General features: G+C 69.0%; 53 protein-coding genes (1 of these 53 running past the window's edge). 26 read left to right on the top strand and 27 right to left on the bottom strand.

The features are described from left to right. Positions 1-147 precede the first annotated feature (147 nt). A complete protein-coding gene (locus DW306_RS07675) occupies positions 148-432 on the top strand; it encodes a helix-turn-helix transcriptional regulator (RefSeq protein WP_240747110.1) in 285 nt (94 codons plus the stop codon). A gap of 2534 nt (positions 433-2966) precedes the next feature. Here DW306_RS07675 and DW306_RS07685 read toward each other — a convergent pair. The 4 genes from DW306_RS07685 to DW306_RS07700 all read right to left on the bottom strand — a co-directional run bounded on the left by DW306_RS07685 (position 2967) and on the right by DW306_RS07700 (position 6875). Then, a complete protein-coding gene (locus DW306_RS07685; protein ID WP_136055026.1) occupies positions 2967-4016 on the bottom strand; it encodes a TniB family NTP-binding protein in 1050 nt (349 codons plus the stop codon). Further along, a complete protein-coding gene (locus DW306_RS07690; RefSeq protein WP_136055027.1) occupies positions 4013-4696 on the bottom strand; it encodes a Mu transposase C-terminal domain-containing protein in 684 nt (227 codons plus the stop codon). Before DW306_RS07690 ends, DW306_RS07685 begins: the two co-directional genes overlap by 4 nt. A gap of 74 nt (positions 4697-4770) precedes the next feature. Further along, positions 4771-6048, bottom strand: a complete 1278-nt coding sequence (locus tag DW306_RS07695; protein WP_136055028.1) for a hypothetical protein — start codon at positions 6046-6048, stop codon at positions 4771-4773. Further along, complete coding sequence (locus tag DW306_RS07700; RefSeq protein ID WP_136055029.1) at positions 6045-6875, bottom strand: TnsA-like heteromeric transposase endonuclease subunit; 831 nt, start codon at positions 6873-6875, stop codon at positions 6045-6047. The genes DW306_RS07695 and DW306_RS07700 overlap by 4 nt, the downstream gene beginning before the upstream one ends. 239 nt (positions 6876-7114) lie before the next feature. Between DW306_RS07700 and DW306_RS07705 the strand changes: the two genes are divergently transcribed. The 3 genes from DW306_RS07705 to DW306_RS07715 all read left to right on the top strand — a co-directional run bounded on the left by DW306_RS07705 (position 7115) and on the right by DW306_RS07715 (position 10006). Continuing rightward, positions 7115-7483 (top strand): helix-turn-helix domain-containing protein, encoded by a 369-nt coding sequence (locus DW306_RS07705; protein ID WP_136055030.1) that lies wholly within the window; start codon positions 7115-7117, stop codon positions 7481-7483. Position 7484: 1 nt separating this feature from the next. Beyond that, positions 7485-8462, top strand: a complete 978-nt coding sequence (locus DW306_RS07710; protein WP_136055031.1) for an SRPBCC family protein — start codon at positions 7485-7487, stop codon at positions 8460-8462. A gap of 137 nt (positions 8463-8599) precedes the next feature. After that, positions 8600-10006, top strand: coding sequence for an FAD-dependent oxidoreductase (locus DW306_RS07715; protein ID WP_136055032.1), 1407 nt, complete (start codon positions 8600-8602; stop codon positions 10004-10006). Here DW306_RS07715 and DW306_RS07720 read toward each other — a convergent pair. The 7 genes from DW306_RS07720 to DW306_RS07750 all read right to left on the bottom strand — a co-directional run bounded on the left by DW306_RS07720 (position 9994) and on the right by DW306_RS07750 (position 14283). Continuing rightward, positions 9994-10710 (bottom strand): Pr6Pr family membrane protein, encoded by a 717-nt coding sequence (locus tag DW306_RS07720; RefSeq protein WP_168429259.1) that lies wholly within the window; start codon positions 10708-10710, stop codon positions 9994-9996. The genes DW306_RS07715 and DW306_RS07720 overlap by 13 nt on opposite strands. A gap of 54 nt (positions 10711-10764) precedes the next feature. Next, positions 10765-11154: a DoxX family membrane protein gene (locus tag DW306_RS07725; protein WP_136055033.1), complete on the bottom strand. Its 390-nt coding sequence runs from the start codon at positions 11152-11154 to the stop codon at positions 10765-10767. Positions 11155-11184: 30 nt separating this feature from the next. Next, positions 11185-11904, bottom strand: coding sequence for a ribonuclease H (locus DW306_RS07730; protein WP_136055034.1), 720 nt, complete (start codon positions 11902-11904; stop codon positions 11185-11187). Positions 11905-11953: 49 nt separating this feature from the next. Continuing rightward, positions 11954-12181 carry a hypothetical protein gene (locus DW306_RS07735; RefSeq protein ID WP_136055035.1) on the bottom strand — a complete coding sequence of 76 codons (228 nt, stop codon included), beginning with the start codon at positions 12179-12181 and terminating at the stop codon, positions 11954-11956. Between the two features lie 67 nt (positions 12182-12248). Then, positions 12249-12563: a protealysin inhibitor emfourin gene (locus DW306_RS07740; protein WP_136055036.1), complete on the bottom strand. Its 315-nt coding sequence runs from the start codon at positions 12561-12563 to the stop codon at positions 12249-12251. Further along, positions 12538-13608, bottom strand: coding sequence for a M4 family metallopeptidase (locus DW306_RS07745; RefSeq protein ID WP_136055037.1), 1071 nt, complete (start codon positions 13606-13608; stop codon positions 12538-12540). Before DW306_RS07745 ends, DW306_RS07740 begins: the two co-directional genes overlap by 26 nt. A 231-nt stretch (positions 13609-13839) precedes the next feature. Beyond that, entirely contained in the window at positions 13840-14283 is a 444-nt protein-coding gene (locus DW306_RS07750) for a hypothetical protein (protein WP_136055038.1), read from the bottom strand. Positions 14284-14410: 127 nt separating this feature from the next. Between DW306_RS07750 and DW306_RS07755 the strand changes: the two genes are divergently transcribed. The 4 genes from DW306_RS07755 to DW306_RS07770 are packed head-to-tail and all read left to right on the top strand — an operon-like array spanning position 14411 to position 19276. Then, entirely contained in the window at positions 14411-15721 is a 1311-nt protein-coding gene (locus DW306_RS07755; protein WP_136055039.1) for a sugar ABC transporter substrate-binding protein, read from the top strand. Positions 15722-15723: 2 nt separating this feature from the next. Then, positions 15724-16686, top strand: coding sequence for a sugar ABC transporter permease (locus tag DW306_RS07760; protein ID WP_136055040.1), 963 nt, complete (start codon positions 15724-15726; stop codon positions 16684-16686). Beyond that, positions 16683-17627, top strand: a complete 945-nt coding sequence (locus tag DW306_RS07765; protein WP_136055041.1) for a carbohydrate ABC transporter permease — start codon at positions 16683-16685, stop codon at positions 17625-17627. The genes DW306_RS07760 and DW306_RS07765 overlap by 4 nt, the downstream gene beginning before the upstream one ends. Beyond that, entirely contained in the window at positions 17627-19276 is a 1650-nt protein-coding gene (locus DW306_RS07770) for a glycogen debranching protein (RefSeq protein ID WP_136055042.1), read from the top strand. Before DW306_RS07765 ends, DW306_RS07770 begins: the two co-directional genes overlap by 1 nt. Before the next feature lie 22 nt (positions 19277-19298). Here DW306_RS07770 and DW306_RS07775 read toward each other — a convergent pair whose 3' ends face one another. The 3 genes from DW306_RS07775 to DW306_RS07785 all read right to left on the bottom strand — a co-directional run bounded on the left by DW306_RS07775 (position 19299) and on the right by DW306_RS07785 (position 22056). Next, positions 19299-19643, bottom strand: a complete 345-nt coding sequence (locus DW306_RS07775; RefSeq protein ID WP_136055043.1) for a UBP-type zinc finger domain-containing protein — start codon at positions 19641-19643, stop codon at positions 19299-19301. A gap of 11 nt (positions 19644-19654) precedes the next feature. Continuing rightward, on the bottom strand, positions 19655-21301 hold the full coding sequence (locus DW306_RS07780) for a cyclic nucleotide-binding domain-containing thioredoxin-disulfide reductase (RefSeq protein WP_136055044.1): 1647 nt from the start codon (positions 21299-21301) through the stop codon (positions 19655-19657). A gap of 98 nt (positions 21302-21399) precedes the next feature. After that, positions 21400-22056, bottom strand: a complete 657-nt coding sequence (locus tag DW306_RS07785) for a GntR family transcriptional regulator (protein ID WP_136055045.1) — start codon at positions 22054-22056, stop codon at positions 21400-21402. A 146-nt stretch (positions 22057-22202) separates the two neighbouring features. Here DW306_RS07785 and DW306_RS07790 point away from each other — a divergent pair, with 146 nt between their 5' ends. Genes DW306_RS07790 through DW306_RS07810 form a run of 5 tightly spaced genes read left to right on the top strand, consistent with a single transcriptional unit; the run spans position 22203 to position 29242 of the window. Then, positions 22203-24302, top strand: coding sequence for a beta-galactosidase (locus DW306_RS07790; RefSeq protein WP_136055046.1), 2100 nt, complete (start codon positions 22203-22205; stop codon positions 24300-24302). Beyond that, complete coding sequence (gene gcvPA / locus DW306_RS07795) at positions 24299-25693, top strand: aminomethyl-transferring glycine dehydrogenase subunit GcvPA (RefSeq protein WP_136055047.1); 1395 nt, start codon at positions 24299-24301, stop codon at positions 25691-25693. Before DW306_RS07790 ends, gcvPA begins: the two co-directional genes overlap by 4 nt. After that, a complete protein-coding gene (gene gcvPB / locus DW306_RS07800; protein ID WP_136055048.1) occupies positions 25690-27324 on the top strand; it encodes an aminomethyl-transferring glycine dehydrogenase subunit GcvPB in 1635 nt (544 codons plus the stop codon). The genes gcvPA and gcvPB overlap by 4 nt, the downstream gene beginning before the upstream one ends. Beyond that, positions 27321-28463, top strand: a complete 1143-nt coding sequence (locus tag DW306_RS07805) for an NAD(+)/NADH kinase (RefSeq protein ID WP_136055049.1) — start codon at positions 27321-27323, stop codon at positions 28461-28463. The genes gcvPB and DW306_RS07805 overlap by 4 nt, the downstream gene beginning before the upstream one ends. Positions 28464-28483: 20 nt before the next feature. After that, positions 28484-29242 (top strand): SDR family oxidoreductase, encoded by a 759-nt coding sequence (locus DW306_RS07810; protein ID WP_136055050.1) that lies wholly within the window; start codon positions 28484-28486, stop codon positions 29240-29242. Positions 29243-29246: 4 nt separating this feature from the next. On the opposite strand, the gene DW306_RS07815 is transcribed toward DW306_RS07810, so the two are convergent. Both DW306_RS07815 and DW306_RS07820 read right to left on the bottom strand, forming a co-directional pair. Continuing rightward, entirely contained in the window at positions 29247-29639 is a 393-nt protein-coding gene (locus DW306_RS07815; protein WP_136055051.1) for a VOC family protein, read from the bottom strand. Further along, positions 29636-29917 (bottom strand): metalloregulator ArsR/SmtB family transcription factor, encoded by a 282-nt coding sequence (locus DW306_RS07820; RefSeq protein WP_205814118.1) that lies wholly within the window; start codon positions 29915-29917, stop codon positions 29636-29638. The genes DW306_RS07815 and DW306_RS07820 overlap by 4 nt, the downstream gene beginning before the upstream one ends. Before the next feature lie 102 nt (positions 29918-30019). Here DW306_RS07820 and DW306_RS07825 point away from each other — a divergent pair, with 102 nt between their 5' ends. Then, positions 30020-31537, top strand: coding sequence for an SDR family NAD(P)-dependent oxidoreductase (locus DW306_RS07825; protein ID WP_136055052.1), 1518 nt, complete (start codon positions 30020-30022; stop codon positions 31535-31537). Positions 31538-31711: 174 nt separating this feature from the next. Here the strand turns inward: DW306_RS07825 and DW306_RS07830 are convergent, their stop codons facing one another. Then, positions 31712-32050, bottom strand: a complete 339-nt coding sequence (locus DW306_RS07830) for a helix-turn-helix domain-containing protein (protein WP_136055053.1) — start codon at positions 32048-32050, stop codon at positions 31712-31714. 76 nt (positions 32051-32126) lie between these two features. On the opposite strand from DW306_RS07830, the gene DW306_RS07835 reads away from it, so the two are divergent. Beyond that, complete coding sequence (locus DW306_RS07835; protein ID WP_136055054.1) at positions 32127-32783, top strand: NAD(P)H-dependent oxidoreductase; 657 nt, start codon at positions 32127-32129, stop codon at positions 32781-32783. A 449-nt stretch (positions 32784-33232) separates the two neighbouring features. On the opposite strand, the gene DW306_RS07840 is transcribed toward DW306_RS07835, so the two are convergent. Together DW306_RS07840 and DW306_RS07845 are read right to left on the bottom strand one after the other, a co-directional pair. Continuing rightward, on the bottom strand, positions 33233-34540 hold the full coding sequence (locus DW306_RS07840) for an Nramp family divalent metal transporter (RefSeq protein WP_205814119.1): 1308 nt from the start codon (positions 34538-34540) through the stop codon (positions 33233-33235). Positions 34541-34619: 79 nt separating this feature from the next. After that, a complete protein-coding gene (locus tag DW306_RS07845; protein WP_205814120.1) occupies positions 34620-35555 on the bottom strand; it encodes a dihydrodipicolinate synthase family protein in 936 nt (311 codons plus the stop codon). A gap of 152 nt (positions 35556-35707) precedes the next feature. Between DW306_RS07845 and DW306_RS07850 the strand changes: the two genes are divergently transcribed. Continuing rightward, positions 35708-36718, top strand: a complete 1011-nt coding sequence (locus tag DW306_RS07850) for a LacI family DNA-binding transcriptional regulator (RefSeq protein WP_136055056.1) — start codon at positions 35708-35710, stop codon at positions 36716-36718. A gap of 132 nt (positions 36719-36850) precedes the next feature. Here the strand turns inward: DW306_RS07850 and DW306_RS07855 are convergent, their stop codons facing one another. Continuing rightward, positions 36851-38017, bottom strand: a complete 1167-nt coding sequence (locus DW306_RS07855) for an epoxide hydrolase (RefSeq protein ID WP_136055057.1) — start codon at positions 38015-38017, stop codon at positions 36851-36853. Positions 38018-38079: 62 nt separating this feature from the next. Between DW306_RS07855 and DW306_RS07860 the strand changes: the two genes are divergently transcribed. Then, positions 38080-39039, top strand: a complete 960-nt coding sequence (locus tag DW306_RS07860) for a YafY family protein (protein WP_205814121.1) — start codon at positions 38080-38082, stop codon at positions 39037-39039. Between the two features lie 77 nt (positions 39040-39116). On the opposite strand, the gene DW306_RS07865 is transcribed toward DW306_RS07860, so the two are convergent. Beyond that, on the bottom strand, positions 39117-40193 hold the full coding sequence (locus DW306_RS07865) for a HAMP domain-containing sensor histidine kinase (protein WP_136055059.1): 1077 nt from the start codon (positions 40191-40193) through the stop codon (positions 39117-39119). A gap of 10 nt (positions 40194-40203) precedes the next feature. Continuing rightward, positions 40204-40875: a response regulator transcription factor gene (locus DW306_RS07870; protein ID WP_136055060.1), complete on the bottom strand. Its 672-nt coding sequence runs from the start codon at positions 40873-40875 to the stop codon at positions 40204-40206. Positions 40876-40962: 87 nt separating this feature from the next. Between DW306_RS07870 and DW306_RS07875 the strand changes: the two genes are divergently transcribed. Genes DW306_RS07875 through DW306_RS07890 form a run of 4 tightly spaced genes read left to right on the top strand, consistent with a single transcriptional unit; the run spans position 40963 to position 44266 of the window. After that, on the top strand, positions 40963-41628 hold the full coding sequence (locus tag DW306_RS07875) for a M15 family metallopeptidase (protein WP_136055061.1): 666 nt from the start codon (positions 40963-40965) through the stop codon (positions 41626-41628). Continuing rightward, a complete protein-coding gene (gene alr, locus DW306_RS07880; protein ID WP_136055062.1) occupies positions 41625-42749 on the top strand; it encodes an alanine racemase in 1125 nt (374 codons plus the stop codon). Before DW306_RS07875 ends, alr begins: the two co-directional genes overlap by 4 nt. Further along, positions 42749-43702 carry a D-alanine--D-alanine ligase gene (locus DW306_RS07885; protein ID WP_240747111.1) on the top strand — a complete coding sequence of 318 codons (954 nt, stop codon included), beginning with the start codon at positions 42749-42751 and terminating at the stop codon, positions 43700-43702. Before alr ends, DW306_RS07885 begins: the two co-directional genes overlap by 1 nt. A 12-nt stretch (positions 43703-43714) precedes the next feature. After that, a complete protein-coding gene (locus DW306_RS07890; RefSeq protein ID WP_205814122.1) occupies positions 43715-44266 on the top strand; it encodes a GNAT family N-acetyltransferase in 552 nt (183 codons plus the stop codon). Here DW306_RS07890 and DW306_RS07895 read toward each other — a convergent pair. Both DW306_RS07895 and DW306_RS07900 read right to left on the bottom strand, forming a co-directional pair. Then, positions 44263-46800 (bottom strand): DEAD/DEAH box helicase, encoded by a 2538-nt coding sequence (locus DW306_RS07895; RefSeq protein WP_136055064.1) that lies wholly within the window; start codon positions 46798-46800, stop codon positions 44263-44265. The two genes, DW306_RS07890 and DW306_RS07895, sit on opposite strands and share 4 nt — an antisense overlap. A 41-nt stretch (positions 46801-46841) precedes the next feature. Beyond that, complete coding sequence (locus DW306_RS07900) at positions 46842-47699, bottom strand: sigma-70 family RNA polymerase sigma factor (RefSeq protein WP_136055065.1); 858 nt, start codon at positions 47697-47699, stop codon at positions 46842-46844. Between the two features lie 92 nt (positions 47700-47791). Here DW306_RS07900 and DW306_RS07905 point away from each other — a divergent pair, with 92 nt between their 5' ends. Continuing rightward, on the top strand, positions 47792-48556 hold the full coding sequence (locus DW306_RS07905; RefSeq protein WP_136055066.1) for an NAD(P)H-binding protein: 765 nt from the start codon (positions 47792-47794) through the stop codon (positions 48554-48556). A 27-nt stretch (positions 48557-48583) separates the two neighbouring features. Here DW306_RS07905 and deoD read toward each other — a convergent pair whose 3' ends face one another. From deoD to DW306_RS07920, 3 genes are all read right to left on the bottom strand, one after another. Beyond that, positions 48584-49297, bottom strand: coding sequence for a purine-nucleoside phosphorylase (gene deoD, locus DW306_RS07910; RefSeq protein WP_136055067.1), 714 nt, complete (start codon positions 49295-49297; stop codon positions 48584-48586). Between the two features lie 111 nt (positions 49298-49408). After that, on the bottom strand, positions 49409-50077 hold the full coding sequence (locus DW306_RS07915) for a DNA alkylation repair protein (RefSeq protein WP_136055068.1): 669 nt from the start codon (positions 50075-50077) through the stop codon (positions 49409-49411). A gap of 124 nt (positions 50078-50201) precedes the next feature. Further along, positions 50202-51239, bottom strand: a complete 1038-nt coding sequence (locus tag DW306_RS07920; RefSeq protein ID WP_136055069.1) for an FUSC family protein — start codon at positions 51237-51239, stop codon at positions 50202-50204. A gap of 97 nt (positions 51240-51336) precedes the next feature. Here DW306_RS07920 and DW306_RS07925 point away from each other — a divergent pair, with 97 nt between their 5' ends. The 4 genes from DW306_RS07925 to DW306_RS07940 all read left to right on the top strand — a co-directional run. Then, positions 51337-51915 (top strand): TetR/AcrR family transcriptional regulator, encoded by a 579-nt coding sequence (locus DW306_RS07925; protein ID WP_136055070.1) that lies wholly within the window; start codon positions 51337-51339, stop codon positions 51913-51915. 86 nt (positions 51916-52001) lie between these two features. Continuing rightward, a complete protein-coding gene (locus tag DW306_RS07930; protein WP_240747112.1) occupies positions 52002-53351 on the top strand; it encodes a cytosine permease in 1350 nt (449 codons plus the stop codon). After that, positions 53348-54484 carry a DUF917 domain-containing protein gene (locus DW306_RS07935; RefSeq protein ID WP_136055072.1) on the top strand — a complete coding sequence of 379 codons (1137 nt, stop codon included), beginning with the start codon at positions 53348-53350 and terminating at the stop codon, positions 54482-54484. Before DW306_RS07930 ends, DW306_RS07935 begins: the two co-directional genes overlap by 4 nt. Beyond that, positions 54484-55883: the 5' portion of a hydantoinase/oxoprolinase family protein gene (locus DW306_RS07940; RefSeq protein WP_136055073.1), read on the top strand. 148 nt of this gene lie beyond the right edge of the window; only the first 1400 of its 1548 coding nucleotides appear in the window; it begins with the start codon at positions 54484-54486; the stop codon falls past the right edge of the window. The genes DW306_RS07935 and DW306_RS07940 overlap by 1 nt, the downstream gene beginning before the upstream one ends.

Consider the following 55883-nt stretch of genomic DNA (forward strand, 5'->3'; position numbering starts at 1 on the left):
GACGCGACCGCCTGTCATCGGGATGGGCAGCACACGTGCAGAGGGAGCGGAGCGATCCGACGAGGACGAGATTGTTTCGTATGGCCTTCCGAATTATGCCATACCGATTAGGCCATACGTAGAAGCGCTGGTCGGGACGCTTGGTAGGTGCCACGCCGGAACGAAGAGATTGAGGCAGAGTGGAGCGCGTACTCCCAGCGCTTCGCGACCTCGCTCCGTTCTGCGCGCGAGCGCGCTGGGCTAAGCCAGGAAGACGTCGCGTATCGGTCCGGCCTCACGCGCTACACCTATCAGAAGTACGAAAAGGGTGAGTCGCGCCCGGGGCGTCCGGCCAATCCCACGTTGAGGACGGTGCTCGCACTCTCTCAAGTGCTCGAGATATCACTGGCTGATCTGGTCCCCGGGGACGCCCCTGATTTTCGAAGCCGTTAGGCCTACGTCAGTCTGGTCGCGGGCCGGAGCTCATGAGAGTGGCCTCCCGCGGAGGGGCATCTGCGGTGACGCTACCCGGTTACGAGTAGAGAGACGGATCAGCGAAGAATCGTGAGGGCCCGGGGGATGTGGGCTCGTGAGTTGCTGTGACGTTGGTGGTTCTTGTGCGGAGTGTCAGCTTCGGGCGATCACGGCGTCTCGTCGCCCCTGTCTGTAGCAGACGGGGCATCCGGTGCCCAAGCTCCGCTGAGCGATTATCGCTCGCCAGGTGTGGCCGTTGCTGCATTGCCAGGCGACGATGCGATTTGAGAAGCGTGTGACCTGCTGCGGGGTGAGGGGGTTGTTCGCGCCCCACTCGGCAGCGAGGTCTGGGCGGAGAGTGGCGAGATCGGTCTCCCCCCGGATAGCTCGCTGACCAGCGCAGCAGGGACAGCCGCTGCCTTTCGAGCGATTGCTGATCGTGGCCCGCCATTTGTGGCCCGTGCTGCACACCCAGGCCACCTTTCGATTTGACGATACGGTGACCTGCGCTGGGGTGAGCTCGTTGCTCGTATCCCACTCCTCCGCAAGGTCCGGTCGAAGCGTGTTCAGGTCCGTCTGTCCTGGGATCGCCCGCCGTCCACTGCAATAGGGGCAGCTATGCTGGCCACCGCTGCGTGAGGCGACTGTTGCTCGCCACGCGTGACCCTTGTCGCATACCCAACTCGCTCGAAACTCCGATCCGCTGGTGACCTCGGTTGGCTTCCGGCCATTGACGCCGTGTGTTCTGTCCCACTGATCTGCAAGTTCGGGATGGACACTGGCGAGGTCGTTGAATCCGGCCAGGACAGATCTGTTGGCGCAGAACGGGCATCCCGCATCACCGCCGATACGGCTTTGGATTCGGGCCTGCCAAACATGGCCGGAGTCGCACACCCAGGAGACGCGGTGAGCTGAGCCAGCCGTGACCTCTGTGGGTTTTCTGCTATTGCTGACGTCCCACTGGGCGAGCATGTGGGGGTGAGTCGTGGCGATGTCATTGAAGCCGACGAGAACGGATCGGTTCGAACAGTATGGGCAGCCCGTGCCTTCCGTGCGGGTTCGCTCATAGATGCCCGTTCGCCAGCTATGTCCGCAAGAACCTCTCCACCACGCCTTCTTACTTGACCCCGGGCTTACCGTCGAGGGTGTCACGCCGTTGTTTCTCACAGGATCCCAGTCTCGTGCGATGTCGGGTCGAACGGTAGCTAGGTCGGTTTCCCCGGGGATTGGACGCGTGCCGGCGCAGTATGGACAGTGGTGATGCAGCACTGTCCGGTTGCGGATAGTAGCTTTCCAACAATGTCCGCGGCGACACCGCCACCTGATGCAGCGGGTGGACCTTGGGCCGGTGTGATCTGGATCCCCCACGTTTCGTCCGGGGGCAGTGTCCCAGTCCGCGGCGATATCGGGTCGAGTAGTTCCCAGGTCGGTGTGTCCAGGCCATACCTTCTGGCCTGTGCAGAAGGGACATCGTGTGACGGCGTAGCCGCGTGTGAAAGGACTCGCTTCCCATGAGTGTCCTTGGTCACAGACCCACCACGCATTCTTCGTAACCCCGTCCGAGCCCCAAGGGTCGCGGGCAGAGCTGTTGCGGCTCCAGTCCCATTCGGTGATGGCCAGCGGGTTGCTTTGAACCCATTTGGGGTACGAGGCTGCGGCGTCGATGATTGCGGCGGGGTCGACGAGGTCCAACGGCGGGCGTAGGGGGGCGAAACGCGTCTTGACGGTCATGCGACGCAACGGACGCAGCCAGAGCACGATGCGTTCGACGAGCACATCGGTCGCTCCGTATGCGGTCCCTATCGTCGCGCCAATGTCAGTACGGAGCAGGGCCGTTGACCGCAGCGTGCGCCATCGCTCCACGTTGTCGCAGTCGGACAGTGCCATGAGCACGGAGACGATTTCGGGGAAGAGCGAGGCGCGGGCAGAGGCTTCTTCGCTGTGCGAGGACTCGTTTGCGATCTGCTGCCAGCTGTCGCGTCGGGTGAGGCGAGCGTTGTCCCGTACCATCTCCCACACGCGGGTGTGGAGTCGAGCGTCGATGCGACCGGCGGCGACCATTCGTCGGAATCTGCGTTCTGCCTTCGCCTGAGCGCTACTGAACTCAACAATCGGCTGCGACTCTGGCGTCGTGCCGGGCCCCGCCCACACAAGCTGACCGGAGTGCCGAAGGCACCAGTTCTCGCGGTCGTGCGGGATCTGCTCGACGTGGTCACCGCCGGCGCAAAGCCGGCAAAGCCACCTCGCAGGGTAGTCCAGAGCCGGATCGGGCTGCGAAATCCGCTTCAGACGCAGGTAATGGCCCGCGGGGCGGCCAGCTGCAGCCTCGATCGTGACCGCAGCGGCGACCTCGTCGGCCCACACCCGCTTAGTGTAGGGCTGGGCGGGGGAGGTGAGCCCTCGCTCGACGAAGTCGAATGGAACCCCTGCGGCCTGACATTGACGGCGGGCATAGGAACGTGGCGTTTCGAATCGGTGCCATTTTGGCCGGATGGGCCACGCCCGGGTGTCTGTCACGCTGCCTCGACCAGGTCATCGAGTTTGATGCGATGCCGGACCGGCGTGGTGTGTCGGAGCCCGTCGACGACCTTGAACAGCCGCTCTCGGGTTATCAGTTCGTCACTTCGGGTGGGGTCGTCGAGAATGGAGGCGACCACGCGCTCGACGATCAACGCGAGAACGGCGAGGCGCCCGTCCGCGGCGGCGTGGAGAGCGCGCGCGTTGCTGGTGAGCGTGCCGCGGACATGGTCGCACAGTGGAAGGTTGCGGTCGAAGGTCGCGACCCAAAGCGTCCACAGTGCGAGCCCGTTGTCGGACTTCAGATCGACTCTGCGGAGCTCGACCATGTCACATCTCATCGTGACCTGCAGGCCTTCACCCTTCCCAAACGCCGAGCCGCTGGCCAGGTTTATGCCGACCAGCGCGACCGTGGCCGACGACTCGTTCTGCAGTGCTTTGATGACGCTCGAGGGCTCGCTTCCACCGAGGTTGTGGGCTTCGTCGATCACGAGCAACTTCGTGCGGTGAAGATGTAGCAACTCGACCGCCCGCCGCCGAAGGTCATCCGTGGTGATACGCGTCGGCAGGGCGGCGGTCGGGGCGAGGAACCGGACGATCTGAGCGAGCAGTGCCTTGCCCGTTGCGTGGTCTGTCACCTCTACCCATACGACCGGAACTTCACCCTTGTTGGCGTAGTCCGGATATCGTTTGGCGTGCTCGTACTCAACCGAGCGAGCAAGAAGCAGCGCGAGTTCTGTCTTGCCGTAAAACATCGGTGCCGAGATCATGAGGCCTCTGCGAGAGTTCTTGCGGCGCGGGTTCGAAGCAATGAGCTTGGAGAGGATACGGGCGCTGAGATCTTGCTCAGGAGTCGGCACACGCAATGTCAGGCGCACGAAGTCGTCGCGGGCCAGGTCGTACAGGTCCCGCTGGCCTGCCGGTAGTGCGGCGTAGTCCGCGAAGGTCAGAGCGGGCGGCGAGAGTGGTAGCGCAGTGAGCGCCTCGCGAAGGCCAGTCAGCGTGGTCTTTCTGTCGTGGTGCAGCGTGAGTGGCTCGATAATCATGAGCGGATCTCTTTCATCGTCACGATGTCGTATGTCGACGAACCCCAATCAATGCCTTCGACGTCAACCGGGTCGGCCCATTCGCGCAGTTGGATCGGGGCAGGTTCGGTTACTGGCGCGTCTGCATCTAGGCGGTTGGCGTGCGTATCGCGGACATGGCGCTTGCGTGCATGCTTATCGCTGCGCGCTCGTTGTTCGATCTCGTCGAGGAACTCTGCAGTCTTGGGGCTCTGATTAGGTTCGCCTGTTCCGAAGCGTTCGACCATTTTCATCTCGGTCTCTGCGGCCATCCACGCTCCTCGGTCATCGATCGCCTGGTCCCAGCACTCGATCCACTTCCCGGTCTCTGGATGTTGAACCCATACCGCATTGGTGTTGTACGGGTCGAAGTGGATGTCGAATTGCCGTGCCTGTAGTGACCCTGCCGCCGCGCCAGTGAGGGAGCGGTTGCGGAGGTCGGCCAGCAACGCCGAGTCGTACCGGCGGTTCTGAAACGCGATTCCTTCGTCGCTGATGATTCGCCGCGCGGTGGGCAGCAGCGCGAAGAAGTCCTCCGCACGGAATGGGAGCTGAACTCCCGGCCCGACGTCGAACAGTGCCGCGTACATCTGGTTCGGTGTCCATTTTCGGCCCGGGAAAAGCGGCGACCGCAGTCCGCTGTGCTGCTTGTTCAGGAACACGGTGGTGACCCATGCATCGAACGCGAGCCGTACAGAGTCAAGGGTGAGGGTGGGGATGTCTCCTCTGCCTCGGTTCACGGCCGAGTTTCCGGTTGATCCAGCCAGCCATGTCGCGAAACTCGTAGATGTGGTGCCGAAATTTCGCTCGACGTGTGGCTTGACCGTCGGAGTGTTCGGCGGAGCCAATACCAGCGAAATGCCAAAGGCGCGGCATGCGGCTTCGAAGGTGGCGGACCGAAAGTCGGCACCCCCATCGATGGTGATCGCATGGCGAAGATCCACGGGATCGCGAGCGAATCATCGTCGAGGTACGGGTTGATCTTCATCATGAGCCCTGCCGGCAGTGTCGCTGATCCCGACAGGGTCGCGGCGGCGGAGCCAGGAATCGCCTTGCGGCCGACGATCGCCCGGGCCAGTAAGAGTGCATGATCGAATCCATTCGGAGAGTCCGCGTGGATTGCCCAGGCCAGAGGAACTCGGCTGGCGACGCAGAAGAGCGCTGTTGCCGTAGGTCGGTAGGTGTTCCCCCTGTCATCCCACACCTGCACGTCGAGCAGAGTGGAGTCGATCTCGCAAACTGTACCGAGCCGATGGGCATTGCCTGAGAAGTACGCCCGGTCGGGGCTGTTGGAGGTGTTGCGGCGGGTCGTCGCCTTGGCGAAGCTATATCGACCAGCGTCGCGCTCGTTGATGTATCCCTGAAGAGTGGTGTCCTTGATCGCGCAAATCGGGTCACCGGGATACATGCGCTCCAACGTCCGCCGCACGAGGGCAGCGCAATGACGGCGGCTGCTCGTGGGCATGTTCACACGGCTGTCGAGCTCGCGGTCGATTACGGCAACCAAACGCGGGTCGGCCTTCGCGATCGCCAACCGCTTCTTGCCCTTCGGGTGCAATCGCGCGTCCACCCCGGCGGCCCCTTCGGATTGGTATGCCTTCCAGAAGTTGAACAACGCCTTCCGCGAGCGACCCAGAGCGGTGCCGGCCAGCTCTTCTACCTTTGACGCAATCCGCTGTTCTTGAGTGGTCTGGCTCGGGTTGTAGAGCGGCCGGGGCCGCGTCGCAGTCGGATCCATTGGAATGCCCCGGAAGACTTCGAGCAGGTGTCTCTCCATGTCGAGTACATCGGAGGGCCAGTCACCTGCCACTTTTCGAAGCGGCGCCTTGGAGTCGCGCCGGGCGGTGCCTGCGTGCGCGAGTAGTTCCGGCATCGACAGGCTGAGCCAATCGTCCGCAGTGCCGTCGAGTCGGAGCCTGGCTTCTTCGCCGCGGCGCACGCCTTCCCAGACCCAGGTTTCTCCCTCGATCTCGACGGTGTCACCGAGTCGAAGTTTGTACTCGTCCGGCATCATGCTGCCCTTCCCTCATGCGCTGACTCAGACGTTGTGTAGACGGTCTCGTTGCTGAAGACGGCGGAGAGATCCACGTGGAGTAGGCGGCGCCAGGCCATGTTGTCGACCCACGCGCAAGCCAGCGGCGGGCATTCTGGGGACACGATCTGGCACAGCTCTCCACGCGGTCGGCCACCGCACGCCATCTCCAATATCAGCGCCTCCATCTCGCGTGTTGGGAGGCAGCGGTCATGGCGCGACGCCGACAAGCAGTCGAGATTGGCTGTCGCCCTACGGTCGCGGCCGGTGAGCACTCGGTAGTGCCAGCCAAGCGTTTCGCACACGGCAGCGGTTTCCTCGAACTGAACACGGGCGGAATCGTCGATCAGATCGGCCGGGCGGACATCGAACAACCCGTAGCTGCCGTCGGTGAACTGCGCGAGGAAGTCGGGAACGTGCCAATGCTCGAACAATCGCGAACCACGTCCGAAAGCCACGGCGAGAGGCTGCGACCACAGGCGCTCCACCTGACCGCCGTAGTCCAGCCAGAGCAATTCCCAGCGTTCGCTCTGGGACTCACACCAGACATGGGAGCGGGTCCGCTTCCAGAAGTACATCGCCGGCGTGGACCGGTGGCGGACCCCCTTCGAAGAACGCACCATCATCGGGTCGATGCTGGCCCAATCGCGGTCGCCCAGATCCGGTTGAACGATCTCGTGCTCCTGGCGGAGCAGCGGTGAACGGTTGGTGTGTTCGTTGGCGTGTGGAACCCAGTGCAGCTCGGTGTGACCAGAGTAACGACGCCGGGTGATCTGCCTGGCGATTTCTACCGGCCGCACTATGTCCACCTTTCGAACGCGAATCACACGTCAGACGCCAGGTGGACCTGTCGGAACCGATCGCTCCTGCATCCACCACGATGATCTGACTGCGTCGGCTCTCCGGCGGGAGCTGCGACGGCTCCCCGTGACACACGGTGTCACGGGGAGCCGATCGTGTGTCATCTAAAGCCTGCTTGTGTCACCTCAACTTGGTTCCGACAATTCGCTCTTGACACGCCCCCCGCTTCGCCCTAACCTACAACCAAATGGTTGTACAAAGAGAACTCAGCGAAGCGGAGGTCGACCGTGTGTTCCACGCATTGGCGACGTCGACCCGGCGCGACATCCTGCGCCGGACGATCGAGCGGGAGCAGTCCGTCTCGACCCTCGCCTCCGAATACGAGATGTCGTTCGCCGCAGTGCAGAAGCACGTCGCCGTGCTCGAAGCCGCGAACCTCATCGTCAAGCGCGCCGAGGGACGCGAGCGGCTCGTCCGCGCGAACCCCGAGATGATCGCCCGCGCCAGGGCGCTCCTCGCCCGATACGAAGAGCTGTGGCGGTCGCGCATCGCCCGGCTCGACGACCTGCTGGCGGAGCCGGCATCCACGCAGAACGAATCCAAGGAAGAGGACTGACATGCCTGTCACCGACGTCATCACCGATACCGACAACCTGACCATGACGGTCATCGCCGACTTCGCGGCTCCCGTCGAGCGGGTCTGGAGTGCCTACAGCGACCCGCGTCAGCTCGAGCGCTTCTGGGGTCCTCCCGGATGGCCGGCCACGTTCAGCGAATGGGACCACACCGTGGGCGGTCACGCCGTCTACACGATGAACGGCCCGCGCGGAGAGCGGTCGTCCGGCTCGTGGGAGTTCCTCGCCATCGACGCTCCGCACCGGTTCGAGGTGCTCGACTCGTTCGTCGACGAAGACGGCAAGCCGCTCGAGGGCTTCCCCGCGCAGCGGATGTCGTTCGACTTCGAGTCCACCGCCGACGGCACCCGCATGGTCACGACGAGCCACTTCGCCTCGGTCGACGCGATCGAGCAGGTCGTCTCGATGGGTCAGGTCGAGGGCATCAAGCTCGCGATGAGCCAGCTTGACGCGGTGCTGCAGGACCTCCGCGACTACGCCCAGGGCAAGGGCACGAACGTCGAACTGCTCGACGACGTGCACGTGCGCATCACCCGCCTCGTCGAGGGGCCGCGCGAGCTGGTCTGGCGCGCTCACAACGAGCCGGAGCTCATGAAGCAGTGGCTGCTCGGGCCCGACGGCTGGGAGATGACGGAGTGCATCGTCGCCACCGAGGTCGGACAGACCTATCGCACCTCGTGGGCGCCGGTAGGTGACACCGAGGGCCAGCCGTTCGGCTTCGAGGGCGAGGCGCTGCTGATCGACGCCCCGCGCCGGTCCGTCAACACCGAGCGGATGATCGGGATGCCGGTCGAGACGCTCAACGACCTGAACCTCTACGAGGAGGACGGGGCGACGCTCATCACGCTCTACATCGAGTACCCCGACAAGGAGACGCGCGACATGATCCTCGCCACCGGCATGGCCGACGGCATGGAGGCCTCGTACGACCGCCTCGAGAAGGAGCTGCTCGCCGTCTGAGTGTGCACAACTCCGCAGAAACCGGCCGATCCCCTGCGAATCGGCCGGTTTCCGCCGTCTCGGGCGCGTTCTGGAGGAGTTGTGCACGGGCGGATGCTGTCGCTCACACCGGCGAGGCGGGATAAAGTGGCGACACGATGAGGATCACGCGCCGCACTCTGCTCATGGGCGCCGGAGCCGGCGCCGTCTCGGTGCTGCTGGCGTCGTGCACACCGGACCCGGAGCCCACTCCGACCCCCACGCCGACTCGCGACCCGCAGCCCCAGCCGGGTGTGCCGGAGCCGTCCGCCCGCCTCCGCAGTTCATGGACCACCGATCCGTTCTCCTACGGCGCCGTGAGCTTCACCCCCGTCGGTGTCCTCGCCGAGACCCGGTCGCTGCTCGCCCGACCGGTCGGCGATCGCGTGTTCTTCGCGGGCGAGGCGACGGATGCCGACGAGCCCGGCACGATGCGCGGCGCGATCCGGTCCGGCGCGCGCGCCGCGGATGAGGTCGAGGACGTCGCGGCATCCGGAGAACGTATCGCCGTCATCGGCGCGGGCCTGGCCGGTGCGACGGTCGCGGCGCGCCTCGTGGCAGCCGACATGCAGGTCACCGTGTTCGAAGCGCGCGATCGCATCGGCGGACGCATCCACTCGGTGACCGATGATGCGTGGCCGATGCCGGTGCAGCTCGGAGCCTGGCTCTTCAGCGCAGCCGACGACGACCTGCTCCGTCGCATGGAGTCGTGGGATATCGGTGTGATCGACCTCACCGGCACGCAGTGGCGCGGACCCGAGGGCGACGTCGAACCCGTCGATGCGCAGCCTCTGGAAGACGCGATCGCGGCCGCGCAGGCGGGTCCGGAGGACATCGCGGTGACCGAGGCGCTCACCTCGGCCGGCGGGGATCCCGATGATCCCTCGACGGCGGCGCTCCTCGCCTACCTGGCGACAGCGACGGGCGCCGACGCCACCGACCTCTCGAGCTGGTTCCCGCCCGCGCTGCCACCCGACCCGGTCGCCGGTGAAGCCGTCGACGAAACCGTGGACGCGGCGGATGACGATGCCCTGCAGGGCGCGCGCGACGACCTCACCCCACTCGTCGAGGATGCTCTCGACGGCGTCAAGGTCTCGCTGTCGTCGCCGATCAGCAGGCTCGCCTACGACGACACGGGTGTGAGCGTGCGGCTCGGCACAGGGGAGGCACTGTCGTTCGATCGCGTCATCGTGACCGTGCCGCTCGGGGTGCTGCAGGAACAGGACCTCGAGTTCGACCCGCCGCTGCCCTTCAGCAACCGCAACGCCATCGGCGCCCTCGGCATGGGCCGGATCGAGACGATCTGGCTGCAGTTCGACGAGGCGTTCTGGGATGCCGATGCGGCCATCTGGCACGCGGTGGGCGCCGATGTCGGCATCCGCACCTGGATCAACCTGCGGCCGGCGACGGGCGAGAACATCCTGGTGGGAATCGTCGGCGGCGCGGCCGCTGAGGAGTTCGCGGCGCTCGACGACACCGAGGCTCTCGAGTCTGCGATGGAGTCGCTCGCGATCTACGCGTCCTGACCCACGGACTCGAGGGGCCGCGTGGTCGCGACCCGATCCCCGTCTTCCGGGTCGCGCCACTTCTCGCGCGTCGGCATCCGGCTGATCAGGACGAGCATCGCGGCGACCGCGGCGAACACGGCGAGAGCCACGCCCGAGAAGATGACGAACTCCGCCGGCCCGCTCACCTGCCGGGGGTCGAGGAAGTAGTACGGATACCAGCCGATGAGCGGGCCGCGCCACAGCGTGAACACTCCCCAGACGAGGGGATACGCCAGGGTGATCGGAACGACCCGCCACGGCACGGAGCGGTGCCCCGGCGCCAGCACCCAGGCCGCGATCGTGCACGCGGGAAGCCAGAAGTGCAGCACCTGATCCGACCAGGGCACGTCGATGCGGATGCCGCGCTCGCCGCCCTGCCAGACCATCACGGCGAAGACGATGCCGGCCGTGATGGTCCACGACAGCACGAGAGCGAGGGCGATCGTCAACCAGCGCGGATCCTCGGCACGCCGCAGGGCGATGATCCCCGCGACGATCAGCAGCACCACGAACGCGATGTTGGACTGGTTCGTCAGGTACGCGAAGAAGTTCTGGCTCGCGATCGTGTTCGAGGCGAGACCCCACGCCAGCCGATGGATCAGCGAGACCAGGCAGATGGCGGCCGCGCCCAGACGGAGCACGCCGAAGACCGTGCGGGCCTTCACCGTCGCGTCACCGTCCATGCCATCAGCCGAGTCTACGGATCGGCGCCGGTGACCTCGCCGACCTCGCCGACGTCAGCGGCGCGGGGTGCGCGTCGACCAGAGAGCCAGCACCACGAGCACCGGCTGGAAGAACAGCCGCACGAAGCGCTTCATCTCGGTGTCGAGGCCGAACCCGTCGCGGTGATGCATCCACTGCGCGAGGTTGCCCGGGAACACGGCGACGAAGAACAGCGCGGCGATGACGCCGACCAGTCCGCGCCGTCGACGGGCGAGCAGCAGCGCGGAACCCAGCGCCACCTCGGCCACCCCCGAGGCGACCACGGTCACGTCAGGATCGAGCGGGAGTGATTCGGGCACCTGCGCCTGGAACTCCTCGCGCGCGAACGTGAGGTGCGAGACCCCGGCGAAGACGAGGGCTGAACCCAGGAAGAGGCGGCCGATGGTGCGGGCGGGAGTCGACATGGTGCGAGTGTACGCCGCGGCATCCGCTGTTCAGATGAGGCGGCGGAGCGCCTCTTCGAGCGTCACGCCCTGCGCCTCGGCGCGATCGCGCAGACGCGCATGCTCGTCGGCGGAGAGCGCGAGGCGCACCTCGATCGGGTCGTCGACGGGCGCGTCGAGACCGTCGAGCAGATCGGATGCCTCGGCCCAGAGCGTCTCGACCGGAGCGGCGGTGACCGGCGCCGGCGCCGTGCCGGCACGGGCCGCGATCGGAGCGGATGCCGCGACAGCGGCCCCGGCATCCACAGCCCTCGTGAAACCCGGTCCGCGGCGCGGCTCCAGCTTGTTCTTGTAGGCGGTGGCTGCGGCGTTCGCGCGCTCGTCGGCGGCTTCGTTCAGCTCGTCTCCCGCGTGCCCTTTCACCCAGGAGAACTGCACGTCGCGGCCGCGCAAGGCCTCGTCGATACCCTCGAGCAGGTCGCGGTTGAGCACGGGTCCGCCGTCGGACTTGCGCCATCCCTTGCGCTTCCAGCCCGGCATCCACTTGGTCACGGAATCGATCACGTAGCGGCTGTCGCACCAGATGTGCAGCTTCTCGTTGGTACCGGCCGTGGCCTTCAGCAGCTCGAGCACCGCCTGCAGCTCGCCCTGATTGTTCGTGCCGTGCGCGGATCCGCCCGCCGCCCAGTTGTCATCGTCGATGTACCAGGCCCACCCGTTGGGGCCGGGATTGCCCAGGGCGGAGCCGTCTGCGGCGGCGGTGATCGTCATCCCTCCACCGTAGCCGGGGGCGGCCCGGACGCCGGACCGGCACGGGACGTCAGTCGCCGGGTTCGTCCTCGGGCTCACGATCCTCGGCCGCGACGGCATCGGGCGCGGGTGCCGCGACCGGGAACACGATCGAGTTCACGTCGACGCCGAGCCCGAGCGCCAGCGGGTCGACCGGCGGCGCCTCCTCGAGGATGTCCGTGCGGTCACGATCGAGCGGCTCGGACGGAAGCGTCCACTGGTTCTCTTCTTCTTCTTTGCGCTGCTGGAAAAGTCCCATGCGTCCATTGTCTCCCCGTCGCCGGAGGGCCGCCGGGTTCGCATCGGATCGATCGGATGCCGAGTGCTCAACTCGTGCGCTTCGATGCCTGGCGCACGGCATCGACGAGCGCCCGCCAGGGGCCGTCGACCTCGGAGTCGCTCAGCTCGCGCTCGCGCCGCTCCGACGGGGTGCGGGCGCGGATGCTCCACACGAAGCGATCGGCTCCGGCCGTGGCAGCCGCTTCCTGATCCCAGGGGCAGCTGTCGATCAGCGTGATCCAGTCATCGGCGTCAGATTCTTCTGCCTCGACCCGCCATTGGCGACGGATGCCGGCGATGCCGCCTGTGCGCACCACCGCGATCACGACGCGGACGTCAGTCGGTGGAGGGGACTCGCTCATCCTCATAGACTCCCACGGTGGTCCACGCGCGTCGAGCGGCTGCGGCCGTCTCGTCGTCGATCTCGGCCGCCGCGGTCACCGTTGCGTCGGCGAACTCGGTGAAGGTCGCGGTGCTCGACAGGCCGCTGGTGAGGGCGCGGTACCAGGCGGTGCCGGCGCGCTCCCACGCCTTGCCGCCGAGGTCGATCGCGAACACGGCGAACGCGCGGTTGGGGATGCCGGAGTTGATGTGCACGCCGCCGTTGTCTTCGGTCGTGCGCACATAGTCGCTCATGTGGGCGGGCTGGGGGTCTTTGCCGAGCTCGTCGTCGTCGTAGGCCGTGCCCGGCTCGATCATGGAGCGCAGCGCCTTGCCCTCGACGGCGTCGGTGAAGATCTCGGCTCCGATGAGCCACGTCGCCTGGTCGGCGGTCTGCTCGAGAGAGTACTGCTCGGTCAGCGCGCCGAACACGTCGGCGATCGACTCGTTGAGCGCGCCCGGCTGCCCCTGGTACTCGAGGTTCGCGGTGTGCTGCACGACGCCATGCGCGAGCTCGTGTCCGATGACCGTGGTGGAGCCGGTGAAGTCCTGGAAGACCTCGCCGTCGCCGTCGCCGAACACCATGCGCTGCCCGTCCCAGAAGGCGTTGTCGTAGTCGACGCCGTAGTGCACGGTCGCATCGAGGGGCGCGCCGGCATCGTCGAGCGAGTTGCGGCCGAACGCCGAGAGCAGCATCTCGAACGTCGCGCCGAGACCGTCGAACGCCTCGTTCACCGCGGCGTCGTCGACCGGGGCGTCGTCTTCGGTGCGCACGACCGCACCGGGCAGCTCCTGCGTGTTGCCGGCGTCGCTGATCGTGCGGTTGGGCGCATCGGACAGTTGCGCCACGAGGTCGCCGTTCTCGTCGATCGACAGGTCGATGCGGGCGCGGAACGGTGGGCGGCCCACCGTCAGCGTCTTCCGAGCGGCGGCCGCGGCCTTCGGGAAACGGCCCGACTCGGCCAGACGCGCGAGGAGATAGGAGGGGACGACGCCGTGACGTTCGAAGGATGCTGTGCTGCTCATGGTGCGACCCTACGCCGGGGCGCCGACGTTCAGCATCGGACATTCGGCCACAGCCTGCATATCGATATCTCGCCGTGCGGTGCCGAAGGGATGCGCGCAACTCAGGGTGGTCGGCCGGCGTGCAGAACGGAGGGGATCTGCGCCTCGGAGGGTGATCCGGCCGGCATCCGTCCTCCCTGGCGCAGATCTCCTCCGCATCGCTCGCCTCTGCTCCCGCCCTTCGGCGTCTGCTCAGTCGAGGTCGATGCTCAGCACCGTGGTCCGCATGCCGTCGGACTCGTATTGCACCGGCATGCCGGGATGGTCGATCGAGAACCAGAAGACGCCGTCGTCGGTGTCGTACCTCCGGCAGGTCAGGTCGCCGAGCGGCGTGGTGAGCGAGACGGTCGACACGCTCGTCGTGCCGGCGTCGAAGGCGGCGTGACCCTGCAGCTCGGTCCACGTGACCCGGTTGGAGACGATCGCCTTCGGGTCGGCGACAGCCCAGCGGTCGAGGGTCGCGCCCTCGGCATCCGTCTCTCGGAAGCGGTTGACGTGCTCGCCGAGTGGGCCGTCCGGACCCTCCAGCAGCAGATGGATCACCTTGCCCGCCCCCGTCGCGTCGCGGATCTCGGCGGCGGTGAACGGCGTCGGAAGTAGTCCGGGGCCGAGAACGTGCGGGTCGGTGGCATCCATCCCGTCATTCTCCGCCACTCGCGACGGCGCACCCGCATCTTGACAGGATTGCGTTCTGTATACAGAATACTGGTGGGCCCGAGAGGCAGGCCCGACACGATCTTCCGACGATGAAAGAGGTAGCGAGATGGCACGTGCGAACGTGACGCGGTATCTGGCACTGGTTGCTGCCGGCGCTCTGGCACTGGGGCTCGCCGCGTGCAGCGGCGGCGGCGGAGGCGGCGGTGTGGACGCCGACGGCAAGGCCACCGTCGTCTGGTCGACCTGGGGCACCGCCGACGAGCTGACCCGCTACGAGGAGTTCAACAAGGACTTCATGGAGCGCCACCCCGACATCACCGTCAAGCTGCAGCCCGTCGCCGATTACGGCGACTACCACTCCAAGCTTCTCGCACAGCTCACCAGCAACACCGCCCCCGACGTGTTCTACGTCGGCGACGACAAGATCGGCCAGTTCGTCGACTCGAAGCGCCTGATGCCGCTGAACGAACTGATGGACTCGAAGGACAGCCAGACCAAGAAGGACGACTTCTTCCCGGGCCTCTTCGGCGCGGCGGAGAACGACGGCGAGGTCTACGCCGCCCCGAACGACTCGAACCCCGACGTCTTCTGGTACGACAAGCAGGCGCTCGCCGCCGCCGGCATCACCGAGGACCCCGCGACCCTGGCCGAGAACGGCGAGTGGACGACCGACAAGTTCCTCGAGATGAACGCGAAGCTGCACGACGCCGGCCTCACGGGCACGATGTACTGGAACTACTGGGCCACCCACTGGAGCTGGCTGTCGTCGCAGGGCCTCGACGCCCCGTACGACGACTCGGGCGCCTTCATCGCGAACAAGGATGCCGACACCGTCGACGCCGTGCAGCAGCTCGGCGACCTCTTCGAGGACGGCACCTTCGTCGTCGCCGACACCCTTCCCGACGGCGCCGGAGCCGACAGCGTGTTCGTCACCCACAAGGCCGGCTTCTTCGTGCAGGGCCGCTACACGATCGGCACGGTCGACGCGACGGGCGAGCAGGACAGCTACGACATCGTGCAGTGGCCGACCCCCGACGGCACGGCGGCGCCCACCGGCGTGGCGACCAGTTTCCTCGCGATCAACGCCAAGACGAAGGTGAAGGACGCGGCGTTCACGTTCTGGACCGAGTTCCTCTCGGCCGAGGGCCAGACGTTCCGCCTCCAGGGCGGCGGCAACGCGGTCCCGTCGATCAAGGGCGCCGATGACGTGGTGCTCGAGGGCGACTACCCCGCTCACGCGCAGACCTTCCTCGACATGCGTGACATCGGCTTCGAGGACTACCCCGCCGAGGCGATGGTCCCCGGCCTCCCGACGGCGATCGCCGATGAGTTCCTGAAGCTCTACGAGGGCAAGGCGGATGCCCAGGAGACGCTGGACACGATCGCCGACGTGGTCAAGGACCGGTCGGAGAAGTAGGGGTGACCACTCTCACCGAGAACGGGCGGATGCCGCAGGCAGCACCTGCGGCATCCGCCCCGCCGCTGCGCAAGGAGGCGCCCTGGCGGCGCCGCGACCGCCTCTGGGGGTACGTCTTCGTCGGCCCGCAGATGATCGGCATGGGCCTCTTCGTGGTGCTGCCCTTCGCCGCCAGCCTCGTGCTGGCGTTCGCGGACTGGGACGGCCTGACCGACCTCACCTGGGTCGGGTTCGCCAACTTCGCCGACCAGCTGCAGGATCCGCTGCTCGGCCGCGCCATCATCAACACGCTGATCATCGCCGTCGTGACGGTGCCGATCGGCCTCGGGCTCTCGGTGATCGTCGCCGTCGCCCTCGAGAAGCTGAAGACGCGCACGCTCTACCTGATCCTCTTCTTCGCCCCGGTCGTCACGTCGACGGTCGCGGTGGCGATGATCTGGCAGCAGATGTTCCGCTCCGACGGCCTGCTGTCGGTCACGATCTCGAAGATCTTCGGCATCACGCCGCCGGACTGGCTGCAGGACCCGAAGCTCGCCCTCCTCGCCGTCTGCATCGTCACGATCTGGTCGTCGATGGGCTTGAACGTCGTGATCTTCCTCGCCGGGCTGCAGAACATCTCGCCCTCGGTGATCGAGGCCGCGCGCATCGACGGCGCCGGTCCCTGGCGCCTGTTCACCAGCATCCGTCTGCCGCTGCTCTCACCCATCGTCTTCTTCTCGTCGGTCGTGGCCTTCATCTCGTCGCTGCAGACGTTCGACACCGTCTACGTGCTCGTGCAGAACGCCGGGCCCGACAACGCGACCCGCACGATCGTCTACCACATCTTCGATCTGGGCTTCGGGCGGTTCGAGTTCGGTCCGTCGAGCGCCGCGAGCATCATCCTGCTCGTGCTGACCCTCGTCATCACGCTGGTGCAGTTCGGCGCACAGAAGAAGTTCGTCCACTACGAGGATGACCCCGCATGAGCACCCAGACCCCGCCGCTGACCGGTCCTGCTCCGGCGACCGATTCGACGATCGCGCTCACCGCGCCCGGCTACCGGCGTCGCGGCCGGGGCGGACCCGGTGCCGATCGCACCCGCCGGCGCCTCGGATCCACCGCCCTGCACGTGGTGCTGATCGTCGCCGGCATCGCGATGGTGTTCCCGTTCGTGTGGATGCTGCTCACGTCGTTCAAGACGCTGCCGCAGCTGCTGAAGAACCCGCTCGAGTTCCTGCCGAACCCGTGGACCTTCGACAACTACGCCGAGGCCTGGAACGCCGTGCCGTTCGCGCAGGCCTACCTCAACAGCGGGTACATCGCGCTGCTCGTCGTCGTCGGCACGCTGATCACGGCATCGATGGCCGGGTACGCGTTCGCGCGCATCCGGTTCCGCGGCAGCCGCGTGCTGTTCATCGTGTTCCTCGCGACGCAGATGATCCCCAAGCAGGTCACGCTCATCCCGTTCTACCTGCTCATGTCGAACCTCGGCTGGGTCGACTCGCACCTCGCCCTGATCGTTCCCGGTGTCATCGCGAACCCGTTCGCCGTGTTCCTCATGCGGCAGTTCGTGCTGGCGCTCCCCCGCGAGCTCGAAGAGGCCGCGATCGTCGACGGCGCCGGCCGCTGGCGCATCTTCTGGAGCGTCGTGCTGCCGAACCTCAAGCCGGGACTGGCCGCGCTCAGCATCATCGTCGCGCTCGATGTGTGGAACGCGTTCCTCTTCCCCCTCGTGCTGCTGAACTCGCCCGACCTCTTCACCGTGCCGCTGCTGCTGAACGCCTTCGAGAGCCAGCAGGGCTCGGTCAACTACGGCCTCGTGATGGCGGCGTCCGCGATCGCCACCGTGCCGATGCTGATCGTGTTCGTGATCGGGCAGCGCAGGATCCTCAACAGCATGGCCGCTTCGGGCCTCGGAGGACGTTGATGACGGATGCCGCCGCTCTCGCCGGCCGTCATCTCGACCTGGTGTCGGCGCCGTTCACCCTCCCGCGGTCGCGCGTGCTCGTGTTCCGCGAGGGCGACGGCGTGCGCGTGCACACCTCGGAGTACGAGCGGCGGCTGTCGGAGTGCCGCGTGCTCGACCGCCTGACGGTGTCGGATGCCGCGGGGCGGGTGCTGCCCGTGACGGACGTGCTGCCGGGGAGGGTGACGTTCGGGATCGCTCAGGAAACGGATGTCGTCGAGGCCACGCTGACCTTCGCCGACCCGTCGACGCTGAGCCTCGGCGGGACCGCGGGGCTCACCGCACGGCTCGAACTCCCGGACGGCAGCGTGTGGCGGCATCCGCTCGGCGAGGGCATCCGGATCCGCATCGCGGCCGACCGCTCCGCGACGGTCGAACCCGGCGATCACGACGCGGCGCTCGCCGCGACGGACCGCATCTGGGCGGACTGGTTCGCGACCTGCCCGACGGTGCGGGATGACCTGCAGGAGATGACGGCGTTCTGCTGGTGGGTGCTCGGCGCGAACATCGTCGAGCTGCCGTCGCTGGGCGATGCGCGGGCGATCGTGCCGTCGAAGATCGGCTACGTCGGCCTCTGGCAGTGGGATGCGTACTTCATCGCGGTCGGCCTGCGTCACGGCGACCCCGAACTCGCCCGCGAGCAGCTCGAGATCGCCTTCCGGTTCCCGCAGCCCGACGGGCAGCTGCCCGACGTCGTGCACGAGGAGGGTGTGCTCGCCACGAGCGACGACCTTCCCGAGAGCGACCGCGCGAACCTGCGTCGCGCCGGCTCGCAGATCGCCGACCCGAGCGCTCCCGTGCCGTTGACCAAGCCGCCGCTCGCTGCCTGGGCGCTGAGCAAGGTGCTCGAGGCGGAGGACGCCCCCGACTGGGCGCGCGACCAGCTCGCCCGTGTCGTCCGCTCGCAGGACTGGTGGTTCGCCGGCAGCGACCTCGATCACGACGGGATGCCGGAGTACGGGCATCCGTACTCCTCCGGGCTCGACGACAGCCCGATCTTCGACGGCCCGCTGCCGACGGCCGCCCCCGACCTCGGGGCGTATCTCGTGCGGCAGGATCTCGAGATCGCCGGGCTGCTCGAGCGCTACGAGACGGATGCCGACCTGACGCGGTTCGCCGCGCGGGCGGCGGCCACGCAGGATCTGCTGCTGCAGATGTGGGATGCCGAGCGCGGCCGGTTCCTCGCCGAAGGCGGGGGAGAGGTGCAGCTCAGCGACACGATCGTCGGCCTCATGCCGCTGCTCACCGGAACACTGCCGGCCGGGATCGCGGATGCGCTCGTCGCGGCGATCGACGACCCCGCGCGGTTCGCTCTGGAATGGGGACTGCCGACGGTGGCGGCATCCGATCCCGACTTCTCGGCCGAGCGGATGTGGCGGGGTCCTGTGTGGGTGAACACCAACGCGCTCGTCGCGGAGGGGCTCGAGGCATCCGGATACGTCGATCGTGCGCGGGAGCTGCGCGAGCAGACCGTCGCCCTCGTGATGCACGGCGGCGGTCCGCACGAGTACTTCAACCCGCACACAGGTCAGAAGGCTCGCACCGCGACGACGGCCTTCGGCTGGTCGGCCGCCCTCTTCATCGACCTCGCGGTGACGCTGTCGGCGTGAGGCGCAACCCCTCTCCCCGGGATCAGGCGTGGATGTAGTCGCGCCAGTTCGCCGGGACGCGGCCCGCGGGACCGGGCGCGGGCTGTTCGGCGGGATGGCTGGTCGGTGCCGCGAGTTCGGGTCCTTCGAAGGTCGACTCGTCGACGTAGTCCCAGTACCAGTCCTCACCCGGCTCGAAGCTCTGGATGAGGCGGTGCCCGGTCTCGCGGAAGTGCGCGGTGGCGTGCTGGCCGGGTGAGGTGTCGCAGCAGCCCACGTTCCCGCAGGCCGCGCAGCGGCGCAGGTGCACCCAGAATCCGCCCTGCTCGTCGCAGTCCCGGCATCCGGTGCCGGACGGTTCTGCATTCGTGTCGATGTCGGAGCTCATGTCTTTCCTCTCTAGAACGCGAGGGCGCGATGGACGGATGCCACAGCGCTCGATCCTTCGCCGACGGCGGCGGCGACGCGCTTCATCGACCCGCGGCGCACGTCTCCGGCGGCGAACACCCGCGGCGCCGACGTCTCGAACGGCAGCGGTTCGCGGCCGAGACCCTGCCACTGCTCGAGGGTCTGGATGCCGACGTCGGTCCCCGTGCGGATGAATCCCTCGGGGTCGCGGTCGAGGGTCGGCAGCCAGGACGTCGCCGGCGTCGCTCCGATGAAGCAGAACAGGCCGCGGGCATCGACGTCGCCGACGCTGTCGATGCGCACCGACTCCAGGGTGCCGTCGCCGTCGAGGCCGACCACGTTCGACGAGGTGTGCACGCGCACGCGCGGGTCGTCGGCGAGCCGGTCGGCGAGGTAGCTCGACATGCGGGTGCTCAGGTCGGCGCCGCGCACCACGAGGTGCACCGGCGAGCCGTGGGCTGCGAGGTAGAGCGCGGCCTGCCCCGCGGAGTTCGCGCCGCCGACCACCACGACGGGTTTGCCCTGCACCTGCCGCAGCTCGAGCGGGGTCGCGGCGTAGTAGACCCCGGACCGCTCGAAGTCCTCCCAGCGATCGAGCTCGAGCCGGCGGTAGGCCGCACCCGAGGTGACGATCGCGCTGCGCGCGCGGATGAGGCGGCCGTCCGACAGGGCGATGTCGAGCAGGTCGGGTCCGACGCGCGTCAACCCGACGGCTTCGCACGGCGCATAGACCCGCACCCCGAACTTCAGCGCCTGCAGGATCGCCTGACCGATCAGGTCGCCGCCGCTGACGCCGAACGGGAAGCCCAGGAAGTTCTCGATGCGCGACGTCGCAGCGGCCTGACCGCCCGGCGCCACGGCATCCAGCAGGACGGTGCTCAGCCCCTCGGACGCTCCGTAGATGGCAGCCGCGAGCCCGGCGGGACCGCCGCCGACCACGACCAGGTCGACGATCTCGTCGGCCTGCGCCTGGTAGCTGAGGCCGAGCTGCTCGGCGACCAGTCCGGGCGTCGCGCGCACGAGGGGCTCGCCCTGGATGAAGGCCACAGGGAGGTCGTCGAGGGTGAACTCGTGCGTGTCGAGAGCCTCGAGGTCGCCGGGCGCGAGCGCCACCGCCTTGTGCACCAGGTCGAGCCGCTCGGCGAACCGGCGCAGCCCCAGGAAGTCGTTGGAGGTCGTGGTCCCGAGGAACTTCAGCGTCATGGCCGCCGGTCCCGTGCGCAGCGACTCCCGCCGCGCCCACAGGGCATGCAGGATCACGTCGCACAGCTCGTCGTCCTCGTTCATCAGGGTGCGCAGTGCCGCCCGGGTCACGCGATGGACGCGCCCCCGCTTCGTCACGCGGGCCGAGAGGAACGCGCCCTGACCGTTCAACAGCCCCAGCTCACCGGCGAACATGCGCGGACCCATCGTCGTGATGGTGACCTCGCCCAACCACGGCAGTGCGTCGCGGATGACCTCGACCTCGCCGGACTCGATCACGATGAGGTCGTAGCCGGATTCGCCGGTGCGGAAGACGTAGTCGCCGACGGCGACCTCCTCCGGCACTCCCGCCGCGACGAGGCGCTCCCACTGTTCCTCGGTCAGCGTCGGAGACATGACCGGGTCCATCTCGACCGGCTCGGTCGCCTCTTCCATTCCGCCCACTTCGGTGCCCTTCGATCCGTATCGCGACCAAAGTATCGGTTTGCCGGGTGGGACTCCACTGTTCGGCGATGGCGGATGCCGGGACGCGTCTACGCGGTGAAGTAGCTGCTCGTCGCGTTGTCGAGGATGCGCTGCATGCCGTGCAGCCAGTTGAGTTTGAGGGCCTCGACGGCGCCGGGGACATCGCCGGCGGCCAGGCGGCGGGCGATCTCGGCGTGCTCGGCGGCGACGCGCTCGACCTTGACGTCTTCGGGGACCAACAGTGATTCATACCGGTGGAACGAGCTGCGCACGCTCTCGATCACCGCGAGCAGCCGGGTGTTCGGACAGGCCGACAGCATGACGCTGTGCCACTCGTCGTCCTTGGTGATGACGAGCTGGTGCTCGACGAGTTCGTCGGCGAAGGCATCCGCCATGTCCTTCAGGCGGATGCCGATCTCGCGCAGTTCCTCGGGCGGGCTGAGTTCGAGCGCGAGGCTCTCCAGGGCGGCCATGACGGGCGCGAGATCGCGGAACTCGGAGGCGCTGAGCGGGACGAATCGGAACCCCTTCCCGTTCTCGCTCTCGATCTGTCCCTCGGACTCGAGGGCGATGAGGGCTTCGCGCAGGGGTGTGCGACTGACGCCGAGCTCGGTGGCCAGCTGGACTTCGTTGATGCCTTCTCCGGGCTGCACGAGGCCGGCCCGCATCCGCTCCAGAAGCTCCGCACGCACCTGCGAGCGCAGGTTCCTGCGTTCGATCGCCATGCCTCTCCCGTTCTGCCGCCTGCTCGTCAGCCTATGGCTTGACGACCTCTGAGCGACGTCCTAGTGTGTTGTATACAGAATACAACCGGTGGACGAAAAGCGCCAGAGCTGCACCGCACCCGGGAGGAACTCAGAGAGGAGCCGTCGTGCCCGCATCCGCCGCCGAGCAGCCGATCCGGCGCGTCCGCCTCGACGCGCTCGCCTACGGCGGCGACTACAACCCCGACCAGTGGTCGGAGGAGACGTGGCATGACGACATCCGTCTGATGCGCGAAGCGGGCGTGAACATGGTCAGCCTGCCCATCTTCAGCTGGCCGCAGCTCGAGCCGGAACCGGGCGTGTTCGACTGGGCCTGGCTCGACCGCATCATCGATCTGCTGTGGGACGCGGGCATCGCGATCGACCTCGCCACCGCCACCGCGACGCCGCCGTCGTGGCTGCTGCGCGCGCACCCCGAGATGGCGCCATGGGACGCCGACGGGCACCGGCTGGAATTCGGCTCCCGACAGACCTACTGCCCCTCGTCGCCGATCTGGCGCGAGAACGTCGCACGCATGGCCCGCGCCATGGCCGAGCGCTACGGCGACCACCCCGGGCTCGCGATGTGGCACATCTCGAACGAGTACGGCGACCACACATCCCGCTGCTGGTGCCCCGAGTCGGCACGGCATTTCCGCCGCTGGCTGCAGAACCGCTACGGCGACCTCGACGGGCTGAACGAGGCCTGGGGCGTCAACGTATGGGGTCAGCGCTACACCTCATGGGAGCACATCGAGACGCCGAAGAAGGCGCCGGGTCCGGTGAATCCGACCAAGCTGCTCGACTTCGAGCGGTTCTCGTCCGATGCCCTCCTCGAGCTCTTCCAGATCGAGATCGACGTGCTCCGCGAGGTCACCCCCGACATCGCGGTGACCACGAACTTCATGAGCATGTTCCGCGACCTGGACTACTGGGACTTCGCGGCCGTCGAAGACGTCGTCACGGATGACGCGTATCCCGAGCCGGCCGACCCGACCTCGCACGTCGGCGCGGCGCTGAACTACGGACTCATGCGCTCGCTGAAGGGCGGGCAGCCGTGGCTGCTGCTGGAGTCCTCGGCGAGCGCCACGAGCTGGCGCGACGTGAACGTGCCGAAGGCGCCGGGCAAGATCCGTGTCGAGAGCCTCCAGGCCGTGGCCCACGGATCGGATGCCGTGATGTTCTTCCAGTGGCGCCAGGCGAAGTACGGGCAGGAGAAGTTCCACTCGTCGATGCTCGGCCACCGGGGCGAGCGGTCGCGCAGCTTCCAGGAGACCAAGGCGCTCGGCCTCGAGCTCAAGAAGCTCGAGGCGGTGCGCGGCACCCGCGTGCGCTCGCGCGTCGCCCTGGTCGTCGACTGGGATTCCTGGTGGGGCACGAGCGCGGTCGAGTCGCTGCCGTCGCAGCGGCTGCAGTGGGCGACGCAGGCCCGCGCCTGGCATCGGGCGCTGTACACGCTCGGTCAGCCGACCGATGCCGTGCGCGCCACGGGTCCGTTCGACGCGTACGACGTGGTCGTGGTGCCGAACCTCTATATCGTCGAGCAGCCGCAGGCCGATGCGCTCCGCGCCTTCGTCGAAGGCGGCGGACACGTGGTGGTCGGGCCGTTCTCGGGCGTCGTCGATGCGACCGAGAAGGTGCACGAGGGCGGAGCTCCCGGTCTGCTGCGCGATCTGCTCGGCATCGAGGTCGACGAGCAGTGGCCGATCGCCGACGGGCTCACCTCCCGCATCGACTACGCGGGCGAGAGCCTCATCGTTCCGCACTGGAGCGAGTGGCTCGAAGCCCACGACGACGTCGAGGTGCGCGGGGCGTATGCCGGTGGTGAGCTCGACGGCCTGCCCGCCGTGACCCGCCGCCCGGTAGGCGACGGCTCTGCCTGGTACGTCAGCGCGATGGTGGAACCCGAGGGGATGCTGCCGATCTTCCGCGACGTGCTGCACACCGCCGGCGTCGCGGCCCGTGACGACACGGACGTCGATGTCGAGGTCGTCACCCGCGCCGACGAGACCACCGACTACACCTTCTATCTGAACCACGGGCGCGCGCCGGTCGCGTTCGAGCTGGGCGGCCCCGGAACCGATCTGCTCACCGGCATCCGCCACGACCGTCGCCTGGAACTCGGTCGGTACGGCGTCGCGGTGCTCGCGGCACCGCGGTCGGCGGCCGTGCCCTTCGCCACCCTGACCTCGCCTCTGCACGACCACGAACCGAAGGAGGAAGCATGACCACGTTCGTGCATCCGTACATCCCCAATACGGCGCCCGAGTCGCGCGCGGCGATGCTCGCCGCCGTCGGCGCCGAATCCGTCGAGGAGTTCTACGCCGACGTCCCCGCGTCGCTGCGTCTGAACCGGCCGCTCGACCTGCCGGCGCCTCTGATCGCCGAGCAGGATCTGGCTCGCCACGTCCGCGGCATCCTCTCGGCGAACCGCTCCACCGAAGAGCGGTTGAGCTTCCTCGGGGCGGGCACGTACAACCACTACGTGCCGGCGGTCGTCGACGAGGTGATCCGCCGCAGCGAGTTCCTCACCGCCTACGCGGGCGAGCCCTACGAGGACCACGGGCGGTTCCAGGCGCTCTTCGAATACCAGTCGCTGATGGCCGAGCTGCTCGCGATGGATGTCGTGAACGTGCCGACCTACGACGGCTACCAGGCCACGGCCACCGGACTCGCGATGGCGGGCCGTCTCACCGGCCGCGGGCGCGTGCTCGCGCTGAGCGACGTGCTGCCGGAGAAGCTCTCGAAGGTGCACGACTACATCCGCACCAGCCTCGCGATCGAGCAGGTCGCGGCAGCCGACGGCACCGCCGACCTCGATGCGCTGAACAGTCTGCTGGGCGACGACGTCGCCGCCGTCTGGATCGAGACGCCCAGCGCCACCGGTGCGGTCGAGACCCGGCTGGCCGAGATCGCCGAGGCCGCGCACGCGGTCGGTGCGATCGTCGTGGTCGGCACCGATCCGATCGGCTACGGCGTGCTCACTCCGCCGTCGATGCAGGGCGCCGACATCGTCACCGGAGACATCCAGTCGCTCGGGCTGCACCAGTGGTTCGGCGGTGCGCACGCCGGCTTCATCGCCGTGCACGACGACGAGCGCTTCGTGATGGAGATGCCCTCCCGCCTGTTCGGGCTGGAATCGACCGACGTTCCCGGCGAGTACGGTTTCGGCGATGTCGCCTACGAGCGCACCTCCTTCGCCCAGCGCGAAGAGGGCAAGGAATGGGTCGGCACCGCCGCTGCACTGTGGGGCATCGCCACCGGCGTCTACCTGTCGCTGATGGGGCCTGCCGGCATGGCCGAGCTCGGCGAGCTGCTGCTGGCCCGCACGCGCTACGCACAGCAGAAGCTCGCGGCGATCCCCGGCGTCGAGCTCGGCGATGCGGCGCTGCACCTGCGCGAGTTCACGGTGAGGTTCGCGGACGCCCGCGCCACGGACGTCATCACCGCGCTGCGCGCACAGGGTATCGAGCCCGGTGTCGCGATCGACGACCAGACCCTGCTGGCGTGCGTGACCGAGGCCACCTCCGCCGCCGACATCGACCGTCTCGCCGACGCGATCACGACATTCACCTCCGACACCGGATCTTCCGACACGACGAAGGAGCACGGCGCATGAGCCTCCCCATCGCCCCCACGACCGGTCCGCGCCGCTTCCACCAGGCGAGCTGGAACGAGCCGATCGTCTTCGAGCTGTCCACCCCCGGTGAGCGCGGAGTATCGATCACTCCCGTGGAGCCGGCCGTGCGCGACGCGGTCGGCGACGTGCTCGCCGACCTGCCGGCCGGGATGCGTCGGCCTGCGCCGCCTGCGCTGCCCGAGATCGCGCAGATGCGCGTGCTCAAGCACTACCTGCGGCTGTCGCAGGAGAACCTCGGCTCCGACCTGAACGTCGACATCGGCCAGGGCACCTGCACGATCAAGTACTCGCCGAAGATCAACGACCAGCTCATCGAGGTGCCGCAGCTGCGGGCGCTGCACCCGGCGCAGAACCCCGACGACACCCAGGGCGCCCTGGAGCTCATCTGGCGACTCGAGCAGATGATGCAGGAGATCTCCGGGATGGATGCCGTCTCGCTCGCCTCTCCCGGCGGCTCGGCCGGCATCTGGACGAACATCGCGATGATCCGGGCCTACCACGAGTCCCGCGGCGAGGGCGATCAGCGCGACGAGGTCATCACGACGATCTTCAGCCACCCGTCCAATGCCGCCGCGGCCAAGGTCGCCGGGTACAAGATCATCACCATCTACCCGGATGCCGACGGCTACCCCGATCTGGATGCGCTGAAGGCCGCGCTGTCCGAGCGGACCGCAGCGATCATGGTGACCAACCCCGAGGACACCGGCATCTACAACCCGGCGATCCGGGAATGGGTCGACGCCGCGCACGCCGTCGGCGCCCTCGCCTCGTACGACCAGGCCAATGCCGCCGGAATCCTCGGGATCACCCGCGCCCGCGACGCCGGTTTCGACGTCTGCCAGTTCAACCTGCACAAGACGTTCTCGGCCCCGCATGGCAGCGGCGGACCGGGGGCGGCGGCCAACGCGGTCTCCGCAGCCCTGGCGCCCTTCCTCCCCGGACCGCGGGTCGAGAAGGTCGACGGTCGCTTCGTGGTCCGCGAGCCCGGCGAGCTGTCGATCGGACACGTCGCTCCGGCGCACGGAGTGATCCTGCACGTGGTGCGCGCGTACGCCTGGATCATGGCTCTCGGCGCCGAAGGACTGCTGACCGCGTCGCAGATCGCCGTGCTGAACAACAACTACCTGCTGAAGAAGGTGCTCGAGATCCCGGGCGCCTCGGCGCCGTACGCGACCGGACGCCGTCGCATCGAGCAGGTGCGCTACTCGTGGCAGGAGCTGTTCGAAGACACCGGCATCACGTCGGAGGAGATCGGCATCCGCATGGCCGACTACGGCTTCCACTACTGGACGAGCCACCACCCCTACGTCGTGCCGCAGCCGTTCACGCTCGAGCCGACCGAGTGCTACTCGAAGGCCGAGATCGACGAGTACGTCACCGCGCTCGCCCGCGTGGCGCAGGAGGCGCGCGAGGATCCGGAGCTGGTACGCACGGCCCCGCACAACCAGACCGTGCACCACACCCATCACGACGACCTCGACGACCCGGAGCGCTGGGCCGTCACCTGGCGCGCCTACCGTCGGAAGTACCCTTCGGCAGGCTCAGGACGACGCTTCGGCGAGGTGCCCGCGGACGCCGTCGCGCAGCTCGAGGAGTCCATCGCCTCGTGATCGGCCTGGTCGTCAATCCTGTCGCCGGCGTCGGCGGGCCCGCGGGGCTCGCCGGCTCCGACGGCGCGGACGTGCAGCGTCTCGCTCGCGGGCGCGGCGCGCGCTCGCGGGTGCAGGAACGGACGGCCGCGGCGTTGGCGGTGCTGGCAGCGCAGCATCCGGGCCTGGTCGTGGCGACAGCAGAAGGTGAGATGGGTGCGGATGCCGTGCGCGGCGCGGGGCTCGTGCCGTGCGTCGTCTCCGCGCGTCTGCCTGATCCGGCGCGGCCGACGGATGCTGCCGACACCAAGCGCGCCGTCGCCGCGGTCGCTGCGGCCGGAGCAGACCTGGTGCTCGTCGTCGGCGGGGACGGGACGCTGCGCGATGCCGTGTCCGGACTCGGTGCGGAGCGGATGCCGGCGGTGCTCGGCATTCCGGCGGGCGTGAAGATGTACTCCCCGGTGTTCGCGGTGAGCCCCCGGGCGGCGGGAGCGCTCGCCGCGGAGTGGATCTCGCGCGGCGGCCTCCCCACCGATGACCGCGAGGTGCTCGACATCGATGAGGCTGCGATGCGGCGGGCGCGCGTCGACCCCACTCTCTACGCGATGCTGCGCGTGCCGTACCTCGCCGGCCGCACGCAGGCGCGGAAGGCGGCGACCCCGGCATCCGAAGCCGCCGCGGTCGAGGCCGCCGCGCGCGGAGCGGTGGCCCGGATGCTGCCCGGCATCCGCTATCTGCTCGGGCCCGGCGGCACGACCGCCGAGATCGCCCGTCAGCTCGGTGTCGAGGGCAGTCCGCTCGGCGTCGACGTCATCCTCGACGGCGCGGTCGTCGTCCGCGGGGCGAGTGAGCAGGAACTCCTGGCCGAGATCGCGCGCGGACCCGCCCAGGCCGTCGTCACCGTCATCGGCGGGCAGGGCTTCCTCCTCGGGCGCGGAAACCAGCAGCTGTCGGCATCCGTTCTCCGCGCCCTCGGCGACGACCCGCTGCTCGTGGTCGCACCGGAGCAGAAGCTCATCGACCTGCTCGGCCGTCCGCTGCTCGTCGACACCGGCGATCTCGACCTCGATGCGCGGCTCGCCGGGCACATCCGCATCGTCACCGGCGTCGGCACGAGCAGCCTGTACGCCGTGACGGCTCCCGAACTCACCCCGGTCTGAAACCACCCGAAAGGAATCCCATGCGACTCGAGAACAAGAAGGCCATCGTCACCGGTGGCGCCGGCGGCATCGGCCGCGCCACGTCGATCGCGCTCGCCGCGGAAGGCGCGTCCGTCGCCGTCGTCGACCTGAATGCCGAAGCCGCCGAGGCCGTCGCCGCCGAGATCCGCGAGGCGGGTGGCACGGCCGTCGCGATCTCCGCCGATGTCGCGAGCGAGCCCGACATCGAGCGCGTCATCGCGACCGCGGTGTCGCAGTTCGGCGGCGTGGACGTCGTGTTCAACAACGCGGGCATCATCCGCCGCACGACCGCGGTCGAGACGACCGTCGAGGAGTGGGACCGCGTCTTCGGCGTGAACGTGCGTTCGATCTTCCTGATGTGCAAGCACATCGTGCCGATCATGGAGGCCGCGGGCGGCGGTTCGATCATCAACACCGGCTCCGGCTGGGGCCTCAAGGGCGGCGGACAGGCGATCTCGTACTGCGCCTCGAAGGGTGCGGTCGTGAACATGACCCGCGCGCTGGCGATCGATCACGGGCCGGCCGGCATCCGCGTGAACTCGGTCAACCCCGGCGACGTGAACACCGGGATGCTGCGCGAAGAGGCCCGTCAGCTCGCGCAGGACACGAACGCGTTCCTCGCCGAGGCCGCCGACCGCCCTCTGCGCCGCATGGGCGAGCCGCACGAGGTCGCGCAGGCCGTGGTCTGGCTCGCGAGCGACGACTCGTCGTACGTCACGGGCTCGGCGCTCGTCGTCGACGGCGGCGGCATCGCGTAACGCGTCAGGCGGCCTTCATCTGGATCAGCTGGATGAGGTTGCCGCAGGTGTCGTCGAGCACGGCGACGAAGGCCGTGCCGATGTCGGTCGGCTGCTGCGTGAACACCACGCCGAGGTCGGTCAGGCGAGCGTGCTCGGCGGCGAGGTCGTCGACGGCGAACTGGGCGAGCGGGATGCCGTCCTCGACGAGCGCGTCACGGTACGGCTTCACGGCGGGGTGGTCCGACGGCTCGAGCAGGAGCTCGGGACCGTCGGGCGCCTCGGCCGACTTCACCGTGAGCCAGGAGGCATCGCCGAGCGGGATGTCGTGATGCTTCGTGAATCCGAGCACGTCGGTGTAGAAGGCGAGGGCCTTCCGCTGGTCGTCGACGAAGATGCTGGTCAGTTCGATTCTCATGGGGTGCTCCGTGTGTTCGGCCAGCGCTCGGCGATGCGGGCGAGGGGCTCGGGGTGGAAGTAGTGGAACTTGGAGCGGCCGCGCCGTTCCGTCGAGATCAGTTCGGCCGACTCGAGCACCGCGAGGTGCTGCGACACGGCCTGACGGGTCAAGGTCACGCCGTGCCGCATCGCGAGCGTCGTGCAGATCTCGAAGAGCGTCTGTCCGTCGCGCGCCGACAGTTCGTCGAGGATGAGTCGCCTCGTCTCGTCGTCGAGCGCACGGAACAGATCGGTCATGCCTGTCATGATAGGCAAGTAGTGACTTGCATATCAAGGGGGGTCGGATGCTCGCATCCCCCGCGCGGCTGACCCCCAGGACTCTCGCGTAAAATCGGGACAATGACCGATGCGCCTCTCGATGAACCCGACCTGGGCGCCGGCATCGACCCCGACGACCTCGCCACCACTCTGCGCGTGCTCTCTCAGCTGCACGAGATCGACAACGAGCATCCGGACTTCGTCGCCGTGCGCCACGCGACCGCCGCGATGTTCAAGGCCGTCAAGCGCGTGCGCCGCAAGGAGATCCGCGACGCGATCGCCGAGGCCGACAAGGCCGTCGTCGCCCGCACCGCGACCGGTGCTCCCGACCGCATCGACGACGAGACCCGCGGCCACGACCTCGCCACCAGCGTCGTCGACGCCCCCATCGCCGGCGAACTGCTCAAGCCCCGCAACTGCTACATCTGCAAGCAGCCGTACACGGTCGTCGACGCGTTCTACCACCAGCTCTGCCCCGACTGCGCGCGCTTCAGCCACGGCAAGCGCAACGCCCGCACCGACCTCACCGGCAAGCGCGCCCTGCTCACCGGCGGCCGCGCCAAGATCGGCATGCACATCGCGCTGCGGCTGCTGCGCGACGGCGCGCACACCACGATCACGACGCGCTTCCCGCGCGACGCCGTGCGTCGCTTCTCGGCGCTGCCCGATTCGGGCGACTGGCTGCACCGTCTGCGCGTCGTCGGCATCGATCTGCGCGACCCCGCGCAGGTGATCGGCCTCGCCGACTCCGTCGCGGCGCAGGGGCCGCTCGACATCCTCATCAACAACGCGGCGCAGACCGTGCGGCGCTCGCCGGGCTCGTACTCGCTGCTGGCGGATGCCGAACTGCAGCCGCTTCCCGACGGTCCGCTGCCCGAGATGGAGACCTTCGGGCACACGGCCGACCCGCACCCGCAGGCGCTGCAGGCCTCGGTCGACGCGCATCCGCTGCTGTCGGTCGCGGCCCTCGGCGGCACGGTCGCCGAACAGGGCGGCCAGGCGCTCACGGCCGAGGACCTCGCTCGCCTCGCCATGGCACCCGGATCGTCGTCGCTGGAGAAGCACGCCGACGGCACCGCGATCGACGCGGGCGGACTCGTGCCGGACGTGAACCGCACCAACAGCTGGGTGCAGTCGATCGACCAGGTCGATCCGCTCGAGATGCTCGAGGTGCAGCTCGCCAACACGACCGCGCCGTTCCTGCTCATCAGCCGCCTGCGCGCGTCGATGGCGGCATCCTCCGCGCATCGTAAGTACGTGGTCAACGTCTCGGCGATGGAGGGGCAGTTCTCGCGGCGGTACAAGGGCCCGGGGCATCCGCACACCAACATGGCGAAGGCCGCGCTGAACATGCTTACGCGCACCAGCGCCGGCGAGATGCTCGAGACCGACGGCATCCTGATGACCGCCGTCGACACCGGCTGGATCACCGACGAGCGCCCGCACTACACGAAGGTGCGTCTCGCCGAGGAGGGCTTCCATGCTCCGCTCGACCTGGTCGACGGCGCGGCCCGCGTGTACGACCCGATCGTGCGCGGCGAGGCCGGCGAAGACATCCACGGCGTGTTCCTGAAGGACTACGAACCCAGCCCCTGGTGAGTGCCGGCCGCCTTGAGGCGGCTCCCGGACCCGGTACAGATGTCGGACGACACGCCAGATGTCGGACCGTTTCGGCCGTTTCGTCCGACATCTGGCGTGTTGCCCGTCAGCTGCGCCGGCGAAATCGCGGCGGATGCGGGGTGGCGGATGCCGGGACAGGCGTGCGTGAGCTTTTCAGGCGCCGCGACGCTCCAGGTTGAGCGACGCCCAGGCGCCGAGCTGGTCGAGGATCGGCAGCAGTCCTTCGCCGCTCGCGGTGAGCGCGTAGGACACGGTGATGGGCGGTCCAGCGTCGACCGTCCGCGCGACGAGACCGGTCTCAGCGAGCTCGGCGAGCCGATCGGAGAGGACGGTGTCGCTGATGCCGGCCACCGCGCGGCGCAGCGTGACGAAGGTCGAGGGGCCGGCGCCGAGGGAGGCGACGATCATGCCGTTCCACCGTTTGCCGAGCACGCTGAAGGCGAGTGTGACGGCGGCGTCACACCGTTGCACAGCCTCTTCCAGCTCGGGCATGCCCCCATCCTACTCGTGCTACGTTGACCAGTGTCGCTAAGAAAAACCTAGTGACTACGAAAACGAGAGGTCAGACATGTCCCTGTTCCGCCTGGATGCCAGCATCCTTCCCGCGTCGTCCGCCAGCCGCGCACTCGCCGACCTCGTCGAGGCCGAGTGGACGGCATCCCACCCCGACTCGACAGTGACCCGCCGCGATGTCGCCGCCGACCCGGTTCCCGCGACGGCGTGGACGGATGCCGTCACCGGCGGTTTCGTCGACGCGGCACAGCGGACCCCCGCGCAGAACGAGGCCCGTGCCCTCGCCACGACCTTCGCCGACGAGCTGATCGGCGCCGACGCCCTGCTGTTCGCCGTGCCGCTCTACAACTACGGCGTCTCGCAGCACTTCAAGACCTGGTTCGACCTCGCGTACACCGACCCGCGCATCGACCCGACCGGAACCGCCCTTCGCGGCAAGCCCGCGACGCTGGTCACGGTCCTCGGCGGCAACTACGCGCCCGGCACCCCCAAGGAGGGCTGGGACCACTCGACCGGCTGGCTCCGTCGTGCGCTCGCGGATGTCTGGGGTCTCGACCTGCGCGTCGTGCAGCGTCCGTTCACCCTCGTGGGTGTGAACCCGGCGCTCGACGCCTTCGCCGACACCGCGCAGGAGCTCAAGGAAGCCGCCGAGACCGACGCGGTCGCCTACGGCCGCGAGGTCGCTGCGCTGCGGGGTTCGCAGGTCGCCTGACCGGGTCTCGCCGCAGCAACTTCTGCGGCCATCCGCACCTTCTGCGGCCCGGATCGGGGGATCCGGGCCGCAGAACTTCGAGATGGCCGCAGAACGTGCCGGTCGCAGCAGCACCGGCATCCACACCGCGTCGGCATCCGCTGGCCTCGGGATCCGGGCCTCACTTCGCAGGTCGAGAACACGGATGCAGGTCGAGACGCGCGTTCCGGGCCTGCATCTGAGAAATCGACCTGCAGGTGTGTCGATGGACGACCGATGCGGGTGAGAACTCCGCTGGCCCCAGCATCCGACATCCCCTCATCCCGGCATCCACACCCCCATTCGGCACCCGCATCCGCACCCGCCCTCCCGCGGCATCCGGTACATCCGTCGGGCGAAAGCACGGATGCAGGTCCAGAAACGCGTTCTGGACCTGCATCCGTGAAATGTCCCGACGACTGTGTCGGCAGCTACCCGATCAGGGTCAGGAACAGCCGCACCGAGAGCGCCAGCACAGCCACGAGCCCGATGATGCCCGCCGCGTTCTGCCACCAGGTGTTGCGCATGTCGCCCATGAGCTTCACGCGGTTGGCCATCAGGATGATCAGCGCCGCGAGCACGGGGGCGACGAAGACGGTCAGCGCCTGGGCGATGACGATCAGCTGCACCGGCGACTCCTGGAACGTGATCGTGACGAGGATGCCGAAGGCCAGGATGCCGGCGCTCACGAGCTTCGCGGTGAGCGAGCTCGACGACGCGCCGCGTCCCAAGCCGTCGGACAGCATCGTGCCGCCGGCGGTCGCATTCGCGATCATCGACGAGAACGCAGCGCCGAAGAACCCCAGCGCGAACACCGTGGAGCCGACCGGACCGGCGAGCGGCTCGAAGATGCCGGCGAGGGCGACGACGGTGGGAGCCGCCTCTCCGGTCTTGCCCAGGACGGATGCCGCGACGACGATGACCAGCGCGGTCATGATGCCGGGGGCGACGATGCCGGGGATGGTGTCGACGATCGTGACGTCGCGGTAGTCGGCCTCGGTGCGGCCGCGTTCCTTCGTGCCGTAGGCGGTGTAGAAGGCGGCGTTGATCGAGAAGTTGGTGCCGACGAGGGCGACGATCAGCAGCCACGCACCGCCGGGGAAGGTCGGCAGGAGGCCGGCGCCTGCGGCCGCCCAGTCGGGGTTCGAGATGAACGCCGAGGCGATGAATGCGATCGCCATCAGCGCGACGATCACGACGAGCACCTTCTCGACGACGCGGTAGACGTTGCGGAGAAGCAGCAGTGCGGCGACCGCGGCGGTGCAGATGACCGTCCACATGATCGGGCTGCCGCCGAAGAGCATCGACAGCCCGAGGCCGGAGCCGACCGCGTTGCCGACCGAGAAGCAGAGAGTGATGAGGAACACGCCGATGCCGGCGAGCACACCGACCCAGCCGCCGAGGTGCTCCTTGATCGACGAGATGAGCGATGTCGGCGACTTGATGCCCAGGCGCACCGCCATGTCGGTGAGGAAGATCATCAGGATGGTCGACACCACGATCACCCAGATGAGGGCGTACTGGTAGCCGCTTCCGGCTTGGACCGCGGTGGTCAGGTTGCCGGGGCCGAACTGCCAGGCGCCCGCGACGAACGCCGGACCGATGAGGGCCAGGTGCTGCCAGAACGGGCGTCGTTGCTTGCGTGAGGTGACGATGTTCTTCATCGTCTCAGTGGAGACCCGCCCGTAGCCAGTGCCGGGTGTGGTCGAGGCGTGACGCGTCGTGGTGCGTTCGTTCATGGTCGTGTCCTTCGAGTCGTCGTTGACTGCAGGGAAGTGGGGGGCGAGGCGGTCTCGGGCGACCGCCCCGCCCTGGTCGTCACGCGGGGACGGTGACCTTGCCGAGCCCGGCGAGGGCGAAGGCGGCGGCGATCTCGGCATCCGCTCCGTCGGGCAGGGGGAGGAGCGGGGTGCGGACCGTGGCGTGATCGAGGATGCCGCGCTGCACGAGGCCCCACTTCAGGGCGACGGTGCCCTCCATGTGCGACCCGCGGTGGTAGACGTTCTGCGTCACGGGGAGCAGGCGCTCGTGGATCGCGTGGGCGGCCTCGTAGTCGCGCGCCTTGCCCGCAGCGATGAGCTCGATGAGCGGCTCGGGGGCGACGTTGCCGTAGCCGACGAGCAGGCCGTCGACGTCGAACATCGTCGGCAGCAGGTACTCGTCGTGGCAGGAGAGGATCTGCAGCTCGGGGTAGGCGGCACGCAGCGCGGGGATCTCGGTGTACCAGCGACGCATGTTGCGCACGCCGTTCTTCGTGGCGAACACGCCCTCCTGCCCGGCGATCTCGAGCTGCGTGTCGAGGTCGTACGTCGCCTTGGTGTTGTCGGGGTACTGGAAGAGGATGAGCGGCAGGCCCGACTCCTCGTAGATCTCGCGGTAGCGCGACTGCGGGGCGCCCTGCTGGTAGCCGAAGCGCAGCCAGCCGTGCGAGGGGTAGACGAGGCCGGCGGTGGCGCCGGCGTCGACGGCGGCCTTCGCCTCGAGGGCGGCGGTCTTGTTGCCCTCCTTCGTGATGCCGGCGATCACCGGGACGCGGCCATCGGTCGAGGCGACGAACGCACGGATGACGTCGAGCTGCTCCTCTTCGGTGAGGAACGTGCCCTCGCCGGCATGGCCGAGCACGACGAGGCTCTTGACCCCGTCGATCGAGCCGAGCCAGGAGCCGAGGCGCTGGATGGCGTCGTAGTCGACGGCGCCGTCCTCGGTGAACGGGGTGACGGGGGCGGGGTTGAGGCCGCGGAGGTCGAGAGTCATGATCGGTCCTTTCCTTGGAGCTTCTTCGCTGGTGTTCTCGGCTTCGAGAATGTGGGAACGTTCGCGGGAACGTTTGCAGGAACGATTGCAAGTATGATCGGGGATGCCGGGGTTGTCAACACCCCGATCCCGATTCCGTCGAGGAGGACGCCGTGGACGAGCAGCAGGAGAGACACGTCGTCACGCTCAAGGACGTCGCCGCGGCTTCCGGCGTGAGCATCTCGACCGTCAGCCGCGTGCTCGACGATCGCACCCCGCCGTCGCGGTCCTCCACGGCCGAGAAGGTGCGCCGGATCGCCGACGAGCTCGGCTATCGCCGGAACATGTTCGCCTCCGGATTGCGTCGCGGTGCGACCGGCACCATCGGCGTGCTCGTGCCGCGGCTCACCGACCACGTCATGGCGCTGATGTTCGAGGCGATCGAGCGCACGGCTCGGGCCCGCGGCTCCTTCGCCGTCGTAGCGACCTGTGGCGACGATCCCGCAGAGGAGGCGCGCGCGACGGAGACGCTGCTCGACCGCAATGTCGACGGGCTCGTACTCGCGACCGCCCGGCTCGATGACACGCTGCCCGCCTCTCTCCGGGAACGTGGGGTGCCGCACGCGCTCGTGCTGCGCACCGACGGGGTGAGCCCCTCGGCGCTCGGAGACGACGAGGCGGGCGGCTACTTCGCCGCCCGGCACCTGGTCGATCTCGGCCACCGCGAGATCGCCGTCATCACCGGACCCTGGTTCACGTCGAGTGCCCGAGACCGACTCGCCGGCGCACGTCGCGCGCTCGCCGAGGGCGGGCTGGAACTGTCGGAGGAGCGCGTGATCTCCACCGGGTACGGCATCGAGTCGGGCCACATCGCCGGTCGCTCGCTGCTCGACGGCACGGGATCCCGTCCGACGGCGATCTTCGCTGCGAACGACAATCTCGCGATCGGGGTGGTCGCGGCCGCCACCGCTGCCGGATTGACCGTCGGACGCGACGTTTCGGTGGTCGGATACAACGACATCCCGCTGGCCGCCATGCTCCCCGTGCCGCTCACATCCGTGCGCACGGCCTTCGATCAGATCGCCGCGAGTGCACTCGACCTGATGGGTGGGCCCGCCGGGAGCATCACCCGCGCCCTGCCGACGCTGATCCCCCGGGCGTCGACCGCGGCGCTCGGGCGCTGACGGTTCGCGGCATCCGTCCGTTCCGGCATCCGTCCGTCCCGTTTGCAGGTCGAGAACACGGATGCAGGTCCAGAATCCCGATCCGGACCTGCATCCGTGATATTCGCCTGCAGATGAACCCGTGGCCGCCGACTACCGCAGCGACCGCACGAACTCGCGCACGTCCTCGACGAGCATCTCGGGTTCCTCCATCGCGGCGAAGTGTCCGCCGCGTCCTTCGACGTCGGTCCAGCGGACGATGTTGTGCGACCGCTCCTCGGCGAAGCGCAGACCCACGTCGTGCGCGAAGACGATCACGGCGGTGGGCACGCCGGAACTCTCGGGCTCGGACCCCCAGTCACCCTGCTGCGCATAGCCGACGAAGGCAGAGCTGCCCGCCGACGCCGTGAACCAGGAGAGGGCCGCGTTCTCGAAGACGAAGCGCTCGCCGAGGATGTCGACCGCGGACGCCTCGGCCGGGTGCGTCCACGCCTGCAGCTTGTCGAGGATCCACGCGAACTGTCCGACGGGGCTGTCGGAGAGCACCTGACCGACGAGGCCGGGCCGCGTGGACTGGATCGCGATGTAGCCGAACTCGTTCTGCATGAACTCCCGGATGCGCCGCACGCGGTCCTGCTCGAGCGGGGTCAGCGACGCGACGGTCTCGTCGTCGAGATCGCCCGCGAAGTTGCCGAGCGAGCCGTTGACGTGCACGCCGATCACGCGCTCCGGTGCGAGTCTGCCGATCTCCGGGGCGACTCCGGCGCCGACATCTCCGCCCTGCACGACGAAGCGGTCGTAGCCGAGGCGCGTCATGAGCTCGAGCATCGACGCGGCCATCTCGGCGGTTCCCCATGATGCGCCGACCAACGGTGTCGAGAATCCGAAACCGGGGAGCGAGGGGATCACGACGTCGAACGCGTCGGCCGCATCGCCGCCGTGCGCGACGGGGTCGGTGAGCGGTCCGATCAGCGCCTCGAACTCGAGGAACGACCCCGGCCAACCGTGCAGCAGCAGGAGCGGCGTCGCCTCCGGGTGCGGGGAGCGCACGTGCACGGCATGGATGCTCTGGCCGTCGATCGGGGTGATGATCTGCGGGAGTGCGTTGAGGCGCTCCTCGGTGGCGCGCCAGTCGTGCTCGGCCCAGCGGGCGATGAGGTCCTGCAGCTCGACGGAGGGGATGCCGGTGCTGCGGTCGTCGACCGGCAGAGGCTGCGGGAATCGGGCGTTCCGCAGCCGTGCGCGCAGGTCGTTCACGGCGGCGTCGGAGATCTCGATGCGGAAGGGCTGGACGCGAGGGTCGTTCCGGTTCGTGTTCATGACTTCACTCTCTCGATGAAAGCGGCCACAATATGTCCTGATAAGAAAAGAGGCTGGGGAGCATGACCCGTACCACCGGACGCACCCTCGAGCTCCTGTCGCTGCTGCAGGCCCGCCGCGAGTGGAGCGGGGTCGAGCTGCAGGAGCGTCTCGAGGTGAGTGCCCGCACGCTGCGGCGCGACATCGACGACCTGCGAGAACTCGGCTACGGCATCGAGGCGACGCGCGGCCGCCACGGCGGATACCGCCTCGGTGTGGGCGCCGCCGTTCCGCCGTTGACTCTTTCGGTCGACGAGTCGGTCGCGATCGCCGTCGGGCTGCGTGCCGCCGCGACGGGCGTCGTGACGGGGATCGAGGAGGCGTCCGCCCGTGCCCTCGCCAAGTTGGAGCAGTCGCTCTCGCCGGCGACGCGACGGCAGATCGTCGAAGTCGAGCAGGCGATGGTTCCTCTCACCACTCGGCACGACGACATCGACATCGCGGTCGTCACGACGATCGCCACGGCCATCACGGAGCGGCGGCGAATGCAGGTCGACTACACGCGCCACGACGGCGAGGAGGTCCGTCGGGTCGTCGAGCCGCACCGCGTCGTGCACACCGCCGAGCGCTGGTATCTCGTCGCGTGGGATCCGGAGCGGGAGGCCTGGCGCACCCTGCGCGTCGACCGGATGCGGCATCCGCTCATCCTGCGCGACGAGTTCCCGCGGAAGGACATCCCCGACGAGGCGCTCCGGCGGTTCACCACCCGCAGCATCACGACCGCGCCGTACCGGTACCGCGCGCGCTTCCGCATGCACGCACCGGCCGATGTCGTGAGCCGGCACTTCGACGCGACGGTCGCGCAGGTGGTTCCCGAGACGGATGGCACCAGCATCCTCACCGCCGGCTCCGGCTCACCCGAGGAGTTCGCGCTGTACATCGGCATGTGCGGCATCGAGTTCGAGGTGCTCGACGGCGACGAGGTGCGACAGGCGATGGTCGAGGTCGCGGGTCGGCTCCTGCGGGGGGCCGGGGCGGACTGACACTTTCGAATCGCGCACCTGGTCGCTTTTTAGCCCGAAAGGCGACCAGTTGCGCGATTCGAAGGCGGAGGGGACCCTCAGCCCAGCGGGGCCGGATACGGATGCGGCAGCCACACCGTCACGATCAGGCCGCCCTCCGCGCGCGGGGTGAGCACGAGCGTCCCGCCGTGCGCCTGGGTGATGCGCTGAGCGATCGCGAGGCCGAGGCCGACGCCCGCGTGATCCTCGCTTCGGGTGCGCTCGGCGCCGCGCTGGAACGGCTCGGTGAGAGTCGCCACCCGGTACGCCGGCAGCACCTCGCCGGTGTTCTCGACCACCAGCGCCACCGCGTGCGGCTGCAGGTGCGTGCGCACCGCGACGGCCCCGCCGGATGGCAGGTTGTGCACGACCGCGTTGAGCACGAGGTTCGTGACGAGCTGCTGCAGCAGGGCCGACGAGCCCAGCACCGGAGCGGCGACGCCGCCCACCTCGACGGCGACCCCGCGTCGATCCGCGAGCGGCAGGAGAGCCTCGACCGCCTCTTCCGCCAGGAGCGACAGATCGACGACCTCGCGGGGGAACGACCGACGCTCCGCGCGGCTGAGCATGAGGAGCGCCTCGGTCAGCTCGATGGCTCGCGCGTTGACTTCGTACAGGCGGGAGATCAGCGCGTCGACGTCTCGATCGGGATCGGTGCGGGCGACCTCCAGCAGCGTCTGCGAGATCGCCAGCGGAGTGCGCAGCTCGTGCGAGGCGTTCGCGGCGAACCGCTGCTGCTCGGCGACCTGCGACTCGAGCTGCTCGAGCATCGAGTCGAACACGTCGGCGAGATCGCGGAACTCGTCGCGCGGACCTTCGAGGGAGACGCGGTGCGAGAGGGAGCCCTGGGTCGCGAGCTTGGCGGCGTCGCTGATGCGATCGAGCGGCGCCAGCATCCGTCCGGCGAGCAGCCAGCCGCCGCCGAGCCCGAGCGCGATCAGCACCACCATGACCACGCCCGCGACCGGCACGAACGCGCGCAGCAGGTCGGAGCGGTTGGGCACGAAGATGTCGGCGACGATCTGCACATCGGGCACGTAGCGCAGCAGGAACAGCCCCACCGCGGCAAGCAGCAGCACGCCCGAGAACACGACGATGCCCGCGTAGCTCAGCGTGAGCTTGAGCCGCGCACTCATCCCGCGCCGCCTAGGCATCGGCATCCGTCTCGATGCGGTAGCCGACGCCGGGCACGGTGAGGATCAGCCACGGCTCGCCCAGGCGCTTCCGCAGCGACGACACCGTGATGCGCACGGCGTTCGTGAACGGGTCGGCGTTCTCGTCCCACGCCCTCTCGAGCAGTTCCTCGGCGCTGACGACCCCGCCGCCCGCGTCGACCAGCACCTCGAGCACGGCGAACTGCTTGCGGGTCAGGGCGACGTAGCGGCCATCGCGGTACACCTCGCGGCGGAACGGGTCGAGGCGGAGTCCGGCGACCTCGAGCACCGGCGGGCGAGAGCGCTGCCGGCGTCGATCCAGCGCACGCAGCCGCAGCACGAGCTCGCGCAGCTCGAACGGCTTGGTGAGGTAGTCGTCGGCGCCGATCTCGAACCCGGACGCCTTGTCGTCGAGACGATCGGCGGCGGTCAGCATGAGGATCGGGATGCCGGTGCCCGATGCCACGATCCACCGGGCGATGTCGTCGCCGGAGGGGCCGGGAACATCACGGTCGAGCACGGCGAGGTCGTAGGCGTTGATGCTCAGCAGCTCGAGGGCGGTGTCGCCGTCGCCGGCGATGTCGGCCGCGATCGCCTCCAGGCGCAGCCCATCGCGAACCGCCTCGGCGAGGTAGGGCTCGTCCTCGACGATCAGCACACGCATGGCTGCGATCCTACGCACCCGCGCATATCGGGAGCATATGGAAAAGCGCATACGCCCCGGCAACCGGCATCCTCCTTCACTGGAGACATGAACACCCGCACCATCCCCGTCTCCCGCGGCAGCCGCCGGCGAGGACTCATCGTCGCCGCGATCGCGCTGGTCGTGATCGTGATCCTCGCCTTCGCCGTGCAGCAGTCGCTCGCCGCCGCATCCGCCGCCGTCTCGCAGCAGACGACGACGTCCGACGCCTCGGCTCCGCCGCCACCGGACCTCACCGGCTCGGTCATCGCTCCTAGCGATGCCGACGGCGTGATCCGCGACGGCGACCAGCCGACCGTGTTCGACACCGACCGGGTCGCGATCGGCAACCTCGATCCGGCGCTGCTCGACGCCCTGCAGCGCGCGGCGAACGATGCCGCGGGCGACGGCCTCGAGTTCCGGGTGAACAGCGGATGGCGGTCGGCCGCACTGCAGGAGCGGATGCTGCAGGACGCGATCACCCAGTACGGCTCCGAAGCGGAGGCGGCTCGCTGGGTCGCCACGCCGCAGACCTCGGCGCACGTCTCCGGCAAGGCCGTCGATCTCGGTCCGCTACCCACGCTCGACTGGCTCGCCCAGCACGGCTCGGAGTACGGCCTCTGCCAGACCTACGCGAACGAATCATGGCACTACGAGCTGCGACCGGATGCCGTCACCGACGGCTGTCCCGAGCAGTACGCCGACCCCACCGAAGACCCGAGGATGCAGCCATGACCGCCCTGCTCGCCACGGAGCGCACCGCACTCTCTCTTCTGCCGGCGCCCACGCTCCAGACCCTTCCCGCGGCGGTGGCGGAGAACGTGCGCCGGGTGCGTGCCGAAACCTCTGCCCGGATCATGGCGGTGGTGAAGGCCGACGGCTACGGTCACGGTGCGGTCGCCGTCGCCCGCGCCGCGGTGGACGCCGGGGCCGAGTGGCTCGGTGTCACCGATGTCGCGGAGGCCGTCGCGCTGCGCGAGGCAGGTCTCTCTCAGCCGATCCTGACGTGGCTGAACCCCGCGGGAGTCGACGCGGCGGAGGCGGCGCACCACCGCGTCGACATCGCGGTCGGGTCGGTCGAGGAGCTCCGCCGACTCGTGGCTGATGCGGAGGCGCCGGTGCGCGTGCACCTGCACATGGACACCGGCATGTCACGAGGAGGGTGCCCGCTGGGCGAGTGGCCGGAGCTGTTGCGCATCGCGCGGCAGGGGAGGGGGCGCGTCGAGGTGGTGGGGGTGATGGGGCATCTGCCGCGTGCCGACGAGGGGGATCCGCGGGCGAACGAGCCCGCGGTGCTGCGGATGCGGCAGGCACGCGACGCGGTGCTGCGAGCAGGGTTCGGGCCCCTGCTCGTGCACCTCGCCGCAACCTCGGGGGCGCTGACCGACGCGGCGACGCACTTCGGAATGGTGCGCATCGGTGCGGGGCTCGTCGGCATCGACCCGTCCGGCTCGGTCGTGCTGGAAGGGGCGTCGCGGTTCACGGCGTCGGTCGTGCAGACCGCTGCCGTGCCGGCGGGAACGCCTGTCGGATACGGCGGAACGCACGTCACATCACGGCCGACGAACCTGAGCATCGTGGGGGTGGGGTATGCCGATGGCATCCCGCGGGAGCTGCGTGAGGGTGCGTCGGTCGAGATCGGCGGGGCGCGGCATCCGCTCGTCGGGCGGGTCTCGATGGATCAGATCGTCGTCGACACGGGGGATGCCGCGTTCCCGCGCGGCACGGCCGTCACGGTCTTCGGGCCGGAGGGCGGAGCGGTGCCGTCGGTGCAGGAGTGGGCGCGGTGGGCGGGCAGCATCCCGCATACGATCGTGACCGGCATCAGCGCCCGCGTGCAGCGGAGCATCGCGTGATGCCGCGCGTGCTGGTCATCGGCGGCGGGCAGAACGCCGAGCACGAGGTGTCGTTGGCCTCGGCGGGTGCCGTCGCGGCGGCGCTCCGCATCACGGGTCACACCGTGACCACCGTGACGATCGACCGTGACGGGATCTGGCGTGCCGACGGCATCGCGCCGTGCGCTTCACCCGCGGAGTCGCTGGCCCGGGCGCTGCCCCTCATCGCGGAGGCCGAGGTCATATTCCCTGCGGTGCATGGAGCCCTCGGAGAAGACGGCGCCCTCGCCGCGCTGGCGGCGCTCGCCGGCGCCAGGATCGTCGGCTCCGACCTCCGAGCGGGTGCGATCGGCATGGACAAGTGGGCGACGAAGCTCGTGGCGGATGCCGTCGGCATCCGCACCGCCAAAGGGAGGCTCGTCGCGGCCGAGGACATCGGCGACGCGGAGTTCGAGGAGGAGGTCGTCGTCAAACCGGTCTCGGCGGGGTCGAGCTACGGCGTGAGCCTCGTGACGGAGGGCGGTGACCTGTTGGGCGCGCTGCGCACGGCCGCGCGGTTCGACCGGCGCATCCTGGTGGAGGAGGTCGTGCGGGCCCGCGAGATCGATGTGGCGGTGCTGCGCGAGGCCGGGGGCGTCCGCTGGGCTGCTCCTCCGCTCGAGATCCATGCGAGCGGACTCTTCGACACCGCGACGAAATACGACGGGAGCGCTCGGTTCACCGTGCCCGCCCAGCTCGACGCTGCGGAGACATCGGCGCTCAAGCGGGCGGCGATCGCGATGTTCGACGCCCTCGGGTGCGCGGGTGTGGCCCGCATGGACTTCTTCCTCACCGACGACGGTCCCGTGCTGAACGAGGTGAACACCATGCCGGGACTGACCGCCGCCTCGCAGGTGCCGCGGATGTTCGCGGCGGCCGGAGTGGAGTACACCGACCTCGTGAGTCGGATGGTGCGGGCGGCGCTGGCGGGGTGAGACCATGGGCGCATGGCCGGTCCCGTGATCACCTGGCGCCCCGTCGTCGAAGACGATTTCCCGCTGCTCGCCGACTGGCTGTCGAGACCGCACGTGCACCGGTACTGGCATCACGACTTCTCGCCGGAGGGTGTGGCACGGGATTTCGGGCCCGGCACGCGCGGCGAGGAGGCCGGGGAGGATCTGCTCGTCTCGGTCGGCGGCGTGCCCGCGGCGCTCGTCCAGCGCTCGCGCATCGCGGACTACGCCGAGGACTTCGACGAGCTGTCGGCGATCGTCGAGGTGCCCGATCACGCGGTGACGATCGACTACCTGATCGCGGATGCCGCAAGCACCGGGCGCGGTCTGGGCACGGCGATCATCCGGGAGGTCGTCGCCGACACCTGGCTCACCTACCCCGATGCGCCCGCGATCATCGTTGCCGTCGTCGCGACGAACATCGGGTCGTGGCGCGCGCTCGAGAAGGCCGGGTTCCGCCGAGTCGGTGAGGGGGAGATGGAGCCGGAGAACCCGATCGATCCGCCGCTGCACGTGGTGTCGCGGATCGACAGGCCGCCGGCCTAGAGCCGGTCGACGCCGGTGACCGTGACGACGGCCTCGCCGGCCTCATCGGATGCCGCGAGGTCGACCGTCGCCGAGATGCCCCAGTCGTGATCACCGGCGGGGTCGTCGAGGATCTGACGGGCGGTCCACCGTTCGGCGCCCTGCTCGAGGATCAGGAGCTTCGAGCTGCGGGCATCCGCGCCGGTGAGGATCTCGTCGTGGTCGGCGAAGTATCCGTCGAGCGCCGTGTTCCACGCATCGGCCCCGAGCTCGGGGTCGAGCTCGGCGAGGGCGTCGACGTCTTCCCGGGCCGCGAGCTGCACCCGGCGGAACAGCTCGTTGCGCACGAGGATACGGAAGGCGCGCACATTGCTCGTGAGGCGCTTGGGCGCGGGCGGCACGATCGGCTCGTCCTTCCCCTGCGCGTCGAAGCGGCCGTTGTCGATACCCGCCCGCAGCTCCTCCCACTCGTCGAGCAGGCTCGAGTCGACTTGCCGCACGAGCTCGCCGAGCCACTCGATGAGGTCGCGGAGGTCTTCGTCCTTCGCCTCTTCCGGGATGGTCTGCGAGGCGGCGCGGTAGGCGTCGGAGAGGTACCGGAGCACCACTCCCTCTGAGCGGGCGATCTTGTAGTAGGCGACATATTCCCCGAAAGACATGGCGCGCTCATACATGTCGCGCACCACCGACTTCGGGTGCAGGTCGAAGTCGCGGATCCAGGGCTGGGCGGCGCTGAAGGTCTCGAAGGCCGCGGTGAGCAGTTCGTCGAGCGGCTTCGGATAGGTGATCTGCTCGAGCAGCTCCATCCGCTCGTCGTACTCGATGCCCTCGGACTTCATCGCGGCCACGGCCTCCCCGCGGGCGAGGAACTCCTGCTGGCTCAGCACCGCCCGTGGATCGTCGAGCGTCGACTCGACGATCGAGATCATGTCCAGCGCATACGAGCCGGTGCCGACGCCTTGGGCCGCTGAGGTCGTCGAAGCGCCTGGATCCGGGTCGAGCAGCTCGAACGCCGCGAGGGCGAACGGCGACAGCGGCTGGTTCAGCGCGAAGTTCGGCTGCAGGTCGACGGTGAGCCGGATCTCTCCGGCATCCGTCCGCTCCACGATCCCCGATTCGCGCAGCGTCCGGTAGATCCCGAGCGCGCGGATCGCCAGCTCGCGCTGCCGGGAGCGGGGCTCGTGGTTGTCGTATACCAACGCGCGCATATTCCCGAAGACGTCACCGCCGCGGGCGATGACGTTCAGCATCATGGCGCTCGTGATCTGCATGTGCGAGGTCAGCGTCTCGGGTGTCGCATCGATGAGCTTGCGGAACGACGGCTCGCCCCACGACACGAAACCATCCGGCGCCTTCTTGCGCACGATCTTGCGCTTCTTCTTCGGATCGTCGCCGGCCTTCTTCACCGCGGCGGCGTTCTCGCTCTCATGCTCCGGCGCCTGCGCGACGACCGTGCCGGCGGTGTCGTAGCCTGCACGACCGGCACGACCCGCGATCTGGTGGAACTCGCGGGCGTTCAGCTGCCGCATCCGGGTGCCGTCGAACTTCGTCAGGGCCGTGAGCAGCACGGTGCGGATCGGCACGTTGATGCCGACGCCCAGGGTGTCGGTGCCGCAGATCACGCGGAGCAGGCCGCGTTGCGCCATCTGCTCGACGAGCCGCCGGTACTTCGGCAGCATTCCGGCGTGATGCACGCCGATCCCGGCGCGCAGGAAGCGCGAGAGCGTCTTGCCGAACGCGGTCGTGAACCGGAACTCTCCGATGAGGTCGGCGATCTGGTCGCGCTGCTCGCGCGTCGCGACCTTCGTGCTCGACAGTGCCTGGGCGCGCTCCATCGCGGCCGCCTGCGAGAAGTGCACGACGTAGACGGGCGCCTGGCCCGTGTTCAGCAGGTCGTCGATCGTCTCGTGGATCGGCGTGGTCTCGTAGAAGAAGTGGAGCGGCACCGGACGCTCGACGCCGGTGACGGATGCCGTCTCACGGTGCGTGCGCCGGGTGAGGTCGGCGGCGAGGGTCGTCACATCGCCGAGCGTCGCCGACATCAGGATGAACTGTGCCTGCGGGAGCTCGAGCAGCGGCACCTGCCACGCCCACCCGCGCTCGGGATCGGCGTAGAAGTGGAATTCGTCCATCACGACCTGGCCGACGTTCATCTCGGTGCCCTGCCGCAGCGACAGGTTCGCGAGGATCTCGGCCGTGCAGCAGATGATCGGAGCATCCGCATTCACCGAAGAATCGCCCGTGATCATGCCGACGTTCTCGGCCCCGAACACGTCGACCAGGGCGAAGAACTTCTCGCTCACGAGGGCCTTGATCGGCGCCGTGTAGAAGCTGCGCCTGCCGGAGACGAGCGCCGCGAAGTGCGCGGCCACGGCGACGAGCGACTTCCCGGTGCCGGTCGGCGTCGACAGGATGAGGTTGTTGCCCGAGACGATCTCGATGACCGCCTCGTCCTGCGCGGGGTACAGACGGATGCCGGTCGACTCGGCCCATTCGACGAACGCCAGGTAGACGGCATCCGGGTCGGAGCCGTCGGGGAGCGTGTCGAGGAGCATCCTTCGATCATCCCCTACCGCTGCGGGTCGGCGCGCCGCGGTCAACCGGGCAGCACGACGCCCGCCAGACGCTCGGGGTCGGCGAGCACCTGCAGGCCGATGATCCGCCCGTCCTCGATCTCGAACGCCATGAGCGACACGATGCGGTCGCCGAAGGATGCCGCGACCCCGGGCCGTCCGTCGATGAGCACCGGCGTGGAATGCGCGGCGAGACGGGCGGCGAGCACGGCCTGCGCCCCGATCTCGGCGGATCCGTGCAGCGTCTGCGTGCTCGTGCCGTAGTCGGCATGGAGTGTGGCCTCGTCGTGGAGCAGGCCGAGGAGCGCGGCCAGATCGCCCTCCTGCGCCGCGGTCAGCCACGCCTCGACCAGCGCGCGGCCGCGGCGGCGGTCGGCCCGATCGGGCACCGAGGCCTCGCGGAGCCGTCGTCGCGCCCGCGATGCCAGCTGTCGTGCGGCATCGGGAGAGCGGTCGACGGCGTGTGCGACCTCGTCGAACGGCTGGCCGAACACGTCATGCAGCACGAAGGCGATCCGCTCCGCCGGCGTCAGCGCGTCCAGCACGACGAGCAGCGCCACGTTGACGCGGTCGGACCGGTCGACGAGGTCGGCGAGATCCGGTGCCGTGTCGACGGGCTCGTCGCGCCACGGCTCGATGTTCCACGACTGCTCTAGAGTCGACCGCGGAGCGCGGAGCAGGTCGAGACTGATCCGCGACACCACGGTGGTGCACCATGCGTCGAGGTTGTCGATCGCGTCGGCATCCGATCGGGCGAGGCGCAGCCAGGTCTCCTGCACGGCATCGTCGGCATCCGCGCTCGATCCCAGCATCCTGGTCGCGATCGCCCGCAGTCGTGGTCGAGCCGCTTCGAACCTCTCGGCCAGCTCTTCGTCGTTCATGTCACATCTCCTCGTCGCCGCTCGTCATGATCTCGACGGATGCGGCGGCCGAGATGTGACAGGCCGTCGCGACACACGGAAGGAAGACCATCATGAGCACTCCCATTCTCGTCACCGGAGGCACCGGGAACATCGGACGCCACACGGTTCCGCTGCTGCGCGCCGCGGGCAGCGAGGTGCGCATCCTCAGCAGGCACGCGGATGCGGACGCCGCCGGCATCCGCTCGTTCGAAGGGGACACCGTGAAGGGGACCGGCCTCGCCGAGGCGCTCGACGGCGTCGAGACGGTGCTGCACCTCGCCGGCGGCGCGAAGGGCGACGACATCGCGGCACGGAACCTCGTTACCGCGGCCCGGCGGGCGGGCGTCCGGCACCTCATCCTCATCTCGGTCGTCGGTGCGGATCGGATGCCGATCGGCTACTTCCGCATGAAGGCGGCCGCCGAACGCGCGTTCGCGGAGCCCGGCATCCCGTGGACCGTGCTGCGCGTCGCGCAGCTGCACGACTTCGCCCTGCCGATGGTGAAGGCGCTGTCGGGCATGAGGATCGCACCGCGGGGGCTGCGGTTCGAGCCCGTCGGAGTGGACGCCGTCGCCGAACGCCTCGCAGAGCTGACGCTCGGTGCACCCGCCGGTCGTGTCGCGGATCTCGCCGGCCCCGAGGTGCAGGAGGTCGCGGATCTCGTGCGGGCGTTCGACGCCGCTCGCGGGCGGACCCGCCGGCTGATGCCTCTGCGCATTCCCGGTGCCGTCGGTCGCGCCTACCGCGCGGGTGACAACCTCGCCGACGAGACGGCGGTGCGCGTGGGGGCGACCTGGGTGGAGTTCCTGGGAGAGCGCACTGCTGTCAGCGCGTGAGAGCGCGGTCGCCCGCCCGGCGCCCCCTCAGCCCTTCGTCGCGGCCTGCAGGGCGATGCGGATCATGTCGCCGAAGGTCTGCTCGCGTTCCTGGGCCGTCGTCGCCTCGCCGGTGACGATGTGGTCGGAGACGGTGCAGATGCTCAGCGCCCGCCGGCCGTAGAACGCGGCGAGCGTGTAGAGGCCGCTGGTCTCCATCTCCACGCCCAGCACGCCGTGCTGCACGAACGGCTCGTTGAGCTCGGGGCGGGTGCTGTAGAACTGGTCGCTCGAGAGCAGCAGGCCCACGTGCACGGCGGATGCCGGGGGCTCGGACTCGCTGGCCTCGACGGCTGCGCGCAGCAGCGAGAAGTCGGCGACCGGCGCATAGTCGAGTCCGTGGAACCGCATCCGGTTGATGCCCGAGTCGGTGCAGGCCCCGTTCGCGATGATGATGTCGCGCACGGCGAGCTTCTCCGTCAGAGCCCCGCACGATCCGACGCGCACGATCGTCTCGACCCCGTACTCGTCCAACAGCTCGTTCGCGTAGATCGCCATCGACGGCTGACCCATGCCCGACCCCTGCACCGAGACGCGGTGTCCGTTCCAGGTGCCGGTGAAGCCCAGCATCCCGCGGGTCTCGCTGTACAGCTCGGCGTCGTCGAGGAAGGTCTCCGCGATCCACTTCGCGCGCAGCGGGTCGCCGGGGAACAGGACGATGGGGGCGATCTGACCGGGCTCTGCGGCGATGTGCGTGCTCATGCCCTCAGGCTATTCGCGCCGACCGGCCCCTTTCTATGCCGCACGCCCCTTTGAGAACGTTCAGAAGGGGGTGGCTCGCACAGAAGGGGGTGGCTCGGCCGGCGAGCCAGGTCAGCCCTCGCGCCGCCGCACGATCTCGGCGATCCACAGCGGGGCGAAGGGCGAGGTGCAGCCTGGGGCCGTGGGGTAGTCGGCGAGCACTTGCAGCCGTTCGCCGATGTCGAGCGCCCGCGCTCGAAGCGCCGGGTGATAGATGCCGATGTTCGACAGAGTCTCATTCATCGACCACTGCAACCGCGACGGCGCGTCCTTCATGTCACGCTCGATCAGGTCGAGCAGGTGCGACAGGTCGAGGCCCTCGGGCTTCTTGATCACCCGCTCCGTCGTGAGCGACCAGGCTGCGGCGGCGACCGTCGGATCGGCGTCGTCGAACCAGCGCAGCCGCATCTCCTCGGCGAGCGGCGTCTTCTTCGCGACGTAGTTCACGAACCAGTCGTTGACCTTCGGCGGCCGGGTTTCGCGGATCATCGCGTCGAGCTCGTCGGCGGTGAACTCGCGTGGCCGGCAGAGGAGCAGCGCGAGCAGCCGCGCGGGCGTCTCGCCGGTCGCCCAGAGCTCCCGTGCGAGCGGCTGATCGGCCTTGATCTTCTTCGCGACCGCCCGCAGGCGGCTGAGGTTCATGCCGTGGTCGTCGCCGCGCTTCTCGTTCGCGGCGCGCACCTTCGGATCCTCGAGGGCGGCGAGATCGCCGAGGGCCTCGGCCAGCGTCGTGTCGGGCATGCCTCCAGGGTAGGCCTCCCACTCCTCGCGCGAGCGGCCCCTTTCCGTGCGAACCAGCCCGCTGTGAACGCGCATAGAGGGCCGGTTCGCACACAAGGGGGTGGCTCGGCGCCGACCACCGGCATCAGTCCTCGCCGAGCAGCCCTCCGTGGATGCGGCGCAGGTCTTCCAGGAGCGAGCCGATCAGGATCCAGTGCTGCGATGACGGCGGACGCACGACGAGCGGCGCGGTCAGCGCGGGGATCGCCGAGGTCAACGCCTCGGGTTCGGGCGCGACATCGGCGATCTGCACGGCCAGCCGCACGTCGTGCCCGGCGCGGCGCAGCTGTTCCGCGATCGCCGTCACCACGGGCTCGTCGCTGAGGGAGTCGTCGTAGTGGTCGAAGTAGGCGCGAGTCATGCCGATCGTCTGCGTGACGATCGGAGACAGCCTGTCGACCAGCATCCGCATCTCGCGCAGCTCGGCGCGGTGCGTGGAGCGGCGCGGATTCAGGGTGAGCGACTCCTCGCCGGCGGCGAGCGATGCCTCGGCGGCGTCCTTCATCGGACGCAGCAGCCGCACCTCGAGCATCAGCTCCTGGAGTCGCGCGGGCGTCTGCGGGGAGGGCAGGGCGTCGGCCAGGCGGTCGAGGCTCGCGGCGAGCTCCTTCCCGAGCATCCCGAGGTCGCGCCGTGCGGGGGCGACGAGCACGGGCGGCACGATGAGCGCGTTCACGACGATGCCGATCGCGACGCCGATCAGCGTCTCGACGATGCGGGCGAACGCGTACTCGGGGCTCGACGAGCCGAGTGCGAGCACGAGCATCGCCGAGATCGCGATCTGGTTGCCGGTGCCGGGGGAGGTGCGCGCGAGCCAGGCGACGAGCATCGCCACGACGATCGCGAGCAGCACGACCCAGCTCGACGAGCCGAGCAGCAGGCCCAGGCCCACGGCGATCAGCACGCCCGCGATCACGCCGATACTGCGCTCGAGGGCCTTCGACAGCGACTGGTTCACGCTCGGCTGCACCACCAGCAGAGCGGCGATCGCGGCGAAGACCGGCAGCTGGGTCGGGAACACCCAGCCCGCGATGAGCCACGCTCCGATCGTCGCCGCCGCCGACTTGCCGACCTGCAGCAGCGGGGAGCGCTGCGAGGCGCGGATGGCGGCGGGGATGCGCATGTGCTCCACGGTAGTCGTGCGGATGCCACGGCCGGGGTCTTGCGCGACACCGGGAAGCGGGGATACTCTCTGCCTAACTAATAGTCGTTAGGCAACCATGACCCGAGCAACGATCCTCGCCGAAGCCCGCACGATCTTCGCGCGACAGGGCTACGCCGAGACGAGCCTGCGCGAGATCGCCGAGGCCGTCGGCATCAAGACGCCCTCCCTCTACGCGCACTTCTCCAGCAAGGAGGAGCTCTACGAGACGGTGTACGCCGAGGTGGCCGTCGAACACACGGCGTTCTTCGACGACCTGGCCCGCAGCAGCGGTGACCTCGAACCGCTCGCGCGTCTGCGCCACCTGCTCGGCGGCATCGAGGCCTACTACCGCGACCGCCCCGACCTGGCCGAGTTCAGCCTGCGCGCCGCCGTCACGGAGTACGGTCCCGCCGGACGGCAGCTGCGCGAGATCTTCCTCGACTCGGAGTCGAAGCTCGCCGCCGCCGTGCGCCAGACCTATGACGACGGCGTCGCCTCCGGAAGCTTCATCAACGGCGACGCCGACGGCTTCATCGCGCTGGTCTTCGTCGTGATGGACGGCCTCTTCCTTCAGCTCACGCACTACGCACCCGAAGTGTACGGCGAGCGCTTCGAGCAGGCCTGGCGTCACCTCGCCAGGATCCTCTCCCGCTGAAACCCGACCCGCCCTGCGGGGCCTCCGCACCCGGGAACCCGAATCCCGCGGACGGCCCCGCACGGCCACTCCCGAAAGAGCAGATGATGACCACCACCGACTACGAGCACGGCGTCGTGCCCCTGGACCAGCGCAAGAGCTGGCTGTCGATCGCGACCGTGTGGATCGCGATCGGCATCGACCTCTCCGGCGCCTTCCTGGGGGTCGCGCTCGCCTCGGGCATGGCGTTCTGGCCGGCGATCGCCGCGACCGTGCTCGGCTCGCTCCTGCTGGGCCTGCTCGCCATGGCCTGCGCCTACGTCGGCGCGTCCACCGGACTCAGCAGCGCCATGATCTCCCGCGCGGTCTTCGGCAAGATCGGCGGAGCGATCCTCGCCCTCGCCATCTCGGTGAGCCTCATCGGCTGGTTCGCCGTGCAGGCCGGGTTCTTCGGCGCGAACGCGCAGATCGCCTTCGCCGAGTTCACCGGCATCGACGTTCCTGTGCAGATCTTCACCGGCGTCGGCGCCGTCCTCATGGCGCTCACCGCCTTCTGGGGCTACCGCGCCATCAACCGCCTGAGCGCCCTGGCCGTGCCGCTGCTTCTGCTGCTCCTGCTGGTCGGCGTCATCGTCGCGTTCGCGGTGAACGGCCCCTCCGGGCTCGACGCGCCGGTCGAGCAGACGATCACCTTCGGCGGCGCCGTCTCGCTCGTGATGGGCATCTTCATCCTGGGCGTGGTGCTCGCGCCCGACATGGCCCGCTGGGCCCGCACGCCGAAGCAGGCGATGATCGCCGGTTTCGTCGGCTTCTTCTTCGGCAACTCGATCATCATCGTCGTCTCGATCCTGCTGGCGCGCATCATGGACGGCACCGAGCTCATGGCCATCTTCTTCGCCCTCGGCCTCGGCGGCGTCGCTGTGGTGGTGCTGATCCTCGCGCAGTGGACCACGAACACCACGAACCTGTACTCGGCCGGACTCTCGTTCGCCGCGATCAGCAAGCGACTCGACCGCCGCATGGTCACGGCCGTGCTCGGCGTCATCGGCATCGTCATCGGAGTGATCGGCGCCGCCGACTACTTCGTGCCGTTCATCCTCGTGATCGGCATCATCATCGCCCCGTACGGCGGGGTCTACCTCGCGGCGTTCTTCACCGGCCGACGGGGTCCGCGCTGGGCGCACGGAGCCGCGGTCCCCACGGCCGACGGGTGGTCGATCGCTGCCTGGGTGGTCGGCATCCTCGTGGCGGTGGCGACGACGAACCCCGCCGACGGTCCCGGCTTCGGCTGGTTCACGCTCACCACGATCTCGGCACTCGACGGTCTGATCGTCGGCTTCGTCGTGTACCTCGCGCTGGTGCCGCTGCGTCGCAGGGTGGAGCCGGATGCCGCGGCATCCGCTCCCGCCCCGAACGAAGCAGAGCCCGCACGCCTCGACGACGGGGTGAGCGCATGACCGGCGGGCATCTCACCGAAGCCGACATCGACGAGATCGCCCTCGGCGCCGCGGTGCTCGGCACCGGCGGCGGCGGCGACCCGCACGTCGGCTCGCTGATGGCGAAGCGCCTCATCCGCCTGCACGGACCGGTCGCGCTGCGCGACGTGGACGAGCTGACCGACGACGACTTCGTCATCCCGATCGGCGGCATCGGCGCTCCGTCCGTGAGTGTCGAGCGCATCCAGGCCGAGTCGGAGCTGCTCGCGGCGCTCGCCGCCATCGAGCGCGCGGTCGGACGCCGCCCGACGGCGGTGATGCCGATCGAGGTCGGCGGCGGCAACTCGATGATCCCGATCGCGACAGCCGCGCTCGCGGGACTCCCCGTGGTCGACGGCGACGCGATGGGCCGGGCGTTCCCCGAGGCGCAGATGGTGACCTTCCACCTCGCGGGCTACGGCCCCGGCGCCACCGTCATGGTCGACCACCACGGCAACGAGGTCGTCAGCCGGCCTGTCGACGGCGCCTGGTCGGAGCGCATCGCCCGCGCCGTGACCGTCGAGATGGGCGGTGGGGCGACGATGATCGACTACGCCTACGGCGGCGATGTCGTGCGCGAGTGCGCGATCCCCGGCACCCTCACCCTGGCGAAGCGCATCGGCCGCATCCTGCGAGGTCGGGATGCCGCGGGCCGCGAGCTCCGCGACGACGAGCGCATCGACGCCCTGTGCGCCGACCTCGACGCGGTGCGCCTGTTCGAGGGCAAGGTCGCCGACCTGCAGCGCGCGGTCGACGGCGGCTTCACCCGCGGAGCAGCCGAGCTCGACGGCGTCGGGGTCGACCGGGGCAGCAGCTTCCGCCTCGACTTCCAGAACGAGATGCTGCTCGCGCGTCGTGACGGCGCGCTCGCCGCCGTCACCCCCGACCTCATCACGGTGCTCGACCTCGCCACCGGCATGCCGATCACGACCGAGGCGCTCCGCTACGGTGCGCGCGTGGCCGTGATCGCGATCCCCTGCCACGAGAAATGGCGCACGCCGATGGGACTGCTCACCGCGGGGCCCGCGCACTTCGGATACGACGTCGAGTGGGTCCCCGTCGAAGACATCCCGCGCGAGAGAAATGCGCAGACCACCGAGGGGAGGGCCGCCTGATGGCCGGGTATCGGATCGGTATCGATGTCGGCGGAACCAATACGGATGCCGTGATCCTCGACGACCGCCTCGCCGTCGTGGCGTCGGTGAAACGGCCGACCACGCGCGACACCGGAGACGGAGTCGCCGATGCGATCGACGCCGTGCTCGCGGCATCCGGGGTGGACCCCGCTCTCGTGTCTCACGCGATGCTCGGCACCACGCACTGCACCAATGCCATCGTCGAGCGCCGCGGCCTGGGACGCGTCGGCATCCTGCGTCTCGGGGCTCCGGCGACGACGGCCGTGCCGCCGCTCGAGGGCTGGCCTGCCGACCTGCGGCGCGCGATCGGCGACCACGCGTACCTGGTGCCCGGCGGGTTCGAGGTCGACGGACGTCTGCTGGCCCCGATCGACGAGCAGTCCGTGCGCGACGCGTGCGCGCGCATGCGCGGCGAGGTCGACGCGGTGGCGGTCGTGGGGGTGTTCTCGCCCATCGACGAGAGCCAGGAGGAGCGCGTCGCCGCGATCGTCGCGGAGGAGCTCGGCGTGCCGGTGTCGCGGTCGGCGCGCATCGGCTCGCTCGGACTCCTGGAGCGCGAGAACGCGACCGTGCTCAACGCGGCGCTGATGCAGACGCTGACGCAGATGGCCGGCGGGTTCGTCGCCGCGCTGCGTGCGCGAGGGATCCCGGCGACCCCGTACTTCGGACAGAACGACGGCACGCTCATGCAGCTGGAGTACGCGCTGGAGTTCCCGGTGCTGACGATCGGCTGCGGTCCGACCAACTCCATCCGCGGGGCGGCGCACCTCTCTGGGGCGACCGACGCCCTCGTCGTCGACATCGGCGGCACCACGACCGACATCGGCGTCCTCGTCGACGGCTTCCCTCGGCAGTCCGCGCACGCCGTGGAGATCGGCGGCATCCGCACGAACTTCCGGATGCCCGACGTGCTCTCGGTCGGTCTCGGCGGCGGCACGATCATCCGTCCGGACGGCGACGGCGTCACTGTCGGTCCCGACAGCGTCGGCTACCGCCTGCCGCAGGAGAGCATCGCGTTCGGCGGAGCGACCCTCACGGCCACCGACATCGCCCTCGCCTTCGGGGGCGCGGAGATCGCCGGACTCACGGCGCCGACCGTCGACCCCGAGCGCGGCTCCGCGGCATGGACCGCGATGCGTGCGATCCTCGAGGACTCGATCGACCGGATGAAGCCGAACGCGGCGCCGGTCCCGGTGATCCTCGTCGGCGGCGGAGGCATCATCGCGCCGGGAGAGCTCGACGGCGTCTCGTCGCTGATCCGCCCCGATCACTTCGGTGCGGCCAACGCCGTCGGCGCAGCCCTCGGCGAGGTCGCGGGCCAGATCGAGAAGATCTATCGCGCCGACCCCTCCGATCGGCGTGCGTCCCGAGCGGATGC

This window comes from Microbacterium sp. K24, assembly GCF_004794465.1.
In the GTDB taxonomy this organism is placed as follows: domain Bacteria; phylum Actinomycetota; class Actinomycetes; order Actinomycetales; family Microbacteriaceae; genus Microbacterium.

Bases quoted from the DNA above. Each gene is read 5' to 3' on its own strand.
- DW306_RS07685 (WP_136055026.1), bottom strand. From the start codon at position 4,016: ATGATTATCGAGCCACTCACGCTGCACCACGACAGAAAGACCACGCTG.
- DW306_RS07695 (WP_136055028.1), bottom strand. From the start codon at position 6,048: ATGATGCCGGACGAGTACAAACTTCGACTCGGTGACACCGTCGAGATC.
- DW306_RS07705 (WP_136055030.1), top strand. From the start codon at position 7,115: ATGGTTGTACAAAGAGAACTCAGCGAAGCGGAGGTCGACCGTGTGTTC.
- DW306_RS07710 (WP_136055031.1), top strand. From the start codon at position 7,485: ATGCCTGTCACCGACGTCATCACCGATACCGACAACCTGACCATGACG.
- DW306_RS07715 (WP_136055032.1), top strand. From the start codon at position 8,600: ATGAGGATCACGCGCCGCACTCTGCTCATGGGCGCCGGAGCCGGCGCC.
- DW306_RS07720 (WP_168429259.1), bottom strand. From the start codon at position 10,710: ATGGACGGTGACGCGACGGTGAAGGCCCGCACGGTCTTCGGCGTGCTC.
- DW306_RS07725 (WP_136055033.1), bottom strand. From the start codon at position 11,154: ATGTCGACTCCCGCCCGCACCATCGGCCGCCTCTTCCTGGGTTCAGCC.
- DW306_RS07730 (WP_136055034.1), bottom strand. From the start codon at position 11,904: ATGACGATCACCGCCGCCGCAGACGGCTCCGCCCTGGGCAATCCCGGC.
- DW306_RS07735 (WP_136055035.1), bottom strand. From the start codon at position 12,181: ATGGGACTTTTCCAGCAGCGCAAAGAAGAAGAAGAGAACCAGTGGACG.
- DW306_RS07740 (WP_136055036.1), bottom strand. From the start codon at position 12,563: ATGAGCGAGTCCCCTCCACCGACTGACGTCCGCGTCGTGATCGCGGTG.
- DW306_RS07745 (WP_136055037.1), bottom strand. From the start codon at position 13,608: ATGAGCAGCACAGCATCCTTCGAACGTCACGGCGTCGTCCCCTCCTAT.
- DW306_RS07750 (WP_136055038.1), bottom strand. From the start codon at position 14,283: ATGGATGCCACCGACCCGCACGTTCTCGGCCCCGGACTACTTCCGACG.
- DW306_RS07755 (WP_136055039.1), top strand. From the start codon at position 14,411: ATGGCACGTGCGAACGTGACGCGGTATCTGGCACTGGTTGCTGCCGGC.
- DW306_RS07765 (WP_136055041.1), top strand. From the start codon at position 16,683: ATGAGCACCCAGACCCCGCCGCTGACCGGTCCTGCTCCGGCGACCGAT.
- DW306_RS07770 (WP_136055042.1), top strand. From the start codon at position 17,627: ATGACGGATGCCGCCGCTCTCGCCGGCCGTCATCTCGACCTGGTGTCG.
- DW306_RS07775 (WP_136055043.1), bottom strand. From the start codon at position 19,643: ATGAGCTCCGACATCGACACGAATGCAGAACCGTCCGGCACCGGATGC.
- DW306_RS07780 (WP_136055044.1), bottom strand. From the start codon at position 21,301: ATGGAAGAGGCGACCGAGCCGGTCGAGATGGACCCGGTCATGTCTCCG.
- DW306_RS07785 (WP_136055045.1), bottom strand. From the start codon at position 22,056: ATGGCGATCGAACGCAGGAACCTGCGCTCGCAGGTGCGTGCGGAGCTT.
- gcvPA (WP_136055047.1), top strand. From the start codon at position 24,299: ATGACCACGTTCGTGCATCCGTACATCCCCAATACGGCGCCCGAGTCG.
- gcvPB (WP_136055048.1), top strand. From the start codon at position 25,690: ATGAGCCTCCCCATCGCCCCCACGACCGGTCCGCGCCGCTTCCACCAG.
- DW306_RS07810 (WP_136055050.1), top strand. From the start codon at position 28,484: ATGCGACTCGAGAACAAGAAGGCCATCGTCACCGGTGGCGCCGGCGGC.
- DW306_RS07815 (WP_136055051.1), bottom strand. From the start codon at position 29,639: ATGAGAATCGAACTGACCAGCATCTTCGTCGACGACCAGCGGAAGGCC.
- DW306_RS07820 (WP_205814118.1), bottom strand. From the start codon at position 29,917: ATGACCGATCTGTTCCGTGCGCTCGACGACGAGACGAGGCGACTCATC.
- DW306_RS07825 (WP_136055052.1), top strand. From the start codon at position 30,020: ATGACCGATGCGCCTCTCGATGAACCCGACCTGGGCGCCGGCATCGAC.
- DW306_RS07830 (WP_136055053.1), bottom strand. From the start codon at position 32,050: ATGCCCGAGCTGGAAGAGGCTGTGCAACGGTGTGACGCCGCCGTCACA.
- DW306_RS07835 (WP_136055054.1), top strand. From the start codon at position 32,127: ATGTCCCTGTTCCGCCTGGATGCCAGCATCCTTCCCGCGTCGTCCGCC.
- DW306_RS07840 (WP_205814119.1), bottom strand. From the start codon at position 34,540: ATGAACGAACGCACCACGACGCGTCACGCCTCGACCACACCCGGCACT.
- DW306_RS07845 (WP_205814120.1), bottom strand. From the start codon at position 35,555: ATGACTCTCGACCTCCGCGGCCTCAACCCCGCCCCCGTCACCCCGTTC.
- DW306_RS07855 (WP_136055057.1), bottom strand. From the start codon at position 38,017: ATGAACACGAACCGGAACGACCCTCGCGTCCAGCCCTTCCGCATCGAG.
- DW306_RS07860 (WP_205814121.1), top strand. From the start codon at position 38,080: ATGACCCGTACCACCGGACGCACCCTCGAGCTCCTGTCGCTGCTGCAG.
- DW306_RS07865 (WP_136055059.1), bottom strand. From the start codon at position 40,193: ATGAGTGCGCGGCTCAAGCTCACGCTGAGCTACGCGGGCATCGTCGTG.
- DW306_RS07870 (WP_136055060.1), bottom strand. From the start codon at position 40,875: ATGCGTGTGCTGATCGTCGAGGACGAGCCCTACCTCGCCGAGGCGGTT.
- DW306_RS07875 (WP_136055061.1), top strand. From the start codon at position 40,963: ATGAACACCCGCACCATCCCCGTCTCCCGCGGCAGCCGCCGGCGAGGA.
- alr (WP_136055062.1), top strand. From the start codon at position 41,625: ATGACCGCCCTGCTCGCCACGGAGCGCACCGCACTCTCTCTTCTGCCG.
- DW306_RS07885 (WP_240747111.1), top strand. From the start codon at position 42,749: ATGCCGCGCGTGCTGGTCATCGGCGGCGGGCAGAACGCCGAGCACGAG.
- DW306_RS07890 (WP_205814122.1), top strand. From the start codon at position 43,715: ATGGCCGGTCCCGTGATCACCTGGCGCCCCGTCGTCGAAGACGATTTC.
- DW306_RS07895 (WP_136055064.1), bottom strand. From the start codon at position 46,800: ATGCTCCTCGACACGCTCCCCGACGGCTCCGACCCGGATGCCGTCTAC.
- DW306_RS07900 (WP_136055065.1), bottom strand. From the start codon at position 47,699: ATGAACGACGAAGAGCTGGCCGAGAGGTTCGAAGCGGCTCGACCACGA.
- DW306_RS07905 (WP_136055066.1), top strand. From the start codon at position 47,792: ATGAGCACTCCCATTCTCGTCACCGGAGGCACCGGGAACATCGGACGC.
- deoD (WP_136055067.1), bottom strand. From the start codon at position 49,297: ATGAGCACGCACATCGCCGCAGAGCCCGGTCAGATCGCCCCCATCGTC.
- DW306_RS07915 (WP_136055068.1), bottom strand. From the start codon at position 50,077: ATGCCCGACACGACGCTGGCCGAGGCCCTCGGCGATCTCGCCGCCCTC.
- DW306_RS07920 (WP_136055069.1), bottom strand. From the start codon at position 51,239: ATGCGCATCCCCGCCGCCATCCGCGCCTCGCAGCGCTCCCCGCTGCTG.
- DW306_RS07925 (WP_136055070.1), top strand. From the start codon at position 51,337: ATGACCCGAGCAACGATCCTCGCCGAAGCCCGCACGATCTTCGCGCGA.
- DW306_RS07930 (WP_240747112.1), top strand. From the start codon at position 52,002: ATGACCACCACCGACTACGAGCACGGCGTCGTGCCCCTGGACCAGCGC.
- DW306_RS07935 (WP_136055072.1), top strand. From the start codon at position 53,348: ATGACCGGCGGGCATCTCACCGAAGCCGACATCGACGAGATCGCCCTC.